A 57,671-nucleotide genomic window follows, 5' to 3' on the forward strand; every position below is an offset into this window, starting at 1 on the left:
CTGTTCTACGATCCTCTATTAGGGAGTTCTTAGCTAGCGAGGCAATGCATGGATTGGGAATACCCACAACCCGAGCATTATCAATTGTTGGATCAGATTTACCCGTAAGAAGAGAGACTCTGGAGACTGCCGCAGTTTGTGCGCGGATAGCGCCAAGTTTTATACGGGTTGGACATTTTGAGCATTTTGCCTCACTACAAAAACATGAGCGTTTGAAAGAGCTTGCTGATTTACTGATCCAAGATCATTACCCGGAATGCCTTCAAACTAAAGATACCTACTTAGATCTGTTTAAAAGAATCTGCAAACGTAATGCGAAATTGGTAGCGCAATGGCAGGCAGTTGGCTTTTGCCACGGCGTTCTCAATAGCGACAATATCAGCGTGCTAGGCTTAACTATTGACTATGGCCCGTTTGGATTTTTGGATCAATTTCAAATAGACCACATTTGCAATCATAGTGATCAAGGCGGTCGCTATGCCTATCATCGCCAGCCTCAAGTCATGCACTGGAATATGGCTTGCTTGGCCAGCGCAATGATTCCATTGGTAGAACTCCAATGCAATGAAAGTGAAGCTCAAGAACAGCTGCGTAAGGCACTTGAGGAGTTTCCGATAAGCTACGCGCAGGCTTGGCAATCTTTGTTTCGTAAAAAACTAGGATTTACTACGGAGCAGGATGGAGATATTGCTCTGCTAGAGCGCCTATTACAGGCTATGCATGACTCAAAAGTAGATTTCACCAACTTCTTTCGGCGTCTTGGTGGGCTGAAGATGAATGCTCCAGTAGACCAGATTGAAATGCGGGATGATTTTGTTGACCGTAATGCAATTGATCAATGGTTTTCTGATTACCTAGCGCGTCTAGGGGACGAATTTAGCAATGATCTAGTACGTCAAAATTCCATGAATCAAGTAAATCCTAAATATGTCTTGCGAAATCATCTGGCGCAAGTTGCTATTGAGTTGGCTCAGAAAAAAGACTTTTCTGAGGTGGGAAAGCTTCTCAATATATTGACTAAGCCTTTTGATGAACAGCCAGAACATGAGTCTTACGCTTTAGCGCCGCATCCTAATCTAGATTCAATCGAAGTAAGTTGTTCATCGTAATTTCTAGATGAGCGAAATTTTTCCTGAGGTAAATATGAAGAAAACAGATCAAGATTACAAACTGTCATTGAGCGACATTGAGTATCGCGTTACACGTGAGGCCGCAACAGAGCGCCCTTTTACTGGCAAGTATTGGGATCATTGGGACAAAGGGCGATATAAGTGCATTTGCTGTGATACCCCGTTATTTCTCTCGGAGACTAAGTTTGATGCAGGATGTGGGTGGCCTAGTTATAACGCTCCAGAAGTTGAATCCGCTATTAAAGAAATTCGAGATACCACTCATGGCATGGTTCGGACAGAAGTCCGATGCGCCAATTGCGATGCGCATTTAGGACATGTATTTGAAGATGGGCCTAAGCCGACTGGACTGCGTTACTGCATAAACTCCGCGTCTCTGAGTTTTGAGCCCGGAACCAATGCCATACCGACAAAAACAGAGAAATAAGTAAATAGCTGGATAATCTCTTTATGAAATTCTTATTTGACCTGTTCCCCATTATCTTGTTTTTTATCGCCTTTAAGTTTGGCGATATCTATACCGCAACCATAGTTGCCATGGTCGCAACCATCGGTCAAATCCTATGGGTTTACTATCGCCATCGCAAAATTGACGCAATGCAATGGGTAAGCCTGGTAATGATTCTTGTTTTTGGTAGCCTCACCATCTTCTTGCATGACAAAACATTTATTCAACTAAAGCCAACTGCCTTGTATTGGCTCTTTTCAGGCGCTCTTTTTATTAGCGCTCAGTTCTTCCAAAAAAACTGGATAAAAGTGTTGATGGGCAAGCAGGTAACCCTTAAAGAGAAAAGTGCCAATACTGCTTGGCATAGTCTAAACATGGCTTGGGCTATTTTCTTTTTCTTTATGGGTGCGCTCAATCTATATATAGCATTCGAATATTCTGAAGAAACCTGGGTTAACTTTAAATTATTTGGCAGCACAGGCTTGTTATTGGTATTTGTCATTGCTCAGGGAATTTGGCTCTCAAAGCATATGGAGCATCCAGTCGAATGAGTATTAATCAGGAACGCATAGCCGCATTTGACGAAGACCTTCGTAAATCTTTTCAAGTTCATGTCTTAAAAATTGTGGACGAAAGCCATCTTCATGCCGGTCATGCTGGCGCAGCCAGTGGCGGAGGCCACTTTCGCTTAGAAATAGTCGCCCCAGAATTTAAGGGTTTGAACCTAGTTGCCCGTCATCGCGCTATTTACGCAGCCTTAAATAGGCATATCCCTAAAGAAATACATGCCCTTACTATTAATGCTCTAGCCCCTGATGAAGTGATTAACTAGGTCTACCTTAAAATAAACCCATCTTTTTATTTAATTATTTAATTACCATGTTCAATAAACGTCAAATTTTCTCAATGAGCATTCTTAGCGCTGCGATTTTCTCTGCAAATGTGATGGCGCAAAATGCGGTAATCGTGAATGGAAAATCTATTCCAAAAGCGCAATTAGATAAGCTGGTGCAACGCTCCGGTCAACCCGATAACCCACAAGTGCGCGATCAAGCTCGTGAGATGCTGGTAACGCGCGAATTAGTTTTGCAAGAGGCTGACAAGCGTGGAGTGATACAAAAAGAAATGGTTCGCGAGCAACTTGAACAAGCGCGAATGGGTGTTTTGATTGCCGCTGTATTTGAAGACTATGTTGAAAAAGAAGGTGTTGCAGAGGCCGACCTAAAAGCTGCCTATGAATCAGTTAAGGCGCAATACACAGGCAAGGAATATCACGTAGAACATATCTTGGTAGAAAAAGAGTCTGATGCCAAGGCGATTACCGCACAACTAAAGGCTGGCGCAAACTTTGAAGATATCGCAAAAGCAAAATCACTTGATCCTGGTTCAGCCAAAAATGGTGGTGATCTTGGCTGGGTTAGCGATAAAGCACTGGTTCCAGAGTTCTCCAAGGCAATGGTTCAGCTGAAGAATGGGCAAATCACTGATAAGCCTGTGAAATCGCAGTTTGGCTGGCACATCATCAAAATGATTGATTCACGTGATGTTAAAGCCCCAAGCATGGAAGAGTTGAAGGATCAATTAAAGCAAATGATCATGTCTGACAAGAACTGGCAAAAAGCGAAGTTCTCTGAAATGATGCAAAAACTGCGTGCTAAGGCAAAGATTCAATAAGAAGGAATAAAGGTTTTATCTGGCGGGATAACGTCGCGGTCTTAGTTTTTGGATTGCCATCCCCGCCAGTCCGCATGCAAATGCTGACATTACGAAGACATCTCTTGGTTGGGATGCTTCCCATATCCAGCCAGCACATAATCCACCAAGCGTACCACCTAGGCCATATGAAATGGTAGCCATTAAAGCCTGACCTCTGGCTTGCAAGGGCCCGGTGAACCAACGTTGAAGAAGCTTTGTAGCCGCACTATGGTGGGCGGCAAACGTACCGGCATGCATGAGTTGCGCCACAATTAATACGGAAGTAATTGGTAAAAAAGCAATTAAAACAAAACGCACCACGCCCACTCCAAAAGCGGCCTGCAATATGACCTCTGCATCCAACTTACTCAGAACTCTGCTCTGAAAGTAAAAGAAAATGACTTCAGCCATGACACCTAAAGCCCAAAAGAGGCCAATCTGAAATTTATCGTAGCCTAGATCAGCAAGATATAAAGAATAGAAAACGTACAAAGCAGCATGCGCAAAGATCATAAAGAATCCAGATAATAAGAACCAACGCACATCTGGATTAAAGAGCACAACCATAAGCTCACCCTTCACCATTTTGCGACGCTCCATCTTTGGCTCGTGCAAGCAAAAAGTAATAAAGGCTAAAGTTAGCAAAACAATGCTACCTACAATCGGATAAAGTTCAATAGACTTTCTCTGAAATAATTCGCCCGCAGCAAGAACCATAACAATAAAACCAATGGAGCCCCAAAGGCGTAAACGACCATAGTGTTTATCGAAAGAGTTATCTTTATAAAGCGCATGAATCGTAGCAGATTCACCAAGCGGCATTAAGCTGCTGAGGATGGTATGTAATACAAACATCCAGATAAAAAAGCCAATATAACTTTGCAGAAAATAGATGCATAAGAAAACAGCTGCAGCAAGACAGGCGCAGAATCGGATAATGCTAATGCGATTAGAAAGATAGTCTGATAGCCAACCCCAAGAAAATGGCCCAATAATTCTGGTTATCTGCAACATAGACATCAATGCAGCAATCTCAATGACGTTAAAACCTCTGTCTAAAAAAAAGAGGCTGGCGTATGGAGACACCAATCCAACATAAGCGAAATATAAAAAGAAAAAGGACCCGAAGGCCCAGCGAAGCAAAGGCGTCATCTAATAACCTAGTTAATCGCGGTAAGCACTAGGTTGAGCCGCTGGAATGGAGGCTGACTCAGGCACATCGGCGCACTGAGCGCGATGACGTAAGGCGTGGTCCATTACAACAAGCGCCAACATAGCTTCAGCTATCGGAGTAGCGCGAATACCAACACAAGGATCATGTCGACCCTTGGTCTGAACGGTAATAGGTTTTCCGTCCAGATCAATGGACTGCTTTGGGCTCATGATGCTCGAGGTTGGTTTGATGGCTATTGAGACGCGTAAATCTTGACCACTGCTAATGCCACCAAGGGTGCCCCCTGAGTTATTCGAAGCAAAGCCATCAGGATGAAGTTCATCACCATGCTCGCTGCCACGTTGCGCTACCGATTTAAAGCCGGCCCCAATCTCCACCCCTTTAACTGCATTGATACCCATCATGGCATGTGCAATATCGGCATCCAGCTTATCAAACAAAGGCTCACCTAATCCGGCAGGAACATTGCGAGCTCGAACCTCGATACGGGCCCCACAAGAATCCCCTGCTTTACGTAATTCATCCATGTAGCTTTCTAGCTGAGGAATGATTTCCGCGTTTGCAGCAAAGAATGGGTTTTGTTCAATATGAGATTCATCTTTAAAAGGAATTTCAAGCTTGCCCAATTGGCTCATGTAGCCATAAAACTCTGTGCCATATTTCTCGTGTAGCCATTTTTTTGCAATCGCTGCGGCTGCAACAACAGGAGCTGTTAAACGAGCAGATGAGCGGCCACCACCACGTGGATCACGAATTCCATATTTATTTTGGTATGCATAGTCAGCGTGACCTGGCCGGAACGTTTGCAATATATCGCCGTAGTCTTGACTACGTTGATCGGTATTACGAATCAGCAGTGCAATAGGCGTTCCAGTCGTCTTGCCTTCAAATACTCCGGAAAGAATCTCTACCCTATCTTCTTCCTTGCGCTGCGTAACGTGACGCGAGGTGCCAGGTTTACGGCGATCCAAATCAAGCTGGATATCAGCTTCAGACAATTGCATGCCTGGCGGGCAGCCATCGACTACGGCGCCGATTGCTGGACCGTGGGATTCACCAAAAGTGGTAACAGTAAAAAGGAGGCCTAAAGTATTTCCTGACATACCAACATTATGTCATTGGTCAGCAAATGATGGCTAGAACGGCCTAAGAAGCGGCTTTTTCGGTATCTTCCGGCCAATCGCGGATGTAGGCCTTGAGCATTGTATTTTCAAAGTCTTGAGCCTCTACCACCGATTTTGCAACGTCGTAGAAAGAAATAACACCCATCAGCATTTTTTGGTCCACTACCGGTAAATAACGGGCGTGGTCAACCAACATCATGCGGCGGACTTCATCAATCTCGGTTTCCATATTGCACGTCAAAGGCTTTTGATTCATTACTGAACTGACCTGAAGGCCCTCTAGCTTGCCGTGATGTTTGGCTAAGGCGGCGATAACTTCACGGAAAGTCAGAATGCCAACCAGCTTGTCATACTCCATAACAACTAGAGAACCGATGTCGTGCTCACTCATCACAAGAACTGCCGTTTGCAGCGCGGTATCAGGGGCTACTGTAAAAAGGGTGCTTCCCTTAACGCGTAATATGTCGCGAACTTTCATTTGGTCTCCGTAAAACAAAGCATTTATGACCCCAATATAGACTCAAGACCTCTATGAATCAATAGCCTGGATTGAACTTTTAGTAACGAATAACCCTAATGACACCGCTGCGGATATCCGGCAAATTGGCCACTAGGACTGCTCCGGTCAAGGTAATCCACCAGGTTAAGTAGATCCACATTAATCCCAGAGGGAAGATGGCAAAAGCGCCATAAACTGTTTTGTAGAAGGCGGTATGGCTTAAAAAAATAGCAAAACCGAATTTCATTAACTCAAAGGCTAGCGCTGCAACTAGAGCACCGGCAAACGCATCGCGCCATAAAATCTTTGCATATGGAAGGATTTTGTAGACCACGGCATAAACAAGAATGGCTAAGCAGATTGGAGCAATCGTTGCCACCAATTGAAAACCAAAGGATACGGCACTAATCCAGCCTTCTGAAGCGCTAAACAACACTCCACTTAGATAGATGCCAACACCCAAAAGTATTGGCCCCAAGATTGTCGCCGCGCTATAAATCGCAACCTTCTTATATAAAGGTCGACTTGTAGTGACCTTAAATATTTGATTGAAGGCGCCCTCAATCACTGCTAGCGTCATGATGGTTGTGATGATTAGGCCAGCCAAACCCACGAAAGTTAAACCTCTTGCCTGGGAGGAGAATTGATCCAAATATATGAAGACCTGCTGATTTATGCCGCCTGGCATGTAGGTATCCAAAAGCCATGCCTTAAAGGCATTTTTGATTTGGATGACGCTTGGAAGATAGCCAATCAAGATGGTGGCAATTGTTACCATGGGAACCATCGATAAAGTGGTCGTAAAAGCTAAGCTGGCTGCAATTTGCTTCAAATTTTGACCCCGATTACGCTCCCAGATCTCTTTAGCCAGAGAGAGCCATAATTGGGGGTTACGAATAATGCGCATCGCCGTATCATAAGAGATCAATATGAGCCAACACGATATTTTAGTTTTGTACTACTCCCGTTATGGTGCAACCAAGGATTTGGCGCGCCTGATTGCTGAGGGCGTTGAAAGCGTTCCTGGGGCCAATGCACGCTTGAGAACCGTTCCGCCTATATCTGCTGTTTGCGAAGCTACGGAGGCTGCCATACCTCAAGATGGCGCTCCATATGCTGAATATTCCGATTTGCAAGAATGCATTGGCCTTGCATTAGGCTCCCCAACCCGCTTTGGCAATATGGCCGCTCCAATGAAATATTTTTGGGATGGCAGTTCTTCTGAGTGGCTCAATGGCGCTCTGATAGGAAAACCTGCTTGCGTCTTTACAAGTACCGGCAGCATGCATGGCGGGCAAGAAAGCACCCTTTTAACCATGATGATTCCCCTGCTTCATCATGGTATGTTTCTGATGGGCATCCCGTATAGCGAACCCGATCTGATGTCTTCCAATACAGGCGGTAGTCCTTATGGAGTGACTCATCTTGCCCATGCGGATGGACGAGCACCTATTAGCCCAGAAGAGCAGCGTCTAGCGAAAGCCCAAGGTAAGCGTCTAGCAGAAACTGCATTAGCGCTCCATCTAAACAAAAGGTAATGCATTTAGCGTTCATCATGATTAAAAAGATTCTAGAAAAAAATCCTTACCAACTCATAGCTACAGCTGCCTTTATTGATTTATTTATTCTATGCGTCTGCTGGGAGTGGTTCATTTCACCCTTACGTCCTGGCGGATCTTGGTTGATTCTTAAAGGAATACCTTTGCTATTTGCTATTCCAGGGATATGGAAAGGGAAGGTTTACACAATGCAGTGGGCCTCAATGTTGATTTTGCTTTATGCACTTGAAGGCTTGGTTCGCATTCTGGAGACAGGTGCAAACTTTTGGCTTGCAGCTCTCGAAACCCTTCTCTCAACAATAGGCTTCATCTGCTTGCTAATGTATTTGAAGCCAATCAAAAAAGAGGCTAAGGCCTTAAAGAAGCTCTCGGCAGAGTAAGCATGAAAAACTTCATCAATCAACTTTCTGTAGTTTTGGATCCAAAATATATTCTCATCACAGATGAGGATAAAGCGCCCTACTTAACTGACTGGCGCAAACGCTATACCGGAAAAGCATCAGCAGTTCTGTTGCCATCCAACAGTTCAGAAGTGTCCAATATCGTCAAGCTCTGCGCCCAGAATCAAATTTCTATAGTTCCTCAAGGCGGTCATACCGGCTTTTGTGGTGGAGCTACGCCTGATAACAGTGGCAATCAAGTGATACTGAATTTCAAGCGCATGAATCAAGTTCGTGAGATCGATGTTGCCAATCAAACTATGACGCTCGAAGCAGGATGTATTTTGCAAACGGCACAAGAAAAAGCAGCTGAACAAGGCTTTTTATTTCCGCTCAGTCTGGGTGCCGAAGGTAGCTGCATGATTGGGGGAAACTTGGCTACCAATGCGGGAGGTACAAATGTTCTCCGCTATGGCAATGCACGAGACCTTTGCTTGGGTTTGGAGGTGGTAACAGCCAAAGGTGAAATCTGGAATGGCCTCAAAGGATTGCGCAAAGATAACACTGGTTACGATTTACGCGACTTATTTGTTGGATCTGAAGGAACTCTTGGAATCATTACTGCTGCAGTTATGAAGTTATATCCATTGCCGATATCACAATGGACTACGTTAGTTGCATGTGAGTCTGTTTCCTCTTCTATTGCTCTCTTAAATTTATTTCAAAGACGTGCAACTTCTTTATTGACCGGTTTTGAAATGATGACCCAAGAGTCTTTAGAACTGAATGAAAAGCACTTTCCGCAAATGGCAAATCCTCTACAGGGAAAGCCGCCCTTTACGATTCTGATTGAACTGTCAGACCACGAAAGCGAGAATCACGTTAGACAACTTCTTGAAGTAATTTTGGAAGAAGCTTTTGAATCCAAGCTGATTAACGACGCTGTAATTGCTAGCAATTTAAGTCAGGCAAATGCTTTTTGGCATATGCGCGAACACATCACACTGGCGCAGGCAGAAGAAGGTGCCAATCTAAAACACGACATCACCATCCCACTCTCGTCCCTGGATAGTTTTATCGAAGAAACGGATGCATTGATGAGAAGTCAATATCCGGGCGTGAGAATCATTAATTTTGGCCATTTAGGTGATGGAAATCTGCACTACAACATCGCCCCGCCCCCAGGTGTAGATGCCAAGATCTTTAATGAAAGTTATGAAAAGCCGATTCACGAGCTTGTCTATGCTCAGGTAGAGCGATGCAATGGGTCAATATCGGCAGAGCATGGGGTTGGGCAGCTTAAATTGGATGGCCTTAGGGCTCATAAGGGGGAAGTAGCCCACGACCTCATGAGGGCCTTAAAAAGAGCTCTAGACCCCCAAAACATACTCAACCCCCATAAAGTCGTCTCAATTTAAGTAAATCAATCGTTTTTTGTAATTATTTTGTAATTTGTGTCATCTCTGCTCTATTTCCATGCGTTGTATGCTCATGGAGGTGGCAAATATGTCAACAAGACTCAAACGTTGGGCCCGCGCAATTCAACAGATCGACTTGTCCAAAAGGACGCCTGAAGTGGCTATTGGCTATTTAGATAGCAAATATCGTGATATTGCTTGGCGTTACATTCGCATCTTAGGCTTTGAGCGCACCATTAGCTTCATGGCTAGCAACAATTTTCACCCTGAGTGATAGTTAAAAACCCTAAATAATTGATTTATTTAGGGTTTTTTGTTTTATCCGCAATAAAACAGCAGGTTTAGCTAAAAAATTCCTTAGCCTCTGCTATCAGCAGCTCTGGAAGCTCTTCGGGGATGTAGTGTCCGCTAGGAACCGCCCTTCCAGAGACCTCTGTAGAAACTTCTTTCCAGTCATCTATTGGCTTAAAGCATTTATTTACCAAGCCATGCTCGCCCCAAAGCACTTTTAGAGGCACCTTCAATTTCTTGCCAGACATGCGATCTGCTCGATCATGAATGAGGTCAATTGTTGAGGCTGCACGATAGTCCTCGCACATCGCATGCATGCTTAGAGGGTTACTAGCTCCAGATAAGTATTCGGCCCATCGCTCAGGTGTAAATATCCCCGTTCCCGCATGCCGGCCCATATGATTTTTGAGCCAAAATTCAGGATTGGCGCCAATCAATGTTTCAGGGACTGGTTCAGGTTGGATCAAGAAGAACCAATGCCAATAACCTTTCGCAAACTCCATCGTGGTGTTCTCATACATCTGAAATGTTGGTGAAATATCCAACACCATTAAACGCAAGACACTTTCAGGAAAGTCCATTGCTAGGCGATGAGAAACTCTTCCACCTCTATCGTGACCCAGCAAGAAGAATTGATCGAAACCTAGGCTCATCATTAAAGATTGCTGATCTGCCGCCATAGATCTTTTTGAATACGTAGAGTGGTCTGGTTTTCCGTGAGGCTTAGATGAGGCACCATAACCACGAAGATCTGCAGCCACAACTGTGAATTGTTTTGCCAACTCTGGAGCCACCAAACTCCAGATTGCCTTGGTTTGCGGAAATCCATGGAGCAAAAGTAATGGAGGACCATTGCCGCCTATAAGATAGGAGATCTCAATGGACCCATCTTCAGATTCGGTAGAAAACGTTTTAGATTGAAAACCAGGAAAAGAAACAGTCATCATTCGCTCAGTAAAAAAGACTATCTGTTGGCCATAGCCTGAATTTCAGCCACAGTCACATATCCTTTATTTGTAGAGTCGATGTAACTAAAGTGGTCATAGATCCTGGGCATACATCCTTTAGCCTCTTCCTTAGTCAACTTGCCATCGCGATTAGTGTCGCATTTAGCAAAACGCTCGGCAATCTCTTTATCGCGTGAAGCATCATCTGCAAAGGCAATGAGCGGAACAAGCATAAGCGAATTTAAGCCAACAAGGATAATGAGCTTAGAAAGTAATTTCATAGAATTTCTTATTTGCCTGTTGGTGTTGGGTTTGCTGATGTCTCCAATGCGGAGCGAACTACTTTCTTGGCCATTGCAACAAATGAATCAGCAGATCCCGAATTGGTTCTAAATGACTCGCCTTGAACAGTGATAAGGCCCTCGCCTAGCAATTGTTTTGATTGGCTATCCGTAATCTTACTTTCCACCAAAAGAGCTGGAGTCTTAGAGTTCACACCACCTGCATAAGCAGCTGCATTCATTGCCAAACCTATTGGCGTGAAATTCCAAGGTTGCAAACTATCTGTAGAACTTTCAGCACCGGTAATGCCAACCGAAATACGAGCCACACCAGGACCAGGCTGAGTAACAATCCTGATAGTTCCGCGCGCATTGACTGCCTCAACCATAGAAGCCTGTAAGGCAGCCTTGGCTTTATTAATCACATCAAGACTCACATCTTTAGTTGCATTCTGATTTAAATAAATCGGATCAAGGATGACAGATGTATAGACGCCGGGGTTTACGCCAGAAATACGATACCTCCAAATACGCACATCTTTATCGTTAGTTGCCATTGGAACTAAAAGATTGTAGTCAGGCAAAAATCCTGATCTAGGCATTGACTCTGTCGCTAACTTAGGCGCATTACTACACGCTGCCAAAGTAAGCGCAGCAATTAAAGAGGCCAGCAATAAGTGCATTTTTTTCATAGCGATTCCGAGTATTTGTTTGATTTAGTTAAAGGGCTGGCTGTAGTAAAGGTCATCATACCCACATCTAGCTAGTCTGGTGCTGGACATGGCAATGTTCCGCCAGTCTTTTTGTGAATCTGAGGTTTGCAGTCACCTTGTGCAGAGGCAGATTTAGCCGAGCTCGAGCTCGAAGATACTGGCTTTGTCGCATTTGATGGGGTTGTCGTTACAGAAGTTCCGCCTGATGTTGCTGATGTAAAAGATGCTGAATTATTAATGGCGTTAACAGGTTTTGCTGGGGCCAAGCCTACTTCTCTGTAAAACGCTTTATCCGAACCAGGACAAGGCATTAAAGCCCCCGTTTTTGGGTTCACAATATCTTTACATTGGGGGTTGGCTTCTAGACGGGCTTCTAGCTGCGCAACAGAGCAAGCAGAAACTAGGGAAAGAGTGCAAAGCACTAGATAGCTAAGCCTGACTAATTTGATATTCATCACTGCATTCTAAGTCAAAGAAAGCGATGAAAATAAGCGTATGGCTATTAAATGGGGCACACCAGAGAAGGGGAAATTGGCCTGCCCAGCACGATTCGAACGTGCGACCTACGCCTTAGAAGGGCGTTGCTCTATCCAGCTGAGCTATAGGCAGTGAGTACTGGGACTGAAAACTTAAAACAAAGAGAAAGTGGTCGGAGTACAAGGATTCGAACCTTGGACCCCCTGCTCCCAAAGCAGGTGCGCTACCAGGCTGCGCTACACTCCGACGGAACCGATATTCTACACCGAGAGAGCGATTCCAGGCAAATCCTGTAAGATTCGTGCCATGGTTGCCTATTTTTCAAGCAGATTTACAAAGCAAATTCAGACCGCATTGACAGCGGCCTTGCTGGTATTTTGCTTGCTAGGAACCCACTGGATAGGCCTTTCCCATAGCATTTCACATGCGGGCATACAAGGCCAATCTTTAGAAGCAAGCAAATCAACTATTGCCGATAAAAGTTTTAGTCACAGCTCTGATATCTGCCATTTGTTTGATGCGCTTTCGCTTGCCGGCTTTATTACTAGCGACCAATCTAAAGCCGACTTAATTCACCAAAGCACAATTGATCAAAAGAATACAAACAATCCATTTTTAAGAAATGCAATAGGTAGCGACTACCAGTCCCGCGCTCCCCCAACTTTCATCCTTTAAAACATTAGCGCCGCATCGCGTGCACCCGTTTTAATGAATCACCATCACTTGGTGAATTTGGATGAATATGAATTACCGCCTTACACAATTTACTTACTTGCCAATACTGGCAGTCATTTCCTTTTTAATAAGCGACCCCGCTTGGTCGCAAAATCAAGTTGAAACTTTGCCGCAACTCGATGTCACTGGTGTGCGAGAAGGCGGTCAAGGATTTTTATCGCCAAATAAAGTATTGGCTGGAGATGAGTTGCAAAACAAACTCTCCGGAACACTCGGCGCAACTTTAGCAAACGAATTAGGAGTATCTGCAACTGGTTATGGTGCAGGCTCATCAAGGCCCGTTATTCGTGGACTTGAAGGTGCGCGCGTTCAAATTTTACAAAATGGCTTATCTGCTGGTGATGTCTCCAGCATTTCTGCAGATCATGCAGTAGCAAGCCCAATGCAAAATACCCACCAGATTGAAATCCTACGGGGTGCTTCTGCCCTGCAATATGGTTCTGGCTCAAGCGGTGGCTTAATTAACGTCGTAAATGATCGAATTGTTACAACGATGCCTGACACAATATCTGGCGCAATCAATACCAGCTATGAAACAGTGAATCAAGGAAAGACTGCCAATATAGAGCTCGATGCACCAGCCGGCCCCCTTGCATTGCATTTTGATTCAGCTATTAGTAATTCAAATAACTATCGTATTCCTGGCTTTGCCGAACAAGGTGGCCCAAATGCCAATTGGGCTATTAATCCTGGGCAGCCAGTTAACGTTCCTTATAGCGGTAAATTGCCCTTCTCTTTTAGCAATCAGAATAGTATGGGCTTGGGTGCAAGTTATGTTCGTTCGGATGGGTATACCGGCGTCTCTTTAGAGCGAATGAACCATAACTACGGGATACCAACTTCAGAAGGTGGTTTTATACAGCAGTCACAGAATCGCTACGATATTGCACACCAGACCAATGATCCTTTTGATGGCTTTAGCTCTGTAAAGCTTAGCGCTGCAAATACAAACTATCAACATACTGAATTTACCAATAACGGCATTGCTTCTACTAAATGGAACAACACAGCAACCGAAGCAAGGCTGGAATTAGCGCATAAAGAATTGTTGGGATCCAAAGGGGTTTTAGGCGTTCAAGTTATTGGATCTACCCTTAACGCAACTGATTTATCGACCAATAACTACGCAATAGTTCCGCAGACAAAATCAAACTCTAGCGCCCTTTTCTTAGTTGAAGAAGGTCGTTACGGACTTTTAAAAACTAGTCTTGGCGCTAGATACAACTATACAAGTCAAAATCCAAATTCTGGTACCCAGTTTCCTAGCGCTAGCAGCCAAGAATTTGTGCCAAGCACTTATGGCCCTCCCTCACTTCAAAGTCGTCAATTTAACCTGATGTCCTATTCTGCAGGAGGTCTTCTAGACGTGGCCAAAGGTTATGGCGTGGGCCTTGCTTACACAGTTTCTCAAAGATCGCCATCAGCCCAAGAGCTTTACTCATATGGACCCCATGATTCGACGGCAACCTTTGATATTGGAAATTCCAATTTAGGTGTTGAAACTTCACACAATCTTGAGTTGAGTTTCCAAAAGACCATAGGTTTGGTCCGCAGTAAAGCCAGTATTTATAAGAACCAGTTTAATAATTTCATATATGGTTACTACACTGGCGCCTATAGCCAGGCCAACCAGAATTTCTCAGTTGTTCAGGCTTCTCAAGCAAACGCATCCATTCAGGGCGCAGAAGCTGAGCTCACTTACAACTGGAATGAGACCGGTATTGGTGGCCGTCTATTTGGTGATGTCTCTCAAGGGAGGTTCACTGCCGGCGGAAACCTTCCATTGCAACCAGCCCCGCGTCTAGGGACGGAATTGGCTTACCAGCGAAATGGCTGGTTAACCAGTGCAACTTATATTTATAGCTATCAACAAAATAAATTGGCTAGCTGGGAAATTGGCCCCACACCAAGCTATAACTTAGTGAACGCCAATCTCTCATACACAGAGCGTATTGGTAAAGTCAATTGGACGGGTTACGTAATACTCAAGAATTTGCTAAATGAAGAGATTAGATACTCCACATCACCCATGGCAGTCAGGTTGTATGCACCTCAGCCCGGCAGGAGTTTGATGGTTGGTATTAGAGCAGCGTTTTAGTGCCCTTTGGTAACGCCTTAAGCAATTGGCACTAAATCAGCAATACTCTTAGCTGCTTTCATCGCAATATCAGCGTCTTGAGTTTCAACCATTACGCGCAATAAGGGCTCGGTGCCTGAGGCGCGTATTAAGAGACGGCCAATGTTTGCAAGGTCAGACTCTACCTTTGATATTTGCTTCATTAGAACAGCATCAGATTTCCAGTCGTAACCTGGCTTGAATCTCACATTCACGAGAACTTGCGGGAAAATTTTGACAGAGTCCAATAATTGCGCGAGACTCTTTTTGTTTTGGCTCATTGCCGCAAGCACTTGAAGAGCTGCAATCGTTCCGTCTCCTGTGGAGTGTTGGTCCAGGCAAAGTAAGTGCCCCGAACCTTCGCCGCCAATAATCCAATCATTGAGTTTTAGTAACTCAAGTACATAACGGTCACCAACGTTGGCACGCTCAAATCCAATACCCAAATCCTTAATAGCATTTTCTACTGCAAGATTAGTCATTAAAGTGCCGACGACTCCGCCAAGATTCTGCCCACGGTCTAATCGATCTTTAGCCAGTACATAAAGCAGTTCATCGCCGTTAAATAGACGTCCAGAAGCATCAACCATCTGAAGGCGGTCGGCATCACCATCTAGAGCGATACCTAGATCAGCATTCTCTGCTTTAACTTTTGCGATTAAAGCCGCGGGTGCAGTTGCACCAAAGCCATCATTAATGTTTCGACCATCGGGGCTCACGCCAATAGAAATTACTTCGGCGCCTAGCTCATGAAAAACATGAGGTGCAGTGTGATACGCAGCGCCATTAGCGCAGTCAACTACGAGCTTTAAGCCTTTAAGATTAAGCTCCCCTGGAAAAGTTGACTTACAAAATTCAATGTAACGTCCTGCAGCATCATCCAGTCGAAAAGCTTTACCAAGCTCTTTTGAATTCACACACCCCATAGGCTTTTCTAACTCAGCCTCAATATCCAACTCAAATTGATCGGATAACTTATCGCCTTTGGCAGAGAAAAACTTGATGCCGTTATCTTGATAGGGGTTATGGGAAGCAGAAATTACAAGACCTGCTGACAGCCTTAAAGCCTTGGTGAGATAGGCGACTCCTGGCGTCGGAATGGGTCCGCAAAGCATCACATCTACTCCAGCAGCAGCAAAACCAGCCTCTAATGCAGCCTCTAGTAAGTAACCTGAAACCCTGGTATCTTTACCGATCAAAATCTTACAACGCTCACCTGGTTTAGCATCACGCGTCAATACTTTGCCGGCTGCATAACCTAGGCGGGTCATAAATTCCGGAACAATCGGAAACTGCCCCACTTCACCTCGAATGCCGTCAGTACCAAAATATTGTTTTTTCATAGATGTCATTATAAAACTTAGATGCGTTTCTAAGTATTTACTGCCTCCCAGAGCTTAAGAGCATCTACCGTCTCAACCACGTCATGAACCCGTACAATTTTGGCGCCACGATCAGCCGCCATAACAGCCGCAGCAACACTGGCCGCTACACGCTCATTTGTATCTTTGCCTGTAATTTTTCCTAGCATCGACTTACGGGAGATGCCTGCCAGAACCGGAGCACCCAAAGAAGAAAACTGAGCAAAGTTGGCCAGCATTTGAAGATTGTGCTCTAGGGTTTTGCCAAACCCAAAGCCAGGATCAATAGCGATTCGATCTCTACCAATACCCTTAGCAATCAATAACTCAACTTGCGTTTTTAGAAACTGCTTCACATCAACTATCACGTCCTGATAGTCAGGATTAAATTGCATAGTGAGCGGATCGCGTTGCATATGCATGAGCACAATGCCGCAATCTTTATCCTCTAATACAGCATCAATAGAGCCATGCTGTCTAAGTGCCCAAATATCATTCACGCAATCTACACCAGCCCGGAGTGCTTGCCGCATTGTTTCGGATTTATAGGTATCGATTGATAAAGGTACTCCGCAATCTTTAAGCGCCTCAATTACCGGGAGCACTCTATCTAGCTCTTCTTGGAGTTCAACCGGCTCAGCGCCAGGCCTTGTTGACTCGCCGCCAATATCAATGAGATCCACGCCATCAGCAATCATCCGTTCTGCTTGGGCGATCGCATCTTTTGGGGTTCTGAATTTACCGCCATCAGAAAAAGAATCTGGCGTGGCATTGAGGATGCCCATCACAATTGGGCGCTTACGATTACTAAAGTCAAAAAGAAAACGCCCACAACGCCAAGTTGTGGGCATATCTATGTGACCTTGAATAGGTATCAAAGCAAAGCCATCAAGTGTACTTATGCAGTAGCAGGAGCGCTACCAGTCGCTGGGCCAGGTGTTCCCGCAGAATTGCCGAACTGAGTTGCAGGTGGAGCCTTAGGCGCTCTTGGAGGGCGACCTTCCATGATGTCATTAATTTGCTCTGCATCAATGGTTTCCCATTCAAGCAATGCTGCAACCATAGCTTCAACCTTGTCGCGATTTTGCTCTAGGATCGATCTTGCCAAAGCATACTGACTATCAACCAATGCACGAATCTCTGCATCGACCTTTTGCTGGGTTAACTCAGAAACAGTTTTAGTGCTGTTGCGACCAAAAATACTCTCTGATTCAGTATCAACATAAACCATCGTACCTAGGCTGTCACTCATTCCGTAGCGTGTCACCATATCGCGAGCCATCTTAGTCGCACGCTCAAAGTCATTGGAAGCACCGGTACTCATAGAATGCAAGAACACCTCTTCCGCAGCACGACCACCAAATAAAATAGCCAACTCTTCCATCATGCGATCTTTATACAAGTTCACACGATCAAACTCTGGTAACTGCCAAGTCACACCCAAAGCCATGCCACGGGGCATGATCGTGACTTTATGCACAGGATCGGCCTTAGGAAGTACTTTTGCTACAACAGCATGGCCAGATTCGTGATACGCAGTATTACGACGCTCCTCTTCACGCATTACAGCCGACTTGCGTTCTGGCCCCATGTAGATCTTGTCTTTTGCATCTTCAAAATCTTTCATGTCAACTGCACGCTTATTACGACGTGCAGCAAACAATGCAGACTCGTTTACTAAGTTTGCCAAATCTGCGCCAGAGAAACCTGGGGTACCGCGAGCTAAAACAGCGGCATTTACATCAGGGTCAATGGGCACCTTGCGCATATGTACTTGCAAAATTTGCTCACGGCCGCGAATATCTGGCAATCCCACATGCACTTGTCGATCGAAGCGACCTGGGCGTAATAAAGCCTTATCTAATACATCAGAGCGGTTGGTCGCAGCAACTACGATGACGCCGCTATTGCTTTCAAAACCATCCATCTCAACTAACATTTGATTGAGTGTTTGTTCACGCTCATCATTGCCGCCACCCATGCCGGCACCGCGGTGACGTCCTACAGCATCAATTTCATCAATAAAGATGATGCAAGGAGAATTTTTCTTGGCGTTCTCGAACATATCGCGTACGCGAGATGCACCAACACCAACAAACATCTCAACGAAGTCAGAACCGGAGATCGAAAAGAATGGCACTTTCGCCTCACCCGCAATAGCACGCGCCAAAAGGGTCTTACCGGTGCCTGGTGGGCCTACTAGCAATACGCCATGTGGAATGCGGCCACCTAGTTTTTGAAACTTCTGTGGATCTTTTAAGAAATCAACAATCTCAAAGACCTCTTCCTTGGCCTCATCGCATCCAGCAACATCAGCAAAAGTAACGGTGTTGCTATTTTCATCAATTAGACGTGCCTTAGATTTTCCAAAGGAGAAAGCTCCACCTTTGCCGCCACCTTGCATTTGACGCATCATGAAAAACCAAAAACCAATAATCAATAGTGTTGGTCCAAGATAGTACAAAGCAGAAACCAGCATGTTGGGTTCATCATCAGCTTTACCGGTGACTTGAACACCGTATTTCATGAGATCGCCAACCATCCAGATATCCCTTGGAGAGATGATGGAATATTTATTACCGTCAGCAGGCGTAACTTGCAATGTACGACCTTGCACATCCACACGTTTGACTTTGCCGGCTTTGGCATCGTCCATAAATTGAGAATAGGTAACTTGTGTTTGATCCTTAGGCTTATCGAACTGTTTAAAAACAGTAAAAAGCACCAAGCCCACAATGAGCCACACACCGATTTTTTGGAACATATTGCTGTTCAAAATGAGTCCTTTTCTGGATTAATCCAGGAGTTAAAGCGAATCGCTACCTAAGTATTTGATTCTACTACCACCCTTTTTCAAGGGCTAATGGCGTATTTATTTAATAAAACCCTACTAATTTGGGGTTATTTAGCCTTTTGAGGGCTTATTTTGTAGGTTTTAGGTTTCTACCCAATAGAAAGATCTCAGAAGACTTTGCCCTTGATGCCTTGGGTTTGCGAGAGGCAACTGTTTTAAAGACCTTTTTGAAAGACTCCACGATCTGGCTGTAGCCACTACCGTTAAAGCACTTAATCAACAATGCACCTTCAGGCTTAAGATGTGCGGTGGCAAAGTCTAGAGCTATCTCAGCTAAAAAAGCCATCCTGGCCGCGTCAGCTACGCCAACTCCAGAAAGATTGGGCGCCATGTCAGATAGAACCAAGTCCACCTTACCTTCGGCCTCTTTGGGAAGTAAAGCCTCAAGCGCAGCCAGACCCTCATCTTCGCGGAAGTCTCCTTGAATAAAGCTCACATCTGCAATATCTTCCATCGGCAAAATATCAATCGCAATAATCTGCCCATCAGGTTTACCCGATTCAATCTTAGGATTGGTTTTACCAAGCTCAGTTAAGCGATTACGGACGTACTGGGACCAGCTCCCAGGGGCGCTTCCTAAGTCCACAATAGTCATGCCTGCTTTGATGAGGTGATCTTGCTCGTCAATTTCACTGAGCTTGTAAACCGCCCTCGCTCGATAACCCTCTTTTTGAGCCATCTTTACGTAGGGATCAGTTAAGTGATCCTGCAACCAACTTTTATTAAATTTATTCTTTGCCACAACTTACCCACTTTCGCCTTCCATTTTCCTAGTTTCCGCCCTCTAAAGCAAAAGGAATTACGGAATATATCGTTAAATTTGCTGTAATGAGCTGAATTGGACGTTGAATGCTCTATCATCAAGCCCATGACCGCACTAATCCTTACCCCCGCACAACGTAAATCCCTCAAAGCCGATGCTCATGACTTAAGTCCTGTGGTGATGGTTGGTGGCGATGGTTTGACTCCCTCCGTGATTAAAGAAGCTAAATTGGCGATTGGTCACCATGGCTTAATCAAGATACGTGTTTTTGGCGATGATCGTGAAGCTCGCATTGCCATTTATGAAGAGCTCTGCGACAAATTAGGTGCTGCTCCAGTTCAACACATTGGCAAGTTGCTGGTGCTATGGAAACCAAAAGATGCTGTTGAGGAAGCATTCAGCAATCTAGGTCGCTCTAGCAAGCAAACTAAAAAAACGCTGCAAGCACCACGCACTAAACGTCAACCTAATCGCACAGTAACAAAAACAGGTGTTCGCACAAGCACATCCGAAAGATCTGATCGTCGCTCCGCTTCTAATAAGTCTCCTTTTGAGCGAGCTGCAGCAGTGAAGTCAGCAACCCCCAAGAAGCGGGTATTACGTTCAGAAGCAGCTGAATCCAAGATTGGCTGGTCTTCTCCTGGTTATAGAAAAGCTACAGCCGCACCAGCACCAATTAAGAAACGTAAGGTAAGAATGAGTAGCACCAAGAAAAAATCATTGGGGTCTTAATAGACTTTAGATAGGTCCTAGATACAAACATAAACGCTGCTAGTCAGCGTTTTTTGTTGCCCGCCAAACAAGCGCAAGTCCGAGCAAGGACTGGATCATAAATAAAATGCTAGAGGCGCCATGCAGGCGACTAAATAAAACAGCATAAGATGATTCACGCACAGAAAGACCTGAATATAGAGCCTGGTCCCTTAGGGAGTTCATCCAGGGTATTAGAATAAATGCAGCGCCTACTACGCAAGCCAACATACCTAACAATATCCAGCGCATTAGCCGGTAATGCGCCAACTCATGACGTACCAGAAAGCTTGCCATCAACATTAATAGTAAGGAGATAACAACGCCAGAGTAGGCGGTGACTTTAAAAAGATTCGCGGCCACCATGCCGGCGACTTGCCTATCACCCAAGCTTGAAAAAAGAATGGGCACAACTAAAAAGCCAATCGTAATAAAGCTACCAACCCAGAGTCCTGATATCAGGCTAAATATTCTCTGGGTTCGGATGGGATGCATTAGACGTAACGCACTGCCAAGATTTCAACTTCGCGATTACCGCCTGGGGCTTGAACTGCAACTACATCGCCCTCTTCTTTACTGATCAACGCACGAGCAATTGGTGAGCTAATAGAAATTTTATTGAACTCAATATCAGCTTCATCGTCACCAACTATCTGATAGGTTAATTTAGTGCCATCCTCTAGATCTTCCAAATCAACGGTAGCGCCAAAAACGACACGGCCAGTCACATCCAATGAAGCGGGATCAATAATTTGGGCGGCTGAAAGCTTACCCTCTAACTCTTGAATGCGCCCTTCAATGAAGCCTTGTTTTTCTTTAGCGGCATCATATTCAGCATTCTCTGATAAGTCGCCTTGAGCGCGAGCTTCGGAGATGGCAATAATCACTGAGGGGCGTTCTACATGCTTAAGGCGGTGCAATTCCTCTTTGAGAAGTTCTGCACCGCGCTTGGTAATCGGAATTGTGCTCATGCTGCTAACCTAACTTAAATTCTTGCGCAAAATTACGCGTATAAAAGTTAATTTTAGATTAAATGAGCGCCCGATGTAAGTTTTGTAATGAATAGACCTCAAGTGACTCAAGCTTGCCATTTTGTGAGGCTAGCAGCCCATCCATAACAGCACGTGCTGCACTAATCGTCGTGTAGTACGTCACACCGTTAGCTTGTGCGCTAGTTCGAATCGACCTTGAGTCGGCAATTGCAGTCCGAGTTTCATCCACTGTAGTAAATACGAGTGAAATTTCCCCGTTTTTAATGAAATCCACAATATGTGGACGTCCGTCTTTGACCTTGTTCACAACCCTGACCGGCAAACCAGCTGCCTCAATTGCTGCAGCAGTGCCTTTAGTGGCTACCATTGGGAAGCCGAGTTGATGCAACAACCTGGCAACCTCAATCGCTTTTGGTTTATCGCTATCTTTTACTGTCAGAAGCACAGTTCCACTCTTAGGCAACTTAATGCCAGCCCCCAATTGAGACTTAAATAAGGCTTCACCAAAAGTCTTGCCTACACCCATCACTTCACCAGTAGAACGCATCTCTGGCCCAAGAATTGGGTCAATGCCAGGGAATTTATTGAATGGGAATACAGCCTCTTTTACAGAGAAGTATGGCGGCTTGACTTCAGTTGTAATGCCTTGCTGTCCTAAAGTCTGTCCAACCATGCAGCGAGCTGCAATCTTAGCAAGCTGTAAGCCAGTAGCCTTTGATACAAATGGAACAGTACGTGATGCACGCGGATTAACCTCAAGCACATAGATCACATCTTTGCCATCAACGTTCTGAATAGCAAATTGCACATTCATTAGGCCAATGACATTAAGGCCTTTAGCCATCGCGGCTGTCTGGCGTTTAATTTCTTCTACAGTTGCATCTGATAAGGAATATGGAGGCAGTGAACAAGCTGAGTCACCAGAGTGAACACCGGCCTGCTCAATATGTTCCATAACTCCACCAATAAATACAGTTTCACCATCACTAATGCAATCCACATCACACTCAATTGCATCGTTCAAGAAGCGATCAAGCAGAACTGGTGAATCGTGTGAAACCTTGACAGCTTCACGCATATAGCGCTCTAGATCACGCCCATCATGAACGATTTCCATTGCGCGACCACCTAAAACATAAGAAGGACGAACTACTAATGGGTAGCCAATTTCCTCGGCGAGCTTGAGAGCCTCTTCCTCGGCACGTGCTGTACGGTTAGGCGGTTGACGCAAACCAAGGTCCTGAAGCAGCTTTTGGAAACGCTCACGGTCTTCTGCAGCATCGATCATGTCAGGCGAAGTGCCAATGATTGGCACACCATTGCGCTCTAGATCTAGAGCCAATTTCAAAGGAGTTTGACCGCCGTACTGAACGATCACGCCCTTTGGTTTCTCTTTGGCAACGATTTCCAGAACATCTTCAAGTGTTAGTGGCTCAAAGTACAAACGATCAGAAGTGTCATAGTCAGTTGAGACTGTTTCCGGATTGCAATTGACCATAATGGTTTCGTAACCATCATCACGCATTGCCAAGGCAGCGTGTACACAGCAATAGTCAAACTCAATACCTTGACCAATTCGGTTCGGACCTCCGCCCAAAACCATAATCTTCTCTTTATTAGTCGGCTGTGACTCGCACTCACCATGCTCCGCTTCATATGTTGAATACAAGTAAGCGGTATTTGTTGAAAATTCTGCGGCACAGGTATCCACACGCTTATAAACGGGAACTACTTTTAAGCGATGACGTGCGGCACGAACTGAGGCAGCATCAACTTTCAGCAACTTGGCCAAGCGGCGATCAGAAAAACCTTTTTGCTTTACAAAGCGCAACTCTGGAGCTGACAAGCTATCAATCTTGCGCTGTTTAAGCTCAGTTTCAATCGTAATAAGCTCTTCAATTTGTTCCAAGAACCAAGGATCAACCTTCGTTTCAGCGTAAATCTCATCAAGACCCATTCCCATACGGAAAGCGTCTGCAAGATACCAAATACGATCAGGACCTGGCTCATTGATTTCATTGATAATGTCATCCAGGTCTGTAGAAAACTCGTCAAGACCATCAACACCAACTTCTAAACCACGCAGCGCCTTTTGGAAAGACTCTTGGAAAGTGCGGCCAATTGCCATCACTTCACCAACAGACTTCATCTGGGTAGTTAAACGAGAATCAGCTTGCGGGAATTTCTCAAACGCAAAGCGTGGAATCTTCGTAACCACGTAATCGATGGACGGCTCAAATGAAGCTGGTGTAGCTCCGCCGGTAATGTCATTCTTGAGTTCATCGAGCGTATAACCAACAGCCAATTTAGCGGCAATCTTGGCAATCGGGAAACCCGTTGCTTTAGACGCCAATGCCGATGAGCGGGAAACCCGGGGATTCATCTCAATAACGATCATACGACCATCTATTGGATTAATAGAGAACTGTACGTTGGATCCACCGGTATCAACACCGATTTCTCTCAGAACAGCAATCGATGCATTACGCATGATTTGATACTCTTTATCCGTCAAAGTTTGAGCAGGTGCCACGGTAATGGAGTCACCGGTATGAACACCCATCGGATCTAAGTTTTCGATCGAGCAAACAATAATGCAATTGTCACTGCGATCACGTACGACTTCCATCTCGAACTCTTTCCAACCAAGGAGAGACTCTTCAATCAAGAGCTCACGTGTTGGCGATAAATCGAGACCACGTTTACAAATTTCTTCAAACTCTTCACGGTTATAGGCAATACCGCCACCCGATCCACCCATCGTGAATGATGGACGAATAACTACCGGGAAACCTGAGCTACCAGTCTCCTTCATAATTTGTTGCTGAACTTCATGCGCCTCATCCATTGAGTGCGCAATGCCTGACTTTGCAGAGCCTAGACCAATTTTGGTCATCGCCTCTTTAAATTTCTGGCGATCTTCTGCTTTATCAATTGCTTCTGGTGAAGCGCCAATTAATTCACAACCGTATTTTTCTAATACACCATGACGATGCAGATCTAATGCGCAGTTCAAAGCAGTTTGGCCACCCATGGTCGGCAAAATTGCATCAGGTTTTTCCGTGGCGATAATGCGCTCAACCACTTCCCAAGTAATTGGCTCAATGTAAGTCACATCGGCCATCTCTGGGTCGGTCATGATGGTTGCAGGATTGCTGTTTACCAAAATAACTTTGTAGCCCTCATCACGTAAGGCCTTACAGGCCTGCGCTCCGGAATAGTCAAACTCACAGGCTTGACCAATCACAATTGGACCTGCACCAATAATCAGGATGCTCTTAATGTCGCTACGCTTAGGCATTATTTGCCCTCCTTCTTGCTGGCAGCATTCATGAGCTCCACAAATCGATCAAATAAATAGGCGATGTCATGAGGACCAGGTGAGGCCTCAGGATGTCCCTGGAAACAGAGTGCCGGCTTATCTTTCCAAGCCAAACCTTGTAAAGATCCGTCGAACAAGGAAACATGAGTAACGCGAATATTGTCTGGCAGAGTATTCGCATCAACAGCAAAGCCGTGATTCTGCGAAGTGATTGCAACACGACCAGTATCCAAATCCTTCACTGGATGATTGGCGCCATGGTGACCGAACTTCATCTTCAAAGTTTTTGCGCCAGCAGCTAACCCCATGATTTGATGACCTAAACAGATACCAAAGGTCGGGACGCCCTGTTCAATAATTTCTTTTGCAGCAGCGATTGCGTAATCGCATGGACCGGGATCGCCAGGACCGTTTGAAAAGAACACACCATCAGGATTCATAGCCAATACCTCGGCTGCACTAGTTTGCGCAGGCACAACCGTAAGCTGACAACCGCGCTCAGTGAGCATGCGCAAAATATTGCGCTTCACACCAAAGTCATAGGCAACTACTTTCTTAACCGGCTTTCCAGTATCCAAAGTTCTGTAAGCTGGTTTGCCATTTGGACCATGCAGATCCCATTCAGCTTCACGCCACTCGTATGATTTCTGGGTAGTCACAACCTTCGCAAGGTCTAAGCCAGACATACCAGGAAAAGCCTTGGCAAGCTCAAGCGCTTTCGCACCCAGTGCTTCATAGCTATCACCTACCTTGCCGGCAACAATCGCACCCGATTGGGCGCCTTTATCTCGGAGAATTCTGGTGAGCTTGCGAGTATCTATTCCTGCAATGCCCAATATGCCAGCTTTAGTGAGATAGTCATCCAAAGAACCTTCTGCGCGGAAGTTAGATACGCGCTTTGGCAGATCCTTAATGACCAGGCCTGCAGCATGAATCTGATCGGACTCAGCATCCTGAGTATTCACACCAACATTACCAATGTGCGGGTAGGTCAATGTCACAATTTGACGTGAGTAACTAGGATCAGTAATGATCTCTTGGTATCCAGTCAATGCGGTATTGAAAACGACTTCGCCGGTAGTTTCGCCTGGGGCGCCAATACTAAATCCGGGAAATAAGGTGCCGTCGGCTAAAGCCAACACGGCGGGGGGAAAAGAAGGAAGCAAGGGTGACAAACCATCTCCAGTCCCTGCTCCATCCGACGCTCAAAACCCTCAAATAGACCAACCCGAGGATGTTTTTGCGGGAGGTGAGTGTCTTTAAGCGCTAGGGTATTTAATAAGTTTCGAACCCTACAATCATACCATTTTTGCTCGTAAACCCTTGGATATCCTGCCAAATGGGGCTTTGGAAGGAAAAAGCTCCTCCAGCCTAATAACCGGAGGAGCTTTTTGTCCTAAATAAGCAGTTTTAAGCCTTAGCGCTTTGCTCAATAATGGTCTTAATTTGAGCCAAAACTGACTGATCGTCCATGGTGCTGATATCACCAGGATCACGACCTTCGGCTACCGCCTGTAATGCACGACGAACAATCTTGCCAGAGCGGGTCTTGGGTAAGGCAGTGACGATATAAACACGCCCAGGACGTGCAATCGCACCCAAGGTTGTGTCTACAGTCTTCATGCATTCCGCTTCTAAAGTTGCGGTGTTGGATGCATCCTTAGGAATCACAAATGCGATAGCAGCCTGTCCTTTGAGCTTATCTTCAATACCAACTACGGCAACCTCAGAAACATTGGGGTGACTAGAAATACTTTCTTCGATCTCGCGTGTTCCAAGGCGATGTCCGGCAACGTTAATCACGTCGTCAGTACGCCCCAAGATAAAGAAGTAGCCATCTTTATCTTTAATGCCCCAGTCAAAGGTTGAGTAAATCAACTTACCAGGAATGGTTTCCCAATAGGTGCTGACAAAGCGCTTGTCATCACCCCAAACCGTTTGCATGCAACCAGGTGGCAATGGACCTTCGATGGCAATGACACCTTTTTGATCTGGGCCCAACTCCTCAGAGGTAGCATCGTCGAGCAATTTCATGTTGTAACCAAATGAAGGCACGCCTGGCGAGCCAAACTTATGCGGCATCACCTCAACGCCGCGTTGAATAGCTAGCATTGGCCAGCCAGTCTCAGTCTGCCAGTAGTTATCCACAATTGGTTTATTGATTGCTCCATGAATCCAGCTTGCAGTTGGTTCATCTAAAGGCTCGCCTGCTAAGAACAAGGCGCGTAATTTTGAAAGGTCGTACTTTGTTAAGAATGCAGGATCTTGCTTCTTAAGTACTCGCACAGCCGTTGGAGCCGAGAACATCACAGAGACTTTATATTTATCTACCAACTCCCACCAAATACCGGCATCAGGACGCAATGGCGTACCTTCATACATGATGGTAGCCATGCCAGAAAGCAAGGGCGCATAAATAATATAGCTGTGACCTACAACCCAGCCAATGTCTGATGTACAGAACATTGTTTCGCCAGGATTGCCGGTAAAGATATGCTTCATAGAGGCTGCTAGCGCCACAGCATAACCACCCGTGTCGCGTTGAACGCCTTTGGGCTTACCAGTTGTACCAGAGGTATACAAAATATAAGAAGGATGAGTTGCATCAACCCACTCAACCGGCACCACATCATTCAGATGTTTTTGACGCTCGTTTGCGTAATCTAAATCACGGCCCGCTACAGTCGTAAATTCAGTTAGACCACGATTCACAATCAAGACTTTTTCTGGCTTGTATTCAGCTAGAGTAATTGCCTCATCCAATAATGGTTTGTAAGGAACAGCTTTACCGCCGCGAGCACCAGCCTCAGCAGACACAATCAGTTTTGGCTTTGCATCATCGATGCGAGATGCGAGACTATGAGATGCGAAGCCGCCAAACACAACAGAGTGAATTGCGCCAATGCGCGCACAAGCCAGCATTGCAAAACAAGCTTCAGCAATCATTGGCATATAGATGAGGACTCGATCGCCCTTTTTAACGCCGTTGGCTTTATAGATAGCAGCCATACGATTAACCTCTTCGTATAGCTCTTTAAATGTGTATGCCTTCTCTTGGTTGGTTTCTGTAGACACCGCCACTAAAGCGATTTGATCTGGGCGATCTTTTAAGTGACGGTCAACTGCGTTGTAGCAAAGATTTGTTAAGCCACCCTCAAACCATTTTGCAAATGGCGGGTTGTTGTAATTAAGTACTTTATCGAATGGCTTTTCCCAGTGAATCAATTCCGCTTGCTCCCCCCAAAATCCATCTGGGTCTTTAATTGAGCGTTCGTGATGTGCTTTATAGGACATGGTCAACCTGATTTCTTAAAAAAGTTACTTAAATTACTGGCTTTTGCTCACCCCTTTACTGCCGCTATTAGCGCTAGAGGTGGCTGAACTACCATTTTTCGCAGATTTTGCAAGCCCTGTCGATGCGGATTTATGCTGAGATGCAGCATTTTTATCTGAAGAATTACCCTTAGAAGCACTCTTTTCGGCTGTTTTTGAGGTGCTCACCGGAGGGCACTTAGCAGGCTTAGCCCCTTTTGCCCCTTTTACAGGCTTTGGACACTTTGACGCAGGTGGGGCTGGTTTTTCTAGACTCAGACTGGCGTTGTCTGCCATGGCAGACGATACATCTCCAGGACGTCGGCTGGTCTTAGGGATCAAAACCGTTGAGCCGGCTCGGATACGCATGCCTCTAGGTATGCCATTTATCTCTCTTAACGTTTCGACATCGACACCTAAGCTTTTTGCTGCCTGGTCAACGCTTTCTGTTTTAGCAACCTGAACAGCCGTCCATGAAGAAAGTGGCTTGGTGTATTGCTTCAGGTTGTCTTGAAAGATTTCTGCATGCGCGAACGGCAACAGAATTTGCTGGTTAGCATTGCTCAAAACAACGGGTTTATTGAAAGATGGATTCAAACTATGAAATTCATCTGATGGTATTTCAGCCAACTTAATCACCAATGCCACATCAATATCGCTACCAACATCTACCGCAACAAAGTATGGATGATTTTCGAGATCAGGCAAAACTATTCCGTAAGCCTGTGGATCTAAAACAATTTGACGATACGCCATTAACTTGGGGACGTAATTGCGGGTTTCGCGCGGCAAGGTCAAACTTTCATAATCCGTTGGTAGGCCAGCGGCAGCATTGCGCTTCTGAGCCTTGGAAATGTTTCCAGCACCCCAGTTATATGCTGCTAGTGCTAGCTCCCAACTACCAAATTGATTATTGAGGCGCTGCAAGTAATCCAGCGCTGCATCAGTTGACTGCACAACATCCCGACGCTCATCTCTAAATACGTTTTGCGTTAAGCGAAAGTCTTTCCCAGTAGCAGGCATAAATTGCCATAAGCCTACTGCTTTAGCACTGGACTTGGCATTAGTAACGAATGCACTCTCAACAAATGGAAGAAGCGCAATTTCTGTTGGCATATTGCGCGCGTTAACTTCTTGAACGATATAAAATAAATAGCGTGAAGAACGCGTCATAGAACGATTGACGTAATCAGGTCTAGCAGACAGCCAACGAACCTGCTCTATCTCCAGCGGAGTGTTCATTGGCTCCATCTGAAAGCCGTCACGTATTCTTATCCACAAATTGTCAGAAGGCGCATAGACCTTGCTCACAGACTGATTTTTGAGATTAACCCGTGTAGCCTTGGATGCCTTTGAATTTGCTTTTGTCGGAGTGTCTGAAGACCAATCTCCAGTACTTGCACACCCACTCAAAAAAGCAATAATGAATATTGCCGCATACATCAAGCGCATTAGAAGCGATCTTTCCATGCGCGAATCACTGCCAAGACATGCGCAGGTGTCGGTAATGATGCCTGACCTGAAACCTCCTTAGCCATCGCAATCACTTCCGCTTGATCGCAGCGCATGAAAGGATTCGCTTGGAGCTCTTGCCCAATAGTTGTTGGAAGGGTCGGCAAACCTTGCTCTCGTAGAGATTTAGCCTGCTCCGCCCAAGAAAGTAGATTGAGATTGTTGGGCTCTACTGCTAAGGCAAAACGAATGTTAGATAAGGTGTACTCATGGGTGCAATAAACCAAAGTATTTTTTGGTAAGGCTGCAAACTTTCCGAGAGACTCTGACATTTGAGTTGGGGTGCCTTCAAATAGCCTGCCACAACCCGATGCAAATAAAGTGTCGCCACAAAAAAGCATAGGCTCGACAACGTTGGCCTGCATATTTGCAAAGTACGCAATATGACTTAGGGTATGTCCAGGCACTTCAAATACCTTGAGGCTAATTCGAGGAGCAGGAATTTCTATCTTGTCATCCTGCATTACGACAACAGTTCGACCGGGAATGTTGTCGCCCACTGGACCCCATACAGGAATGTCAGTCCCAAGGTTTTGCAGCAGATTCAAAATGCCGCCCGTGTGATCAGCGTGGTGATGGGTAATTAAAATACCCTTGAGGTTTAGTTTGCTCGCCCTCAAATACTCTAAGACTGGCTCAGAATCGCCTGGGTCAACCACCAAAGCAGAGCTGCCATCGTGAATGCACCATATATAGTTATCATCAAAAGCCGGTATGGGCCAGACCTGCAATAAAGTATTCTTATCCATAGACCGATGATACCAACCCCTCCCATCCCCTCTCAGATGCCTGCACCTCCCTGGAGCTCTTGGGAAAAATGGCTCCAATCACCTCCTGGGCGCTATGTCCTAGCGTGGGAGCAGCACTGTTTTGACCAAATTGTTGCCGATGTCTTTGGCTTTCATGCTGTCCAGGTTGGCTTACCCCAAATTAACACCTTGAGCGAAAATCGGATGCCTCTGCATGCCATCTTGATTCACTCTAACGATAGTCGTTCTCATGCCACTAATTACAACTGGCATTTAATTGAAGGTGACTCTACAGAACTCCCTTTTGCCAGCGAAAGTCTAGATCTCATTGTTCTACCCCATGTTTTGGAGTTCGCTACAGATCCCCATCAAATATTGCGTGAAGTCGACCGAGTACTTAGGCCAGAAGGACGTTTAATTATTTCCGGCTTTAACCCAGCAAGTCTTTGGGGTGCTAGACAATATCTCAGTAGATTGGTTGGAACGCCCTACCTTCCTAGAGATGGTCAATTTATTAGCCTCATCCGCATAAAAGATTGGTTAGAGTTGCTTAACTTTTCTTTAGATCGCGGCCACTTTGGTTGTTATAAATTCCCATTACAAGGTGAATCCGTGATGGGCAAGATGAATTTTCTAGAGAAAATGGGTAACCGTTGGTGGCCAATATTCGGGGCAGTTTTTTTAGTTTCCGCCATTAAGCGCCAGCAAGGTATGCGTCTCATCGGCCCAGCAACACTTGTCCGCATACCCGCTATCAAGCAGTTGAGTCCTGCTGCTGAACGCAGCAATATCCAAACACACCTCAAAAACAGCAATTCCAAGTAAATTACTGCCATGTCGCATTCGAAATCCCATCCCCATCACCCCCATATCGTGATCTACACCGATGGTGCCTGTAAAGGCAATCCTGGACCCGGGGGCTGGGGAGCTGTTTTGAGATCTGGCGGCCATGAAAAGCACATCCATGGAGGTGAAAAGCTCACCACCAATAACCGAATGGAGATTTGCGCGGTTATTTTTGCCCTAAAAGCCTTAAAACAGCGCAGCACCGTAGAGCTGTGGACTGACTCCCAATATGTCCAAAAAGGCGTTACAGAATGGCTTGAGGGTTGGAAAAAAAGGGGTTGGAAAACGGCTAGCAAAGATCCAGTTAAAAATTCCGATCTTTGGCAAGAGCTAGACGCCCTGCTCCCGGACCATGAAATCTCCTGGCATTGGGTTAGAGGCCATAACGGACACCCCGGCAATGAGCTGGCTGATCAGCTTGCCAACAAAGGCGTAGAAGAATTCTTGCCCTAAAGCTAGACCTCTCCTGCAGGCACCTTTTAAGCCATCTTATGAGAGAATGGTTATGCCCTAAAAAGAGCCAAAAACAGCTTACAACCTTTATAAAACCAAGAAAAACGAGACTGTGTCAAAAATAGAATCCTCACTCGATAAGGCTGTCGCCAAACTCGTGCAATTTAAAAATACAGGCAAAACACGCCTCTGCACACTTTGGCAAAAGTCTTCTCCGCTACTTGGACGACTTAAGCAAGTGGATTACGCCACGCTTAAATCCTTTGTAGTTAAATTTAAATGGCGCATCCTATTAGTCCTGATCATTCTTTATGCAGGCTCTAAAGCGTATGACTACTTCTTTCCAGCATCGGAAAAAGCTGGTGGGCCTGTAACTATCACTTCTGTTGTTGTTGAGAAGAAAGATGTACCCCTGATCATTGAAGCCACTGGCACGATTGTTTCTAATAGCATTGTTGATATCAGGCCAATGGTTACCAATACCGTAGCAAAAATTGAAGTCAAGGATGGTCAAGAAGTTAAAGCAGGCGATTTACTTTTCACCCTTGATGATCGTAATGACAAGGCGAACTACGAGAAGCTTAAAGCCCTTGCAGACGATGCTCAAAAGCAGTACTTACGTGCTAAGGAGCTTGTAGCGAAAAACTTTATTTCCAAGGCTGGTTTAGAGACTAGTCTCGCCAATGCTAAGTCTGCCCAAGCTGCCGCCCGCTCTGCCGAGGTGCAGCTTTCATTTGACTACATTAAATCCCCAATTGATGGTCGCGCCGGCATTGTGAATGTATTCCCTGGATCCTTGGTTCAAGCTAGCAATATCGTTTCTACAGCTACTAGCTCTACTGCGACCTCTAGCGTTGGTTCAATGGTGACCATAACGCAATTGAATCCAATCAATGTGCAGTTTGTAATACCTGAAAAAGATATTCCTATCATGTTGGAAAATCAACTTGATGGAGAAGCCATGACTGTTAAGGTGGTGGTTGGTGATAGCGGCAAAAAAACATACGAAGGAAAAGTCTTGGTAATTGATAACCAAGTGGATCCCTCAATTGCAGCTGTCCGAGTGAAGGCGCAAATCCCCAATAACGACAAAACCTTATTACCAGGCCAATTTGCTCGCGTATCCCTGGTGGCCAATACATTAAAGGATGCCCTGGCGATTCCTTCACAGGCAGTCATCATCAATGCACGCGGCAAGATGGTTTATGTTGTGGATAAGGATGGTAAAGCCGTTTCTAAACCCATCAAAGTGGTTTATGAATACCTAGGGTCAACGGTTGTTACTGGCATTGAGCCTGGTGACAGAGTGGTCGTTGAAGGTAAGCAAAACTTGCGTCCAGGAAGTAAGGTTCGTGAGTCCAAGAACGCAACCCCTCCAGCAAGCCCGAGTGCATCTGCCCCTGCAACACCTCCTGCCCCAGAGAAGAAATGACACTTTCCGAGCTATGTATTCGGCGTCCGGTAATGACGGTGCTGCTCTCAGTAGCAACCGTCATAGCAGGAGCAGTCGCATACGTCAAAATTCCAGTAGCGGCACTTCCGAGCTTCAATACTCCGGTTATTTCTGTAAGCGCCTCTTTGCCAGGAGCGTCACCGGAAAACATGGCATCCGCAGTTGCATTGCCTCTCGAGAAAGAGTTCTCAACTATTGACGGCATTAACGTCATTAGCTCTACCAACTCATTAGGTAGTACCAGCATTACTCTGGAATTTAATAACGACCGAGATATTGATAAGGCTGCTGTTGATGTTCAGGCAGCATTATTGCGCGCACAAAAGCGGCTTCCTATTGAAATGACAGTCCCGCCTTCGTATCGCAAAATTAATCCTGCCGATACACCGGTCCTAGTAGTTCGCATGAGCTCACCCTCCATCAGTCTCTCTGATATTAATCAGTACGCTGAAAATCTTGTCTCACCCAACTTATCAACCATTAGTGGCGTTGCTCAAGTGCTTGTATACGGCGCCAAGCGCTACGCCGTTCGTGTACGCGTTCATCCAGATGCGCTGGCCAATCGCAACCTAACGGTTGATGACATTGCTTTGGCGATTAATAAAGCCAATTCGAATAGTCCAGTGGGTGTATTAGATGGCCCACGCCAAGCAATTACTATTTACGCAAATCCCCAGTTAGTCAGGCCAGAAGAATTTGCCAATTTAATTGTGAGTCAGAAGAATGGCTTACCTATTTATCTCAAGGATGTTGCAGACGTTATTGAAAGCTACGAGGATGTCAAAACCCTTGCGAGCTCAAATGGCGAACGCTCAATTGCGGTTGCAGTATTAAGACAACCTGGAGCCAATACTGTTGATGTAGTCAAGTCAGTAAAAGAGTTGCTCCCTCAGCTGCAAAAGCAAATGCCTGAGTCAATTCGACTACAGCTCCTCAATGACCGCTCCCTCTCCATTATCGAAGCGATTCATGACGTTAATCTCACACTGGCGTTAACAGTCTTGCTGGTCATCTTAGTGATCTTTTTATTCCTAAAGCACATCTCAGCAACCATTATTCCCTCCATCAGCCTTCCAATTTCGCTGATAGGCGCATTTTTCCTTCTGTATTTCATGGGATACAGCCTAGATAACATTTCCCTCCTAGGTATTACATTGGCTGTGGGCCTAGTAGTAGATGATGCAATCGTGGTTCTTGAAAACATCATGCGCTACATCGAACAAGGCATGGATCCACTCAAGGCATCACTGAAAGGCAGCAAAGAAGTTGGCTTCACCATCATCTCCATTTCCATTTCGTTAGTAGCGGTCTTTATTCCACTCTTCTTTATGCCTGGTCCAATTGGGCTTCTGTTTAGAGAATTTGCTGTAGTTGTATCACTTTCTATTTTGGTATCCGCAGTGGTTTCGCTCACTGTTGTACCAATGCTCTGCAGCCGCTTCTTACCAAAGCCAGGTCAACACGCAAAAGAATATGCAATCAATAAGAAATTTGATCGAATTTTTGATTGGATGCTCAAAACGTATATTCACTATTTAGACCTTGCTTTAAAGAATCGCAAGATTGTTCTTTGGGGCGCAGTTTCCACGTTCGTGATTACGGTAGTACTCTTTGTAAATAGTCCAAAAGGATTCTTTCCAGAGGAAGATATTGGGCAAATCCAGGCAACAACCGAAGCCTCCGAAGATATTTCCTTCAGAGCGATGTTGGCATTGCAAGATCAGGCGGCTGAACTAGTAAATTCCGACCCTAATGTGGCTAATTCAATCTCGGTAATTGGCGGTGGAGCAAGCTCTGGCTATAACACTGGGCGTATTTTTATTATTCTCAAGCCTAAGGGTGATCGTCAGAAAATGGCCAAGGTCATGGAAGGCTTGCGCACCAAGTTTAAAGAGATACCAGGACTTCAAGTCTATATGCGCCCCGTACAGAATTTACAGCTTGGTGGAAAAAGCAGTAAGAGTCGCTATCAATTTACCTTGCAGAGTGTTGGTTTTGAAGGCGTAAACGAGTGGGCCGATAAACTCATGCAAAAAATGCGTGCCGACCCAATGTTTAGGGATGTCACCAGCGACTCTCAAATGAAGGGGCTTAACGTCAAGATCGATATTGATCGAGAAAAGGCCGCAAGTGCTGGCGTTAACATTGCTGATATACGTTCTGCTCTTTACAACGCATTCGGGGAGAAACAAGTCTCCACAATTTACACCCCTGTAAATACTTATTACGTGATTCTTGAGGCGGCTGTTGAAGACCGGCAATATGAAACCGACCTTAATAAAATCTTCGTTCGTGGTCGCGCTACTGACAAGCTAATTCCGCTGTCTAGCCTTGCCACCTTTACACGTACCGTAGGACCAACAGCAGTCAACCATCAAGGTCAGATCCCTGCGGTTACCCTATCCTTCAACTTGGCGCCGGATGTTTTCTTAGGTGACGCTACGAAACAGATTGAATCCTTTACCAAGGCCGTTGATCTTCCGCCTTCTATCATTACCAGTTATGGTGGTGACGCTGCTGTATTTAAAAGCAATCAGTCCGGTCAGTTAATTCTTATCTTCTCAGCCCTTGGCGTGATCTATATTTTGCTAGGTGTTTTATATGAGAGTTACATTCATCCGCTGACTATTTTGGCTGGACTGCCATCTGCAGCAATTGGCGCAATCTTGGCATTGCGCATCTTCGGATTTGAGTTAACCATCATTGCGTCTATCGGCATCTTGTTGCTCATTGGTATTGTGAAGAAGAATGCGATTCTGATGATCGACTTTGCTTTGGATGCGCAACGCAATCAAGGTATGACTCCCGAGAAAGCCATTCGTGAAGCTTGTATCTTGCGTTTCAGACCAATCATGATGACGACTTTTGCAGCGCTAATGGGCGCCATTCCAATTGCCTTCGGCTTAGGGGCTGGAGCCGAGTTACGCCAACCGCTTGGCATAAGCGTAGCTGGTGGACTCATTTTTTCCCAATTCGTAACCCTGATTATTACTCCGGTGATTTATCTTTATTTAGATAAATATGCTGGTAATGGTCCGATGGATATTCCACCAGCCGTTCTAGAGGGAACCTAATGCGTCAAGTTATTCTCGATACTGAAACTACTGGATTAAATCCGGCTACAGGCGATCGCATTATTGAGATTGGTTGCGTTGAAATGGTTGGACGCCGCTTAACCGATAGAACCTTTCATTACTACATCAATCCAGAGCGTGACATTGATGCTGGCGCTTTCGCAGTACATGGATTATCTAGAGAGTTTTTATCTGACAAACCAGTTTTTGCAAATATTGTTGAACAACTTATTGAGTTTGTAGATGGCGCTGAAATTGTGATTCATAACGCAGCATTTGACTTGGGATTTTTGGACAATGAATTTGCTTTGCTCAAGCGCCCAGCGTTCAGAAACCTGGCATCAAAGGTTACCGATACGCTCCTAGACGCGCGTCAAATGTTCCCAGGCAAGAGAAATTCCCTGGATGCTTTATGCGAACGTTTTTCTATTAGCAATAAACACCGTACTTTGCACGGCGCTTTATTAGATGCCCAGCTATTAGCTGAAGTCTATGTCGCAATGACCCGCGGTCAAGAAGATCTATCTATTGACCTGATTGACTACACCGTTGGTGCAGACTCTACTGGCCATACCAAGGCTTTACCAACAAGCCTTAAGGTATTAGCTGCAAGTGATGACGACCTAGAGTGCCATGAAAAAATCTTGGCTGAGATCGCAAAGGCAAGCAAAAAGGACCCCGTATGGAGTCCTCTAGCTACAGCAGATTAGAAATTGGGCTTAGATTAGATTGCCGCTGCAATCGCCTTACCTAAATCATCCGTCTTCGCAGTACCACCTAAATCTGGAGTCAATGGCGCGTGCCCTGGACCAGATGCCAAAACTTTTTCGATCGCATTAAATATAGCCTTACCTGCCTCAGGATAGCCAAGGTGATCAAGCATCATCGCCCCGCTCCAAATCTGGCCAATCGGATTAGCAATCATTTTGCCGAAGATGTCTGGGGCTGAACCATGAACAGGTTCAAACAAGGATGGGAACTTGCCTTCAGGATTAATACTTCCAGATGGAGCAACGGCAATCGTTCCAGTACATGCAGGACCTAAGTCAGACAAAATATCGCCGAATAAATTACTTGCTACCACAACATCAAAGCGATCAGGGTTCATAACAAAATGGGCTGCCAAAATATCGATGTGATATTTATCGGTGCGCACATCAGCAAATTTCTTGGACATCGCTTCTACACGCTCATCCCAGTAAGGCATAGTAATTGCTATACCGTTTGATTTAGTAGCTGAAGTTAAATGTTTCTTAGGGCGGCTTTGAGCCAAGTCAAATGCATACTGCAAGATTCGATCAACGCCCTGTCTGGTAAAAATAGACTCCTGAATCACAAACTCACGATCGGTGTCCGGGAACATCTTGCCACCCACACTGGAGTACTCACCTTCGGTATTCTCACGCACTACAAAGAAATCGATATCACCAGGCTTACGATTGGCAAGTGGGCAAGGTACTCCTGGCAATAAACGTACTGGACGTAAATTGACGTATTGATCAAAGCCGCGGCGGAATTGAATCAAGCTTCCCCACAAGGAAACGTGGTCAGGAAGAATATCGGGCATTCCTACTGCACCAAAGAAGATGGCGTCATACTTCATTAACGTATCAAACCAATCATCAGGCATCATCTTGCCGTGCTTAAGATAGTAATCACAACTCGCAAAGTCAAAATGATCGAACTGCATACCCAAGTTAAATTTACGATTGGCAGCCTCTAAAGCGCGCACGCCTTCTGGCATAACTTCCTTGCCAATGCCATCACCTGGAATCACTGCGATCTTTGGATTCTTAAAAATTTTCTTTGCGTTCATGAGTTATGGGTCTCTTTATATTTTTGTTGAAGATTAATTTTACAAATTTCTAGCTAATTGCACGACGGATTTCGTCCGGAGCCTTCTTGCTCCCTTTTTCAACGGATTCACTATCGTAGTCGTCCGTATTCTCAATAGTCTCAGGAATGTCTTCTAGCATCCGAATATTGTCTTTAGGGCAGATTGGAGCGCCATAGCTAGCCCATTTTTTTAGCAAGGTGACTTCATATCCACATTGACCGCACTTAGCCTTACTGCGACTAGCATTACTGGGCCTAGGTGGTGGAAAGACAATTGCCTGATGGGGATATGGCCCGAGCTCTTGACTGATCATCATTAGCTTTACTACCAACTCCTCAGTAGCATGCGCCATTCTGGCCGGACCTTCCAATCCCACTGTTTGGGCAATACCCTTGAAATCCTCACCATGACCACTAAAACAGTCATCTACTGCATGGCAAAGCTCATGAACCAGGGTGTCTAAAAGCTGTACTGGCTCATCCAATTTAGGGGAGATAAATATCTCATTAACGCCACCGCCTGAGCGCTCGCGAGGCCAACATTGGCCAAGGGTTGTTCTTGGGCTACTTGAGGCTGGAAAGCCGCATGAAACCCTCACTGGAGGGATTGCGTAGCCTGCTTTAGAAAAAACGGGCTCTAGGTGTCTTACTGCATCTTCCAACCATGCTTCACGAACTGTATGTTGCTTCATCTAGCTTATCTTCTATCGAAATTCTGGAACAAAAACCGTAAATTGCGATCATACGCCACCATAAGTAGAATGTACGAATGAAAGATCTCGAAAGCCTCAGCGCCACCCAAGCCATCAAAGCCCTCTCCAAAAGAGAAATTCAGGCTACTGATTTATTGCTTTCCTGCTTAGACCGCATAGGCCAAAAAGAGAGCCTCGTGAAGGCCTGGACTAGTCTTGGTAAGGAAAACGCCCTATCTCGTGCCAAACAGCTCGATAAAGGGTCATTTCAGGGCATTCTGCATGGCTTGCCTATCGGCGTTAAGGATCTTTATGACACCTACGACTTGCCAACCTCTTACGGCTCCCCTATTTATGCCAACCACTACCCAGTTGCAGATGCCGTATCGGTTGCATTAATGCGTCAGGCTGGCGGCATTATTTTGGGCAAAACAGTCACAACTGAGTTTGCAGCCTTTAAGAGCGGTGCCACCACCAACCCTCATCATTCAAAACACACTCCCGGAGGATCCTCGAGTGGTTCTGCTGCTGCTGTTGCCGACTTCATGGTGCCGCTTGCAACTGGCAGTCAAACCGCTGGGTCGATTATTCGGCCGGCTTCATTTTGTGGCGTAGTTGGTTTCAAGCCCAGTCACGGCAAAGTCAGCATTGCAGGCATTAAAAGTCTATCTGTAACTCTAGACACCATGGGATGCTTTGGCAGAACAATTGAAGACGTTGGTCTTGGTGTTGCAGCAATGAGCGGAGATCTTCGCCTTGCAAAAATCGAAACGCTACACAATAAACCCCGTATTGCTATTTGCAAAACATCTAACTGGTCTGCAGCACACAAGGAAACAGCGACTGCACTAGCTGTGGCACGTCATGCGGCTGAAAGTTTTTCGAAGGGTAGCGTTGATGATCTTAAGCTACCCAAAGCCTGTGACGGGCTCACTCAAGCGCAAAGTCGGATTATGCTTTCTGAGATGTCTCGCAGCCTACTATTTGAGCGAGTACACCACGCCAAAAAATTAAGCTCACAACTAGCCAAGCAGCTAAGCGACGGTGCAGATATTCATTACGATCATTATGCAAAAGACATACTTCTTGCTAGTAAGGCAAAAGCCTCGGTTACAGATTTATTTAATGATGAGATTGATATATTGATTGCGCCAAGTGCTATTGGCGAGGCGCCAAATATAAAGGATGGAACAGGAGATCCTATTTTTTGTCGAGGATGGACTCTATTAGGATTGCCCTGCATCAACATCAATGTAGCAAATGGACCTAATGGTTTACCTGTTGGCATTCAGCTAATTGCCGGACCCGGAAAAGATCATTTCTTACTAAGTGCCGCGCGCGCATTTGCGCTGGCATTGCCTGACCCCACTTTGCGAGATCAGGCATAGTCCATTAACTAATCTAGAGTAATGTTTGCAGCTTTGATAGCTTTGCTCCAGAAAGGGATCTCTTTCTTAACCAGTGCATCGGTTTGATTTGGTCCCAAATAACGCAGTTCAACACCCGCTGCGTCTGCGCGCTCCTTAATTTCAGGTAACGCCAAACTCTGCTTAACCGAATCTGTCAACTTAGAAACCACGGGTGCTGGTGTGCCAGCTGGGGCATATAAGGCAACCCAAGACTCCAACTGAAATGATGGCAGGCCAGCCTCCGCAGTAGTGGGTACATTGGGCATGCCGGGATGACGATTCTTACCTGTCACTGCTAAGCCTTTAAGCTTGCCGCTCTGAACGTGCTGCATGACAGAAGGTGGCGTACTAATAAAGACTTGAACTTGCCCTGCCAAGACATCCTGAATCGCTGGACCAGAACCTTTATAGGGAACGTGAACCATATCTACACCGGTAGTTTGCTTGAAAATTTCAGTACCAATATGGGATACAGAGCCATTGCCCTGAGATGCGTAATTGAGCTTGCCTGGATTTGCTTTTGCGTAAGCAATGAATTCTTTGAGGTTATTGACCGGAACCGAAGGATGCACTGCAATGACATTTGTTGAAACAGTCAACAAGGCTATTGGAGAAAAGTCCTTGATGGGATCCCAAGGCAATTTATCGAATAAAGCTGGGTTGCCTACGTGATATCCAGAGTAGGAAATTAACAAGGTATAGCCGTCAGGCTTTGCTTTAGCAACATATTGATAGGCTGTATTGCCACTCGCTCCAGGCTTGTTATCAACAATCACAGGTTGACCAATCACACGCGTTAAGGGCTCACTCAATAGGCGGGCTGAGGTATCTACCAAGCCACCTGGTGGATTAGGCACTACCAGGGTAATTGGTCTATCAGGAAAGGATTGAGCTAGGGCTAAACCTGCAATGCCTATACTCAGAACTGTAAGCGCACTTCGAATAACTGAAATTTTGTTCATTACTGTCTCCAAGCGTTTTTTAAGAGTTTATCGTTGCCCTACTTTTACATCCCCAAAGACTGCCTGCGCTTCACGGGGCAAACAACGCCAATAGCGCTCATTTGCAGTAACCGTGCCACCCAACACTGCCGCAGCCTCCCAGCCCCAACGAGGCTTGTATAAAAATGCTCTTGCCAAAGCTATGAGATCCGCATCGCCTGCTTGCAAAATGTCTTCAGCTTGTTGTGGTTCAGTGATGAGTCCAACAGTCATTGTTGGCAAACCGGATTGGTCTTTAACAATCTTTGCAAAAGGTACTTGGTAGTTTGGCCCAATCGCAATCTTTTGTTTAGGTGAAATACCACCAGAAGAAATGTGTACAAAATCGCAGCCTAGGGGTTTCAGTTGTTTTGCAAAGTTCGCCGTCTCTTCTGGGGTCCAGCCACCCTCAATCCAGTCGCTAGCGGATATTCGAATACCAAGTACACCTTGATAGGCTGCTCGTACGGCTGCAAAAAGCTCCAATGGAAAGCGAATGCGGTTTTCAAAAGAACCACCATATTCATCGGTGCGTTGATTGGCGATAGGAGATAAAAATTGGTGCAACAAATAACCATGAGCACCATGAAGCTCGATACCATCAATTCCAATGCGTGCTGCGCGCTTTGCCGATGACACAAATTCATCAATCAATTTCTTTAGTTCATCTTTGCTTAATTCATGTGGAAGACGTTCGCCATCAAGCTGGGGAATAGCTGAAGGCGCTAAAGTTTCCCACCCGCCTTGATCCTTGGCGAGCAATTGGCCGCCGTTCCAAGGGGTGGCACTGGATGCTTTGCGTCCTGCATGGGCTAGCTGAATGAAAACAGGAACCTCTGGAGCCAAGACACGTGCACGATGCAATTTGTCTTTTAAGGCGGCTTCAGTACGGTCATCCCAAAGCCCCAGACAAGCTGGCGTAATGCGGGCCTCAGGGCTCACCCCGGTAGCCTCAATAATGAAGAGCGCTGCGCCGCTATTAAGCAGGTTTCCCCAGTGCATAAGGTGCCAGTCAGTTGCCTCGCCGTTATTGGCCGAATACTGGCACATAGGGGCAACTACAATGCGATTTGCCAGCGCTAGAGGCCCCTTTGGGGAGTTGAGGGTATAGGTTGAAAATAAAAGACTCATAAAATGCCTTGAATAGCCCAAAATTAGGTCAAAAATACGAAAATTGTCGTAAAGCGATAGAATACTTAAAAAGCAGAATAAACGAGACAGCGAAGACGTGCAGGCTATTTAGCCGAGCGACTTTATTACTAAAAACCTTAAAAATACTCACCACAAGAGATTATGAACGCACCTCAAGCCTTTGAATCAAAAGAAGATATTGGCCACTTTGTTGGCGGCAATGTAGTTAACCCTAAAGATGGTCGTTTTGCTGATGTTTACAACCCGACCAAAGGAACTGTAGCGCGTCGTGTTGCGCTTGCTAGCCGCAAAGAGGTTGATGCAGTTGTAGCCAATGCGCAGACCGCCTTTGTGTCTTGGAGTCAAACCTCCCCATTGCGCCGCGCACGCATCATGTTCAAATATCTTGAATTATTAAACGCTCATCGCGATGAACTTGCTGCCATCATTACAGCTGAGCACGGCAAGGTATTTACTGACGCCCAAGGCGAAGTAACTCGCGGCATTGAGATTGTGGAATTTGCTACTGGCATTCCTGAGTTACTCAAGGGCGACTACACAGAGCAAGTATCGACCGGTATTGATAACTGGGTTATGCGTCAGCCTTTAGGTGTAGTTGCTGGTATCACCCCATTTAACTTCCCAGTCATGGTGCCAATGTGGATGTTCCCGGTGGCGATTGCCTGTGGTAACACCTTCATTCTCAAACCTAGCCCTACAGATCCTTCCGCTTCATTATTTATGGCCAAACTTCTTAAAGAAGCAGGTCTGCCTGATGGTGTATTTAACGTGGTGCAAGGCGACAAAGAAGCGGTTGATGCCTTAATTGAAAATCCAGATGTCAAAGCGGTAAGCTTTGTGGGCTCTACTCCAATTGCCAATTACATCTATGAGCGTTGCTCACACTTTGGTAAGCGCTCCCAAGCATTAGGTGGAGCTAAAAATCACATGGTCATCATGCCTGATGCTGATATTGATAAAGCAATTGATGCATTGGTTGGCGCAGCTTACGGCTCCGCTGGTGAGCGTTGCATGGCGATTTCTGTAGCGGTATTAGTTGGTGATGTAGCAGAGAAGATCATGCCTAAACTGATCGAGCGCACAAAGACTCTCAAAGTCAAAAATGGCATGGAACTTGATGCTGAAATGGGCCCTATCGTTACTAAAGCGGCTCTTGAGCGCATTACTGGCTACATTGATGCTGGCGTAGCCTCCGGTGCAAAACTGCTAGTTGATGGCCGCGGACTCAAAGTTCCTGGCAACGAGAATGGCTTTTTTATCGGCGGCACATTGTTTGACAATGTCACACCAGATATGAAGATCTATTTAGAAGAAATTTTCGGACCAGTGTTATCTTGCTTGCGTGTAGCCAACTTTACTGAAGCCCTCAATTTGGTTAACTCTTGTGAGTTCGGCAATGGTGTTGCCTGCTTTACAAGCGATGGCAATATTGCCCGTGAATTTGCCCGTCGCGTTCAAGTTGGTATGGTTGGTATTAACGTACCTATTCCAGTTCCGATGGCATGGCATGGCTTTGGCGGCTGGAAGAAGTCCATCTTTGGCGATATGCATGCATATGGCAAAGAAGGTGTTCGCTTCTATACCAAGCAAAAGAGTGTCATGCAGCGCTGGCCTGAGAGCATTGCTAAGGGTGCAGAGTTTGTGATGCCGACTTCTAAGTAATACTAGGAAGTCATAATCAAAAAAGCGATCTTCGGATCGCTTTTTTATTGACTGTGTTTAATGAAATTGATTACTGCAGGGTATTTTTAAGCGCAGGAATCATTGGCATAGATAAAACGTCAATACCCTCTTCTCTTAAAGCATCAGCCTCATCTAAAGTGGTTTGACCCCGAATACTTCTCTCTGGGGACTCCTTATAGTGAATCTTTCTAGCTTCATCAGCAAAGGAATTGCCCACATCCTCTGAGCGCCCCATGAGTTCCCGCATACCTTTTAAAAAGGCTGCCTGAACTTGAGCCTCAAGCTGAGAATGATCGCTTCCAGTAAGGGCAACAACGCCACCACTTAAATTTTCAGGCTGCGCCTTGGGTAAGGCTAGCTCTGTTGAGGAGGATTTGCCAATGTGAGGAGCCGATGGCATGCGTGTGATTTCTGTGCTGTCACAAACAGGGCACGCGAGCATTCCCTTGTCTTGTTGAGCAAGGCAATCTTCTTCCGAGGCAAACCATCCTTCAAATCGATGATCTAAGGGACAAGCTAAGTTATAAACTTTCATAAAACGTATATATGGGCAAAAACGATAAATTCAATACCCCTATTTTAATCGGGTTTGGGTATCGCCTATTTGATTGGGCTTGGCTTTACCAAACCCCTGCGGTATCGGTCCAGCCAATACGCTGAAATTGTGGTTTTAACATCTGTAATCTCACCATCCTCAACCCAGGCCATTAATTGCTCCAATGGGGCGGCAAACACATCCAAAAACTCTTCATCATCTAGATGGCTTTTTCCGGGAACCAGATCTTCAGCCAGATAGATATCAATGAATTCCGTTGAATAAGAAATTACTGGATGGATCCGGCGTATATAACTCCATTTTTTTGCTGTATATCCAGTTTCTTCCTCAAGTTCGCGTTGCGCACAAACTAGATGATCCTCGCTTGGATCTAATTTTCCCGCAGGAATTTCAATGCAAGCTTTTGCAATCGGATAGCGATACTGTCTTTCAAGAAGCACTCTGCCATCATCCAAAATCGCAACAATAGCTACCGCCCCTGGATGCGTTAAATATTCGCGTATGGCCTCTTCGCCATCAGGCAGGGAGACCTTATCCCGCTTCATGTTTAAAAAGATGCCGCCATAAATATCCTCGCCAGATAGGCGTTCTTCTCGTAAATGTGTGTCACCAGTCGGCAGGTCTTTAAATGATTTTTCAGTCATGGCTCTTGATAATGAATCTATGTTTAATTTATTAAGAAATCTTCAGAAGTCATCTTATTGAATCTAAATGTCATTTTGAAGGCTTAAAAACAATAAAGGCCCCTTACGGAGCCTTTATCAAATATTGGACGCTGATTATGAGCCCAACAGTGTTCGGCGCATAGCGTCCAAGCAAAGACTCATTAGACCTGCAGGAACAATACCAATAGCGAGAACCAAAACACAATTAAGACTGAGAATCCCCTTGGCAAAGCCAGACCCAGAAACAGTAATTTCATGGTCAGGCTCATCAAAGTACATCACTTTAACCACCCTGAGGTAATAGAAAGCACCAATCAATGAGGCCAATACAGCAATCACAGCCAAGAAGGTGTGCTGTGCATCGACCAAAGCCTCCAATACGCCTAACTTAGCAGCAAAACCGACTGTAGGCGGAATTCCTGCTAAAGAGAACATCATGACAAGTCCGATAAATGCGAACCATGGGTGCGTTTTATTCAGCCCCTTAAGACCATGCAAGGTTTCACAATCGTAGCCCTTGCGAGACAAGACCATTAACAAACCGAAGGTGCCTAGTGTTGTCAGAACATAGGTAATTGCATAGAACATGGCAGCACTGAACGCATGATCATCAAATACCGATAACATGCCCAGGAGTACAAAGCCCATTTGAGCAATTGCGGAGTAAGCCAACATGCGTTTAATGTTGGTTTGCGCAATTGCTGTCACATTACCCACAACGAGTGATAAGACCGCAAGCAATACCAACATAGGCTGCCAGTCACCCAGTAATGGTAATAAGGTGTTGACCAATAAGCGGAACAGTAATGCAAAAGCAGCTAACTTAGGAGCCGCAGCAATCATTAATGTGACGGCTGTTGGCGCACCTTGATAAACGTCCGGTACCCACATATGAAACGGTACAACACCTAATTTAAATGCCAAGCCAGCAACAATGAAAACCAACCCAAAGGCCATAACCAAATGATTCACACGTGGATCAGCAACAGTTTTGAAGATCTCAATCAGATCTAGGGATCCAGTAACACCGTATAGCATCGACATACCGTAAAGCAAGAAACCAGATGCCAATGCGCCTAGGATGAAATACTTGATACCAGCCTCAACACTCTTCTCGCTGCTGTGCCTCATAGCAACCAAAGCATAGGTTGGCAACGCCATCAGTTCAAGTCCCAGATACAGGGTCAATAAATTGGCCCCAGAAATCAATACGAACTGGCCTAACAAGGCAAGCAAAGCTAAAACAATGAAGTCTGGACGGAATAAAGCGCGATCCATCAAGTATTGCTTCGAATAAACCAAGCTAACTAATACAGCGATACAGGAACAAGCCTTGAGAAGATTTGAAAATGGGTCTGACTGAAATAAGCCATTCATCGCCACTAAAGCTGGATCACTCATGCGCCCAATAAACATGAAAACGAGATAAGCCAACAAGATGAGTGAGAAGAAATAGACAAAGCCAACTCCACGAGGCGTATGGAAAATATCTTGCTCTACACCAGGGGTAGATGACACTCTTTCAGGAACATACACACTAACAACAAGCAATAGGCAGGTTGCTACGAGTAAAACAAGTTCTGGCAGGATGGCGAATAGATCGAATGCTTGCATTTGTACTTACTCAGAGTTTGCTAACAGCAACATGCTGAAGCAGATTAATTACAGCTGGATGAATGATGTCGGTGAACGGCTTTGGATAAACGCCCATGCCTATTACGCAGATAGAAAGAACTGCCATCAAGAAATATTCTCGGCAGTTCAAGTCTTTTAATTCTTCAACATGCGCGTTATTGATAGTTCCAAAAAATACCCGCTTTACCATCCACAAGGAATACGCAGCGCCCAATATCAATGCAGTTGCTGCGAGGATACCGATGACGAAGTCATAATCCACAGCAGCCAATATCACCATGAACTCACCGACGAAACCAGAGGTAGCTGGCAAGCCGCAGTTAGCCATTGCCATCAAAACAGCAAATGCAGTAAATGCAGGCATGCGATGCACTACGCCACCGTAGTCAGCTATTTGACGTGTATGCATACGGTCATATAGAACACCAATGGACAAGAACATGGCACCAGCTACAAAGCCGTGAGAAATCATCTGCACAATACCGCCCTCAATACCTAATGGGCTAAAGAGGAAGAAACCTAAAGTAACGAAGCCCATATGCGCAACTGATGAATAAGCAACCAGCTTTTTCATATCTTTTTGGACTAGAGCAACTGCGCCTACATAGATTACCGCAACCAATGACAAGAAGATGACGAATGGACCCAAATACTGGCTAGCATCTGGAGCGATTGGCAATGAGAAACGTAAGAAGCCGTAAGCGCCGAGCTTAAGCATAATTGCGGCCAATACTACTGAACCGCCGGTTGGCGCTTCCACGTGAACGTCTGGCAACCAAGTATGTAATGGCCACATTGGAACCTTCACAGCAAAGGCCATGAAGAATGCAGCAAACAATAAAATCTGCTCTACGATATCTAAGCGAGCATTTTGCCAAGCCAAAATATCGAATGTATTAGTCACGTTATACAAGTACAGCATGGCAATCAATGTCAGCAATGAGCCTAGCAATGTATACAAGAAGAACTTAAATGCAGCATAAATTCGGTTATGGCCACCCCACACACCAATAATGATGTACATCGGGATTAGGGTCGCCTCAAAGAAGACATAAAACAATAAGGCATCAAGTGCACAAAATACGCCAATCATTAATCCGGAAAGAATTAGAAAGGAGGCATAGTATTGGGATACTTTAGTTTCAATAACTTCCCAAGCTGCTATCACCACAATAATATTGATGAACGCAGTAAGCACAATGAACCAAACGGAAATACCGTCAATGCCTAGGTAGTAATTAATGTCGTAGCGCGGAATCCAACTAATCTTTTCTACAAACTGCATCCCGGGATTGGCGATATCAAAATGAATTACCAATGGAAGGGTCGCAATAAATCCTAGTACAGCGCCAATTAAGGCTAACCAGCGTACGCCGGCAGATGGCTTCTCAGACCCATAAAACAAAATAATGAGTCCAAAGATAATCGGGGTCCAAATGGCGTAAGAAAGAATCATAGTGGCTACTTAAGTAACAAAGGCCTAGCGAACAAAAGGCAGGTAAGCGTACAAAACCCAAGCAAGCAATACCGCCAAGCCAGCAATCATTGCGAAGGCGTAGTGATAGAGATAACCGGATTGCAAATGACGAATAACTCCAGCAAAGCGCCCTACAGCATGCGCACTGCCGTTAACAAAGAAACCATCGATGATCTTTTGATCGCCACGATGCCATAAGAAACTACCAATCCATATGAGACCTTTAGCAAATACAGCTTGATTGATTTCATCGAGGTAGTACTTGTTATCAAACAATTTTTTGATTGGTGCAAATGTCTGCGCAACTTTAGTAGGTAACTTTGGTGCCCAAAGGTATCCAACAGCAGCAGTCAATACACCAAGCACCACTAATAAAAGTACAGGGGATGTGAAAGCATGAATGGCCATAGCAACTGGGCCATGGAACTCATCTTCCAATTCCTTCATTACTGGGTGACGTGCAAGATCAATGAAGATGGAATCACCAAAGTAGGTTCCGAACAGCAATGGAGAAATGGTGTAGAAACCAATGATTACAGATGGAATAGCTAAGAGAATCAAAGGCAAAGTCACAACAAATGGAGATTCATGTGGTTTTTGACCGGGGGCTAAGCCATGATGAGCGTGATCATCGCCCTGCTCTGCATGATCATGGTGATGGCCATGTGCATGAGCATCTTCATGGCCCCAACGAGCCTTACCGTGGAACACATAAAAATACAAACGGAATGAGTACAAGGCGGTTACGAATACGCTTGCCATCACAGCAAAGTACGCAAATCCAGAGCCTGGGATATGGCTGGCAGCAACAGCCTCAATGATGGAGTCTTTTGAGTAAAAACCGGAGAAGAACGGCGTACCTACTAATGCAAGGTTGCCCAATAGCATCATGAGGCAAGTAATTGGCATGTATTTCCAGAGGCCACCCATCTTGCGCATGTCTTGCTCATGGTGCATACCTAAAATCACGCTACCTGCCGCAAGGAACAATAGCGCTTTGAAGAATGCATGGGTCATCAAATGAAAGATCGCAACGGGGTAAGCAGAAACACCCAAGGCCACTGTCATGTAACCCAACTGAGACAAAGTGGAATACGCAACCACTCTCTTGATATCGTTTTGCACAATACCGAGAAAACCCATAAATAGCGCCGTAATAGAGCCGATAACCAAGATGAAGCTCAAGGCTGCATCTGAAAGCTCAAATAACGGGGACATACGAGACACCATAAAGATGCCCGCAGTAACCATCGTTGCAGCGTGAATCAAAGCAGAAATTGGTGTTGGACCTTCCATCGAATCAGGCAACCAAACATGCAAAGGAAATTGAGCAGATTTACCCATTGCACCAATGAATAAGCAAATACAAGCGACAGTCATTAAGTTCCAACTTGTACCTGGAAGTGTTTGAGCTGCTAATGCTGAGTTCTGTGAAAAGATCACGTCATACTGCATCGATCCTGTGCTGGCCAACAAAATGCCAATGCCCAGAATAAAGCCGAAGTCACCAACACGATTTACCAAGAAAGCTTTCATATTGGCAAATACAGCTGACTGGCGCTCAAAATAGAAGCCAATCAGCAAATAAGAAACAACACCCACAGCTTCCCAACCAAAGAAGAGTTGCAAAAGGTTATTACTCATCACCAACATCAGCATGGCGAAAGTAAACAAAGAAATATAAGAGAAGAAACGGTTGTAACCCTCTTCTCCATGCATATAGCCAATGGTGTAGATATGCACCATTAATGACACAAAGGTCACTACACACATCATCGTTGCTGTTAAAGGATCAATCAGGAAGCCTATGTCTAAATTAAGCTCACCTAACTGCATCCAGCGATACACGGTGCCATTGAAATAGAAACCATCCATCACTTGCACTAAAACATTGCAAGACAGTACGAAAGCAATTGTTACGCCCAAGATAGTCACAAACTGACTTGCGCCATGGCCAATGCGGTTGCCGCCTAACTTTGTACCAAAGAAGCCGGCAATGATGGAGCCTACTAATGGCGCCAATGGAATTGCGCAAAGAACGGGGATATTTAAGGTCAATTGCATGACTAGCCTTTAAGGTGGTCAAGATCTTCGGCATTAATGGTGTCAACCTTGCGGAAGAGCACAACCAAAATTGCCAAGCCGATAGCTGCTTCAGCAGCTGCCACAGTCAAAATAAAGAATACGAATACTTGACCTGCCATATCACCCAGATAGTGAGAGAAGGCAACAAAGTTCATATTGACCGAGAGAAGCATCAACTCAATAGCCATGAGTAATACGATGACATTCTTACGGTTTAAGAAAATACCAATAACACTAGTTGCGAACAAAATCGCACCAAGCACTAAGTAATGAGCGAGAGTGATATTCATTTCTTCTCTCCCCTTGCATCTTGTTTTGCCGCCATGTCAGAACCCATCTTCACAATACGCATACGATCTGCAGCGACCACATTGACCTGCTCGTGGATATTTTGAGCTTTAGAGTCTTTACGATTGCGCAATGTCAAAGCAACAGCAGCAATAATGGCAACCAATAGAATCACACCAGCAACTTCAAACGCATAAACATAATCAACAAAGATCAACATACCCAAGGCTTGAGTATTGTTTGCCATCATCTCTTCAGGCATCGGCTGCACTGGCGCATTCGTACCAATGAAGCTACGAATAATCACAATCGATAGCTCCAGAACAATCACTGCGCCCATTAAAAATGCAACTGGCAAGTACTTTTTAAAATCTCTACGTAGATGCTCAATATCTAGATCCAACATCATGACAACGAATAGGAAGAGCACCATAACGGCGCCTACATAAACCAGAATCAAGGCCAAGCTTAAGAATTCAGCCTTAAGCAACATCCAGAGCCCGGACGCGCAAAAGAATGCCAATACAAGGAATAGCGCAGCATGGACTGGATTACGAGCAGTAATCACGCGCAATGCAGAAATGACCAATAAACCTGCAAAGCCATAGAAGAAAACAGCAAATAAAGTAGATGGATCGAATGTCATATTAGTTCTGCTCGATTCGATTAGCGGTAAGGTGCATCAGCTGCACGGTTAGCGGCGATATCTTTTTCATACTTATCACCTACAGCTAAAAGCATATCTTTAGTGAAATACAAGTCACCACGCTTATCGCCGAAATATTCAAAGATATTGGTTTCTACAATGGCGTCAACTGGGCATGCTTCTTCGCAAAAGCCGCAGAAAATACATTTAGTAAGATCGATGTCGTAGCGGCTAGTACGACGGGTACCGTCATCGCGCTCAGCAGTTTCAATAGTGATCGCATAAGCAGGACATACGGCTTCACATAACTTGCAGCCAATACAACGTTCTTCACCATTTTCGTAACGACGGAGTGCGTGTAGACCACGGAAGCGATTAGACAATGGCGTCTTCTCTTCTGGGTATTGAACAGTAATTTTTGGCTTAAAAAGATAGCGGCCAGTAATAGACATACCGGTCAAGATGTCTTTAAGCATCAAGCTATCGAGGAATTGGGAAATTTTCTTAAACATGATTGATCAACTTATTTCCAAATATTCCATGGGGATACAACCCACGCGCCGATAACAACCACCCAGAATACTGAGATGGGAATAAAAATCTTCCAGCCCAAACGCATAATTTGGTCATAGCGATAACGTGGCAATGTTGCACGCAACCAAATAACGCAAGACAGCAAGAAGAATGTCTTGCCGAACAACCAGAAGAAGCCTGGAATATCGCGCAGGATAGGTAAATCAACAATGGGTAACCAGCCGCCTAAGAACATGATGGATGCCACAGCAGCAATCAAAATCATGTTGGCATATTCAGCCAAGAAGAACATCGCAAATGACATTCCTGAATACTCAACCATATGGCCAGCAACAATCTCAGACTCACCTTCGACTACGTCAAAAGGATGGCGGTTAGTTTCAGCAACACCAGAAATAAAGTAAATCAAGAACATTGGCAATAAAGGCAACCAATTCCATGAGAGGAAGTTAAGGCCCAGGCTTGCAAAGTAACCTTGCTCTTGAGACGCAACAATCGTACTCAGATTTAAAGAGCCCGAAGTGAGTAGCACTGTAACCAACGCAAAGCCCATAGCGATCTCGTAAGAAATCATCTGCGCTGATGCACGCATAGCGCCTAAGAATGGGTATTTAGAGTTTGATGACCAGCCAGCCAAGATCACGCCATAAACACCAATTGAGGAAATAGCCATGATGTAGAGCAGACCCGCATTGACATCAGCCAAAACCATCTTCGCTTGGAATGGAATTACGGCCCATGCAGCAAACGCAGGCATGATCACCATAATTGGTGCAATGAAGTACAGAACCTTACTAGCTTGTGCAGGAGCAATGATCTCCTTCATTAAGAGTTTTAATGCGTCTGCAATAGGTTGCAATAAACCTAAAGGACCCACACGATTTGGTCCTAGGCGAATATGCATCCAACCAATCAGCTTTCTTTCCCAGAGGGTTAGGTAAGCTACGCAACCAAACATTGGCAACACGATGATGACGATACGTACCAAAGCCCAAACCAATGGCCATAAAGAGCCAAAAATGGCCTCACCTTGGGTGGTAACGAGGTTCAAGAAATTATCCATCTCTGACCTTATGCCTTACTAACAGTTACTGGACCAAACATGGATCCCAATTTCGCACTAGCCATAGTTCCAGCAGAAACTCTGATGGCGCCTGGCGCTAAATTTACTTCTAATGTTGCTGGCATATCAACAGTTTGAGTTCCTTGAGTAACTCGAACAGCATCACCCTCTTTTAGACCCAATTCAGCGAATGTGTTTTTATTCAAACCAACCTGATTGCCGCGCTTAGCATCACGAGTTAGTTGCAATGCCGATGAACGACGTACGATTTGGTCACCAGCGTATATATTGACATCAGCCAAACGCTCAAGACCATTCAATGGAGCTTGATTATTGTTGGCTATAGATGTGCTTGAAGTCTTGTTATCCAAGCGTGTGCAATAACCTTCATCCAATGCCTCACCTAAAACTTCTTCAGGCGCATTAAACAAGAAACCATCTAGGCCCAATAAGCCACCGAGTACACGCAATACTTTCCATGCCGGACGAGAATCACCTAAAGGTTTGACTGAAGGTTGAACTGTCTGAACTCTGCCTTCTAGATTGACGAAGGTAGAAACTGTTTCTGAGAATGTAGAGATTGGGAGAATGACGTCGGCAACCTCCATCAAGTCTGCGCTCTTATAAGCACTAAAAGCGATCACTGTATTTGCTTTTGCCAATGCAGCACGAGCTGCTGTTGGGTTAGGCAAATCAGAATCAGGCTCGATATTCATCAAAATGACAGCGCGACGATCACCAGACAATAGTGATTCAACGCCAGCACCATTAGCATTCACCAAGGATGCGCCAACAGCATTTCCACCTACCGGTAGGAAGCCTAAAGTTGCGCCAGTCTGCTCAGCAATAAATTGAGCTAATACATGCAAATCAGATGCATGTTGATGTGCAATAGCAGCAGAACCTAGCAATACAGCAGTAGATTCACCTGACAACAAGCTATCGGCAATCTTCTGCGCCACAGGTGAAACTGCTAAGTTCGCGGTGCCAGCTGGTGCGCTGACTGATTTAGCTTTAGCAACTGCAAGCGCCACTTCACTTAATGCATTGAGCCATGCGCTTGGTGTAGCAGTGATGCCACTGCTTGGGATAAGCCAGTCATCACCACCTGCATCAATGCGAGTAACTTGTAAACCACGCTTGCTAGCTGTACGAATACGGGCGGCTAGCACTGGCTGATCTTTACGCAAAAAGCTACCAACAACTAATACGCGATCTAATTCACTAATCTTGGCAACAGGCATGCCTAACCATGGAGCTGTAGCGGCACCCTTCACATCAGTTTGGCGTAGACGCGTTTCAACCTGTTTAGAACCCAAGCCACGAACCATCTTTTGCAAGAGATGCAACTCTTCTGTACTAGAAATTGGGTGAGCTAATGCGCCAATAGACTCTGGGCCGCTTTCAGCTGAAATCGATTTTAGGGAATGCGCAACATAGTCCAATGCTGACTGCCAATCTGTTTCCAACCACTGACCGCCCTGCTTTACCATTGGCGTAGTGACACGATCAGCGCTATTTAAACCCTCGTAAGAGAAGCGATCACGATCACTAATCCAACATTCATTAATGGCTTCATTTTCTAGAGCAACAACACGCATTACTTTATTTGCTTTAGTTTGAACCGTAGTATTTGCACCCAAGCTATCGTGCGGGCTTACTGAACGCTTACGTCCAAGTTCCCATGTGCGTGCAGCATAGCGGAATGGCTTGCTGGTTAACGCGCCAACTGGGCACAAATCAATCATGTTTCCAGACAACTCTGAATCTACAGTCTGACCAACAAAAGTGGTGATCTCAGAATGCTCGCCACGGTTGACCATGCCAAGCTCCATAACGCCAGCAACCTCTTGACCAAATCGGACGCAACGCGTGCAATGGATGCAACGTGTCATCTCTTGCATGGAAATCAATGGGCCAACATTCTTATGAAACACAACACGCTTCTCTTCGTCATAGCGTGAATTAGACTTGCCGTAACCAACTGCCAAGTCTTGTAACTGGCACTCGCCACCCTGGTCGCAAATTGGGCAATCCAATGGATGGTTGATCAGGAGGAATTCCATCACAGAGCGTTGAGCCTCGACGGCCTTTGCGGAATGTGTAAACACCTTCATGCCTTGAGTCACTGGTGTGGCACAAGCAGGTAATGGCTTAGGCGCCTTCTCAACTTCAACTAGGCACATACGGCAGTTAGCCGCAATCGACAACTTCTTGTGATAGCAGAAGTGAGGAACGTAGGTGCCGAGCTTGTTCGCGGCGTGCATCACCATCGAACCTTGCGGAACTTCTACGGCCTTACCATCTAATTCGATTTCTACCATGCTCACTTTAAGATATCCCGTGCTCTAAATCTTTATAAAGGTTTCGCAGAATCTAAGCAGCGCTTATGTTCTACGTGATATGCAAATTCATCCATGTAATGCTTCAACATACCGCGAACTGGCATTGCTGCAGCATCACCTAAAGCGCAAATCGTACGGCCTTGAATATTGGCGGCTACGTCATTAAGCAAATCCAAATCCTCCGGACGCCCTTCACCATGTTCAATACGGTGAACAATGCGCCATAACCAACCAGTACCTTCACGACATGGAGTGCACTGACCGCATGATTCTTCGTGATAGAAATAAGATAAACGCTCTAAGGCACGAACCATGCAACGCGTTTCATTCATCACAATCACTGCGCCTGAACCCAGCATCGATCCAGCTTTAGCAATGCTGTCGTAATCCATAGTCAGATCCATCATCTGCGCTCCAGGAATGACTGGAGCAGAAGATCCTCCAGGAATCACTGCCTTTAAAGCCCTACCATCACGCATACCGCCAGCAAGCTTTAGCAGTTCTGCGAAAGGAGTGCCTAATGGAATTTCATAATTACCTGGATGTACAACGTCACCGGAGACTGAGTAAATCTTCGTACCGCCGTTATTAGGTTTACCAAGCTCTAAATAAGCCTGGCCACCAATGGCCAAGATGAATGGCACAGCAGCAAATGTTTCTGTGTTGTTAATCGTAGTTGGCTTGCCATACAAACCAAAGCTTGCAGGGAATGGCGGCTTAAAGCGTGGTTGACCCTTTTTACCCTCTAATGACTCAAGTAATGCAGTCTCTTCGCCACAAATATATGCACCCCAACCTGGAGAAGCGTGCAACTGGAAGGAGAAATCACTTCCTAAAATCTTATCGCCTAAATATCCCGCAGCACGAGCTTCTTCCAAAGCCTCTTCAAAGCGGGAATAGACTTCCCAGATTTCGCCGTGGATATAGTTGTAGCCAGCAGTGATACCCATGGTGTAAGCACCAATAATCATGCCCTCAATCAAGGCATGCGGGTTGTAACGCATGATGTCACGGTCTTTAAATGTACCCGGCTCACCTTCGTCACTATTACAAACTAAATATTTTTGTCCTGGGAATTGGCGTGGCATAAAGCTCCACTTCAATCCAGTAGGGAAACCTGCACCACCACGACCACGCAATGATGAAGCTTTCAATTCTGCAATGATGCTATCGGGTGATACTTTATCGTTAATTAAACGACGCAATTGTTGATAGCCGCCACGGCTTTCATAGTCTTTTAAACGCCAGTTATCGCCGTTTAATCCAGCAAGAATTAAAGGCTTGATATGGCGATCGTGCAAGCTGGTCATGCTGCTTTCCCTTCTGCACGCAATTCATTTAACAAAACATCAATCTTTTCTTTGCTCATAAAGCTGCACATACGCTTGTCATTCACCAACATCACTGGTGAGTCGCCGCATGCACCCATGCACTCACCCTCTTTTAAAGTGAAGGTTCCGCAAGGAGTAGTTTCGTTGTAGCCAATACCAAGAGTCTCTTTTAAATACGTAGCAGCTGTTTCACCATGAGTGAGCTGGCATGGCAAATTGGTACAGATTACTAATTTGTATTTACCAATTTTCTTGGTGTTATACATGTTGTAAAAAGTAGCTACTTCATCAACTGCGATGCTTGGCATCTCTAGAATTTGTGCAATCGTTTCGATCACTTCAGGCGAAACCCAACCCACCTCTGTTTGAGCAGCAATCAAGCAGGCCATTACAGCAGATTGCTTGTGCTCTGGTGGGTACTTAGCGATATTGCGTTGAATATCAGCCAATGTTTTGTCAGAAAGTTGAAGAGTTGTAGTCATTAAATAATCCTTGGCACGCTTAATTAGCGGTCAATCTCCCCGAACACAATATCTTGGGTACCAATAATGGTTACCGCATCAGCCAACATATGGCCGCGTGACATCTCATCCATTGCTGAAAGGTGTACAAATCCTGGCGCACGAATCTTCATGCGATAAGGCTTATTAGCACCATCTGAAATTAAGTAAATTCCAAACTCACCTTTTGGATGCTCAACAGCTGAGTAAGCCTCGCCATCAGGAACGTGAATCCCTTCAGTAAAGAGTTTGAAATGGTGAATCAATTCTTCCATATTGGTTTTCATATCCACACGCTTGGGTGGAGAAACTTTATGGTTGTCACTCATCACTGGGCCTGGATTTGCTTTTAACCAAGCAACGCAC

The 57,671-nt window shown here is 45.3% G+C and carries 55 protein-coding genes and 2 tRNA genes (2 of these 57 only partly in view); 19 read left to right on the top strand and 38 right to left on the bottom strand.

Annotation, left to right across the window (positions count from 1 at the left end; genetic code table 11):
- The 5 genes from ICN20_RS09485 to ICN20_RS09505 all read left to right on the top strand — a co-directional run.
- A protein-coding gene (locus tag ICN20_RS09485; protein WP_216239865.1) for a YdiU family protein crosses the window boundary here: on the top strand, positions 1-1,109 show its 3' portion. It extends 358 nt beyond the left edge of the window; the window shows 1,109 of its 1,467 coding nt (coding positions 359-1,467); its start codon lies beyond the left edge, outside the window; its stop codon occupies positions 1,107-1,109.
- Between the two features lie 7 nt (positions 1,110-1,116).
- Positions 1,117-1,557, top strand: coding sequence for a peptide-methionine (R)-S-oxide reductase MsrB (msrB, locus tag ICN20_RS09490; RefSeq protein WP_255534704.1), 441 nt, complete (start codon positions 1,117-1,119; stop codon positions 1,555-1,557).
- A gap of 23 nt (positions 1,558-1,580) precedes the next feature.
- Positions 1,581-2,129: a septation protein A gene (locus tag ICN20_RS09495; protein ID WP_216239867.1), complete on the top strand. Its 549-nt coding sequence runs from the start codon at positions 1,581-1,583 to the stop codon at positions 2,127-2,129.
- Positions 2,126-2,410: a BolA family transcriptional regulator gene (locus ICN20_RS09500; protein WP_216239868.1), complete on the top strand. Its 285-nt coding sequence runs from the start codon at positions 2,126-2,128 to the stop codon at positions 2,408-2,410. The genes ICN20_RS09495 and ICN20_RS09500 overlap by 4 nt, the downstream gene beginning before the upstream one ends.
- Before the next feature lie 74 nt (positions 2,411-2,484).
- Positions 2,485-3,252, top strand: coding sequence for a peptidylprolyl isomerase (locus tag ICN20_RS09505; RefSeq protein WP_255534705.1), 768 nt, complete (start codon positions 2,485-2,487; stop codon positions 3,250-3,252).
- A gap of 15 nt (positions 3,253-3,267) precedes the next feature.
- Here ICN20_RS09505 and ICN20_RS09510 read toward each other — a convergent pair whose 3' ends face one another.
- The 4 genes from ICN20_RS09510 to ICN20_RS09525 all read right to left on the bottom strand — a co-directional run bounded on the left by ICN20_RS09510 (position 3,268) and on the right by ICN20_RS09525 (position 6,977).
- Entirely contained in the window at positions 3,268-4,425 is a 1,158-nt protein-coding gene (locus ICN20_RS09510; RefSeq protein WP_216239871.1) for an MFS transporter, read from the bottom strand.
- A gap of 12 nt (positions 4,426-4,437) precedes the next feature.
- Positions 4,438-5,550 (bottom strand): chorismate synthase, encoded by a 1,113-nt coding sequence (aroC, locus tag ICN20_RS09515; RefSeq protein ID WP_216239872.1) that lies wholly within the window; start codon positions 5,548-5,550, stop codon positions 4,438-4,440.
- 43 nt (positions 5,551-5,593) lie between these two features.
- Positions 5,594-6,049 carry a CBS domain-containing protein gene (locus tag ICN20_RS09520; protein ID WP_216239874.1) on the bottom strand — a complete coding sequence of 152 codons (456 nt, stop codon included), beginning with the start codon at positions 6,047-6,049 and terminating at the stop codon, positions 5,594-5,596.
- A 79-nt stretch (positions 6,050-6,128) separates the two neighbouring features.
- Complete coding sequence (locus ICN20_RS09525) at positions 6,129-6,977, bottom strand: YhjD/YihY/BrkB family envelope integrity protein (protein ID WP_216239876.1); 849 nt, start codon at positions 6,975-6,977, stop codon at positions 6,129-6,131.
- Between the two features lie 22 nt (positions 6,978-6,999).
- Between ICN20_RS09525 and wrbA the strand changes: the two genes are divergently transcribed.
- The 4 genes from wrbA (at position 7,000) to ICN20_RS09545 (ending at position 9,701) form a co-directional block, all read left to right on the top strand.
- Positions 7,000-7,608, top strand: coding sequence for an NAD(P)H:quinone oxidoreductase (gene wrbA, locus ICN20_RS09530; RefSeq protein WP_216239883.1), 609 nt, complete (start codon positions 7,000-7,002; stop codon positions 7,606-7,608).
- Between the two features lie 17 nt (positions 7,609-7,625).
- Positions 7,626-8,009 (top strand): DUF2069 domain-containing protein, encoded by a 384-nt coding sequence (locus ICN20_RS09535; RefSeq protein ID WP_216239885.1) that lies wholly within the window; start codon positions 7,626-7,628, stop codon positions 8,007-8,009.
- A 2-nt stretch (positions 8,010-8,011) separates the two neighbouring features.
- Positions 8,012-9,427: an FAD-binding oxidoreductase gene (locus tag ICN20_RS09540; RefSeq protein WP_216239887.1), complete on the top strand. Its 1,416-nt coding sequence runs from the start codon at positions 8,012-8,014 to the stop codon at positions 9,425-9,427.
- 88 nt (positions 9,428-9,515) lie between these two features.
- Complete coding sequence (locus tag ICN20_RS09545; RefSeq protein ID WP_015420997.1) at positions 9,516-9,701, top strand: hypothetical protein; 186 nt, start codon at positions 9,516-9,518, stop codon at positions 9,699-9,701.
- 67 nt (positions 9,702-9,768) lie between these two features.
- Here the strand turns inward: ICN20_RS09545 and ICN20_RS09550 are convergent, their stop codons facing one another.
- The 6 genes from ICN20_RS09550 to ICN20_RS09575 form a co-directional block, all read right to left on the bottom strand.
- Positions 9,769-10,662 (bottom strand): alpha/beta fold hydrolase, encoded by an 894-nt coding sequence (locus tag ICN20_RS09550; RefSeq protein ID WP_216240423.1) that lies wholly within the window; start codon positions 10,660-10,662, stop codon positions 9,769-9,771.
- A gap of 20 nt (positions 10,663-10,682) precedes the next feature.
- On the bottom strand, positions 10,683-10,946 hold the full coding sequence (locus ICN20_RS09555) for an EF-hand domain-containing protein (RefSeq protein ID WP_216239890.1): 264 nt from the start codon (positions 10,944-10,946) through the stop codon (positions 10,683-10,685).
- Between the two features lie 8 nt (positions 10,947-10,954).
- Positions 10,955-11,638, bottom strand: a complete 684-nt coding sequence (locus tag ICN20_RS09560; protein WP_216239892.1) for a DUF3313 domain-containing protein — start codon at positions 11,636-11,638, stop codon at positions 10,955-10,957.
- A 71-nt stretch (positions 11,639-11,709) separates the two neighbouring features.
- Entirely contained in the window at positions 11,710-12,114 is a 405-nt protein-coding gene (locus ICN20_RS09565; RefSeq protein WP_216239894.1) for a hypothetical protein, read from the bottom strand.
- 77 nt (positions 12,115-12,191) lie between these two features.
- Positions 12,192-12,268 (bottom strand) — tRNA-Arg (locus ICN20_RS09570).
- A 37-nt stretch (positions 12,269-12,305) separates the two neighbouring features.
- Positions 12,306-12,382: transfer RNA gene (locus ICN20_RS09575), tRNA-Pro, on the bottom strand.
- A 60-nt stretch (positions 12,383-12,442) separates the two neighbouring features.
- Here ICN20_RS09575 and ICN20_RS09580 point away from each other — a divergent pair.
- Together ICN20_RS09580 and ICN20_RS09585 are read left to right on the top strand one after the other, a co-directional pair.
- Positions 12,443-12,811, top strand: coding sequence for a hypothetical protein (locus ICN20_RS09580; RefSeq protein ID WP_216239896.1), 369 nt, complete (start codon positions 12,443-12,445; stop codon positions 12,809-12,811).
- A gap of 61 nt (positions 12,812-12,872) precedes the next feature.
- Positions 12,873-14,969, top strand: coding sequence for a TonB-dependent receptor (locus ICN20_RS09585; RefSeq protein ID WP_255534707.1), 2,097 nt, complete (start codon positions 12,873-12,875; stop codon positions 14,967-14,969).
- A 17-nt stretch (positions 14,970-14,986) separates the two neighbouring features.
- Here the strand turns inward: ICN20_RS09585 and glmM are convergent, their stop codons facing one another.
- The 4 genes from glmM to ICN20_RS09605 form a co-directional block, all read right to left on the bottom strand.
- Positions 14,987-16,330: a phosphoglucosamine mutase gene (gene glmM, locus ICN20_RS09590; RefSeq protein ID WP_216239898.1), complete on the bottom strand. Its 1,344-nt coding sequence runs from the start codon at positions 16,328-16,330 to the stop codon at positions 14,987-14,989.
- A gap of 29 nt (positions 16,331-16,359) precedes the next feature.
- Positions 16,360-17,199 carry a dihydropteroate synthase gene (gene folP, locus ICN20_RS09595; protein ID WP_216239900.1) on the bottom strand — a complete coding sequence of 280 codons (840 nt, stop codon included), beginning with the start codon at positions 17,197-17,199 and terminating at the stop codon, positions 16,360-16,362.
- A gap of 47 nt (positions 17,200-17,246) precedes the next feature.
- The gene (gene ftsH, locus ICN20_RS09600; RefSeq protein ID WP_216239910.1) at positions 17,247-19,124 is read right to left on the bottom strand and encodes an ATP-dependent zinc metalloprotease FtsH; all 1,878 of its coding nucleotides are present in this window, start codon (positions 19,122-19,124) and stop codon (positions 17,247-17,249) included.
- A gap of 145 nt (positions 19,125-19,269) precedes the next feature.
- On the bottom strand, positions 19,270-19,944 hold the full coding sequence (locus ICN20_RS09605) for an RlmE family RNA methyltransferase (RefSeq protein WP_216239912.1): 675 nt from the start codon (positions 19,942-19,944) through the stop codon (positions 19,270-19,272).
- A gap of 126 nt (positions 19,945-20,070) precedes the next feature.
- Between ICN20_RS09605 and ICN20_RS09610 the strand changes: the two genes are divergently transcribed.
- Positions 20,071-20,697 carry a YhbY family RNA-binding protein gene (locus ICN20_RS09610; RefSeq protein WP_216239914.1) on the top strand — a complete coding sequence of 209 codons (627 nt, stop codon included), beginning with the start codon at positions 20,071-20,073 and terminating at the stop codon, positions 20,695-20,697.
- A gap of 39 nt (positions 20,698-20,736) precedes the next feature.
- On the opposite strand, the gene ICN20_RS09615 is transcribed toward ICN20_RS09610, so the two are convergent.
- From ICN20_RS09615 to gloB, 7 genes are all read right to left on the bottom strand, one after another.
- Positions 20,737-21,210, bottom strand: coding sequence for a DUF4149 domain-containing protein (locus tag ICN20_RS09615; RefSeq protein ID WP_216239916.1), 474 nt, complete (start codon positions 21,208-21,210; stop codon positions 20,737-20,739).
- On the bottom strand, positions 21,210-21,686 hold the full coding sequence (gene greA, locus ICN20_RS09620) for a transcription elongation factor GreA (protein ID WP_216239918.1): 477 nt from the start codon (positions 21,684-21,686) through the stop codon (positions 21,210-21,212). Before greA ends, ICN20_RS09615 begins: the two co-directional genes overlap by 1 nt.
- Before the next feature lie 58 nt (positions 21,687-21,744).
- Positions 21,745-25,008, bottom strand: a complete 3,264-nt coding sequence (carB, locus tag ICN20_RS09625) for a carbamoyl-phosphate synthase large subunit (protein ID WP_216239927.1) — start codon at positions 25,006-25,008, stop codon at positions 21,745-21,747.
- Complete coding sequence (gene carA / locus ICN20_RS09630; RefSeq protein WP_216240427.1) at positions 25,008-26,195, bottom strand: glutamine-hydrolyzing carbamoyl-phosphate synthase small subunit; 1,188 nt, start codon at positions 26,193-26,195, stop codon at positions 25,008-25,010. The genes carB and carA overlap by 1 nt, the downstream gene beginning before the upstream one ends.
- Before the next feature lie 244 nt (positions 26,196-26,439).
- The gene (locus ICN20_RS09635; protein ID WP_216239929.1) at positions 26,440-28,323 is read right to left on the bottom strand and encodes a propionate--CoA ligase; all 1,884 of its coding nucleotides are present in this window, start codon (positions 28,321-28,323) and stop codon (positions 26,440-26,442) included.
- 33 nt (positions 28,324-28,356) lie between these two features.
- Complete coding sequence (locus tag ICN20_RS09640) at positions 28,357-29,811, bottom strand: transglycosylase SLT domain-containing protein (protein WP_255534709.1); 1,455 nt, start codon at positions 29,809-29,811, stop codon at positions 28,357-28,359.
- Complete coding sequence (gene gloB / locus ICN20_RS09645) at positions 29,793-30,602, bottom strand: hydroxyacylglutathione hydrolase (protein ID WP_216239938.1); 810 nt, start codon at positions 30,600-30,602, stop codon at positions 29,793-29,795. The genes ICN20_RS09640 and gloB overlap by 19 nt, the downstream gene beginning before the upstream one ends.
- Before the next feature lie 6 nt (positions 30,603-30,608).
- On the opposite strand from gloB, the gene ICN20_RS09650 reads away from it, so the two are divergent.
- The 5 genes from ICN20_RS09650 to dnaQ all read left to right on the top strand — a co-directional run bounded on the left by ICN20_RS09650 (position 30,609) and on the right by dnaQ (position 37,138).
- Complete coding sequence (locus ICN20_RS09650; RefSeq protein WP_216239941.1) at positions 30,609-31,427, top strand: class I SAM-dependent methyltransferase; 819 nt, start codon at positions 30,609-30,611, stop codon at positions 31,425-31,427.
- Positions 31,428-31,436: 9 nt separating this feature from the next.
- Positions 31,437-31,901 (top strand): ribonuclease HI, encoded by a 465-nt coding sequence (rnhA, locus tag ICN20_RS09655; protein ID WP_216239952.1) that lies wholly within the window; start codon positions 31,437-31,439, stop codon positions 31,899-31,901.
- A gap of 112 nt (positions 31,902-32,013) precedes the next feature.
- Complete coding sequence (locus ICN20_RS09660) at positions 32,014-33,333, top strand: efflux RND transporter periplasmic adaptor subunit (RefSeq protein WP_216239959.1); 1,320 nt, start codon at positions 32,014-32,016, stop codon at positions 33,331-33,333.
- A complete protein-coding gene (locus ICN20_RS09665; RefSeq protein ID WP_216239961.1) occupies positions 33,330-36,428 on the top strand; it encodes an efflux RND transporter permease subunit in 3,099 nt (1,032 codons plus the stop codon). Before ICN20_RS09660 ends, ICN20_RS09665 begins: the two co-directional genes overlap by 4 nt.
- The gene (gene dnaQ / locus ICN20_RS09670) at positions 36,428-37,138 is read left to right on the top strand and encodes a DNA polymerase III subunit epsilon (protein ID WP_216239963.1); all 711 of its coding nucleotides are present in this window, start codon (positions 36,428-36,430) and stop codon (positions 37,136-37,138) included. The genes ICN20_RS09665 and dnaQ overlap by 1 nt, the downstream gene beginning before the upstream one ends.
- A gap of 14 nt (positions 37,139-37,152) precedes the next feature.
- Here dnaQ and ICN20_RS09675 read toward each other — a convergent pair whose 3' ends face one another.
- Positions 37,153-38,244, bottom strand: coding sequence for a tartrate dehydrogenase (locus ICN20_RS09675; protein ID WP_216860018.1), 1,092 nt, complete (start codon positions 38,242-38,244; stop codon positions 37,153-37,155).
- 49 nt (positions 38,245-38,293) lie between these two features.
- Positions 38,294-38,956 (bottom strand): SprT family zinc-dependent metalloprotease, encoded by a 663-nt coding sequence (locus ICN20_RS09680; RefSeq protein WP_216239965.1) that lies wholly within the window; start codon positions 38,954-38,956, stop codon positions 38,294-38,296.
- Between the two features lie 77 nt (positions 38,957-39,033).
- On the opposite strand from ICN20_RS09680, the gene ICN20_RS09685 reads away from it, so the two are divergent.
- Positions 39,034-40,344, top strand: a complete 1,311-nt coding sequence (locus ICN20_RS09685; protein ID WP_216239967.1) for an amidase — start codon at positions 39,034-39,036, stop codon at positions 40,342-40,344.
- An 8-nt stretch (positions 40,345-40,352) separates the two neighbouring features.
- Here ICN20_RS09685 and ICN20_RS09690 read toward each other — a convergent pair whose 3' ends face one another.
- Positions 40,353-41,327, bottom strand: a complete 975-nt coding sequence (locus tag ICN20_RS09690; RefSeq protein ID WP_216239969.1) for a tripartite tricarboxylate transporter substrate binding protein — start codon at positions 41,325-41,327, stop codon at positions 40,353-40,355.
- Positions 41,328-41,354: 27 nt separating this feature from the next.
- The gene (locus tag ICN20_RS09695) at positions 41,355-42,476 is read right to left on the bottom strand and encodes an NADH:flavin oxidoreductase/NADH oxidase (RefSeq protein ID WP_216239971.1); all 1,122 of its coding nucleotides are present in this window, start codon (positions 42,474-42,476) and stop codon (positions 41,355-41,357) included.
- A gap of 162 nt (positions 42,477-42,638) precedes the next feature.
- Here ICN20_RS09695 and ICN20_RS09700 point away from each other — a divergent pair, with 162 nt between their 5' ends.
- Positions 42,639-44,159 (top strand): CoA-acylating methylmalonate-semialdehyde dehydrogenase, encoded by a 1,521-nt coding sequence (locus ICN20_RS09700; RefSeq protein ID WP_216239973.1) that lies wholly within the window; start codon positions 42,639-42,641, stop codon positions 44,157-44,159.
- A gap of 70 nt (positions 44,160-44,229) precedes the next feature.
- Here the strand turns inward: ICN20_RS09700 and ICN20_RS09705 are convergent, their stop codons facing one another.
- From ICN20_RS09705 to ICN20_RS09765, 13 genes are all read right to left on the bottom strand, one after another.
- On the bottom strand, positions 44,230-44,715 hold the full coding sequence (locus ICN20_RS09705) for a DUF1178 family protein (protein ID WP_216239975.1): 486 nt from the start codon (positions 44,713-44,715) through the stop codon (positions 44,230-44,232).
- A 65-nt stretch (positions 44,716-44,780) separates the two neighbouring features.
- On the bottom strand, positions 44,781-45,380 hold the full coding sequence (locus ICN20_RS09710) for an NUDIX domain-containing protein (RefSeq protein WP_370624545.1): 600 nt from the start codon (positions 45,378-45,380) through the stop codon (positions 44,781-44,783).
- Positions 45,381-45,515: 135 nt separating this feature from the next.
- Entirely contained in the window at positions 45,516-47,015 is a 1,500-nt protein-coding gene (gene nuoN / locus ICN20_RS09715; protein WP_216239977.1) for an NADH-quinone oxidoreductase subunit NuoN, read from the bottom strand.
- A 10-nt stretch (positions 47,016-47,025) separates the two neighbouring features.
- A complete protein-coding gene (locus ICN20_RS09720) occupies positions 47,026-48,492 on the bottom strand; it encodes an NADH-quinone oxidoreductase subunit M (protein ID WP_216239979.1) in 1,467 nt (488 codons plus the stop codon).
- 24 nt (positions 48,493-48,516) lie between these two features.
- Positions 48,517-50,577 (bottom strand): NADH-quinone oxidoreductase subunit L, encoded by a 2,061-nt coding sequence (nuoL, locus tag ICN20_RS09725; protein WP_216239982.1) that lies wholly within the window; start codon positions 50,575-50,577, stop codon positions 48,517-48,519.
- A 2-nt stretch (positions 50,578-50,579) separates the two neighbouring features.
- Positions 50,580-50,888 carry an NADH-quinone oxidoreductase subunit NuoK gene (nuoK, locus tag ICN20_RS09730; protein WP_128113589.1) on the bottom strand — a complete coding sequence of 103 codons (309 nt, stop codon included), beginning with the start codon at positions 50,886-50,888 and terminating at the stop codon, positions 50,580-50,582.
- Positions 50,885-51,532 (bottom strand): NADH-quinone oxidoreductase subunit J, encoded by a 648-nt coding sequence (locus ICN20_RS09735; RefSeq protein WP_216239984.1) that lies wholly within the window; start codon positions 51,530-51,532, stop codon positions 50,885-50,887. Before ICN20_RS09735 ends, nuoK begins: the two co-directional genes overlap by 4 nt.
- Before the next feature lie 20 nt (positions 51,533-51,552).
- Positions 51,553-52,044: an NADH-quinone oxidoreductase subunit NuoI gene (gene nuoI / locus ICN20_RS09740; RefSeq protein WP_215390996.1), complete on the bottom strand. Its 492-nt coding sequence runs from the start codon at positions 52,042-52,044 to the stop codon at positions 51,553-51,555.
- Positions 52,045-52,055: 11 nt separating this feature from the next.
- Positions 52,056-53,129 (bottom strand): NADH-quinone oxidoreductase subunit NuoH, encoded by a 1,074-nt coding sequence (gene nuoH / locus ICN20_RS09745; protein ID WP_216239986.1) that lies wholly within the window; start codon positions 53,127-53,129, stop codon positions 52,056-52,058.
- A gap of 8 nt (positions 53,130-53,137) precedes the next feature.
- Complete coding sequence (gene nuoG / locus ICN20_RS09750) at positions 53,138-55,453, bottom strand: NADH-quinone oxidoreductase subunit NuoG (RefSeq protein WP_216240433.1); 2,316 nt, start codon at positions 55,451-55,453, stop codon at positions 53,138-53,140.
- A 32-nt stretch (positions 55,454-55,485) separates the two neighbouring features.
- A complete protein-coding gene (gene nuoF, locus ICN20_RS09755) occupies positions 55,486-56,784 on the bottom strand; it encodes an NADH-quinone oxidoreductase subunit NuoF (RefSeq protein ID WP_216239989.1) in 1,299 nt (432 codons plus the stop codon).
- Positions 56,781-57,287 (bottom strand): NADH-quinone oxidoreductase subunit NuoE, encoded by a 507-nt coding sequence (gene nuoE, locus ICN20_RS09760; RefSeq protein WP_216239991.1) that lies wholly within the window; start codon positions 57,285-57,287, stop codon positions 56,781-56,783. Before nuoE ends, nuoF begins: the two co-directional genes overlap by 4 nt.
- Positions 57,288-57,310: 23 nt before the next feature.
- A protein-coding gene (locus ICN20_RS09765; protein ID WP_216239992.1) for an NADH-quinone oxidoreductase subunit D crosses the window boundary here: on the bottom strand, positions 57,311-57,671 show its 3' portion. Its footprint extends 893 nt past the window's final position; only the last 361 of its 1,254 coding nucleotides appear in the window; its start codon lies off the right edge, out of view; its stop codon occupies positions 57,311-57,313.

Source organism: Polynucleobacter sp. JS-Polo-80-F4, from assembly GCF_018881965.1.
Lineage (GTDB): Bacteria > Pseudomonadota > Gammaproteobacteria > Burkholderiales > Burkholderiaceae > Polynucleobacter.

Excerpts from the sequence above, each read along its gene's own strand:
- nuoE (WP_216239991.1), bottom strand. The coding sequence starts at position 57,287 with ATGACTACAACTCTTCAACTTTCTGACAAAACATTGGCTGATATTCAA.
- ICN20_RS09580 (WP_216239896.1), top strand. The coding sequence starts at position 12,443 with ATGGTTGCCTATTTTTCAAGCAGATTTACAAAGCAAATTCAGACCGCA.
- nuoL (WP_216239982.1), bottom strand. The coding sequence starts at position 50,577 with ATGCAATTGACCTTAAATATCCCCGTTCTTTGCGCAATTCCATTGGCG.
- ICN20_RS09700 (WP_216239973.1), top strand. The coding sequence starts at position 42,639 with ATGAACGCACCTCAAGCCTTTGAATCAAAAGAAGATATTGGCCACTTT.
- nuoN (WP_216239977.1), bottom strand. The coding sequence starts at position 47,015 with ATGCAAGCATTCGATCTATTCGCCATCCTGCCAGAACTTGTTTTACTC.
- ICN20_RS09555 (WP_216239890.1), bottom strand. The coding sequence starts at position 10,946 with ATGAAATTACTTTCTAAGCTCATTATCCTTGTTGGCTTAAATTCGCTT.
- ICN20_RS09665 (WP_216239961.1), top strand. The coding sequence starts at position 33,330 with ATGACACTTTCCGAGCTATGTATTCGGCGTCCGGTAATGACGGTGCTG.
- ICN20_RS09545 (WP_015420997.1), top strand. The coding sequence starts at position 9,516 with ATGTCAACAAGACTCAAACGTTGGGCCCGCGCAATTCAACAGATCGAC.
- glmM (WP_216239898.1), bottom strand. The coding sequence starts at position 16,330 with ATGAAAAAACAATATTTTGGTACTGACGGCATTCGAGGTGAAGTGGGG.
- ICN20_RS09650 (WP_216239941.1), top strand. The coding sequence starts at position 30,609 with ATGATACCAACCCCTCCCATCCCCTCTCAGATGCCTGCACCTCCCTGG.
- ICN20_RS09675 (WP_216860018.1), bottom strand. The coding sequence starts at position 38,244 with ATGAACGCAAAGAAAATTTTTAAGAATCCAAAGATCGCAGTGATTCCA.
- rnhA (WP_216239952.1), top strand. The coding sequence starts at position 31,437 with ATGTCGCATTCGAAATCCCATCCCCATCACCCCCATATCGTGATCTAC.
- ICN20_RS09680 (WP_216239965.1), bottom strand. The coding sequence starts at position 38,956 with ATGAAGCAACATACAGTTCGTGAAGCATGGTTGGAAGATGCAGTAAGA.
- ICN20_RS09690 (WP_216239969.1), bottom strand. The coding sequence starts at position 41,327 with ATGAACAAAATTTCAGTTATTCGAAGTGCGCTTACAGTTCTGAGTATA.
- gloB (WP_216239938.1), bottom strand. The coding sequence starts at position 30,602 with ATGGATAAGAATACTTTATTGCAGGTCTGGCCCATACCGGCTTTTGAT.
- nuoF (WP_216239989.1), bottom strand. The coding sequence starts at position 56,784 with ATGACCAGCTTGCACGATCGCCATATCAAGCCTTTAATTCTTGCTGGA.
- ICN20_RS09615 (WP_216239916.1), bottom strand. The coding sequence starts at position 21,210 with ATGCATCCCATCCGAACCCAGAGAATATTTAGCCTGATATCAGGACTC.
- ICN20_RS09710 (WP_370624545.1), bottom strand. The coding sequence starts at position 45,380 with ATGACTGAAAAATCATTTAAAGACCTGCCGACTGGTGACACACATTTA.
- ICN20_RS09560 (WP_216239892.1), bottom strand. The coding sequence starts at position 11,638 with ATGAAAAAAATGCACTTATTGCTGGCCTCTTTAATTGCTGCGCTTACT.
- dnaQ (WP_216239963.1), top strand. The coding sequence starts at position 36,428 with ATGCGTCAAGTTATTCTCGATACTGAAACTACTGGATTAAATCCGGCT.
- ICN20_RS09525 (WP_216239876.1), bottom strand. The coding sequence starts at position 6,977 with ATGCGCATTATTCGTAACCCCCAATTATGGCTCTCTCTGGCTAAAGAG.
- ICN20_RS09540 (WP_216239887.1), top strand. The coding sequence starts at position 8,012 with ATGAAAAACTTCATCAATCAACTTTCTGTAGTTTTGGATCCAAAATAT.
- ICN20_RS09550 (WP_216240423.1), bottom strand. The coding sequence starts at position 10,662 with ATGACTGTTTCTTTTCCTGGTTTTCAATCTAAAACGTTTTCTACCGAA.
- carB (WP_216239927.1), bottom strand. The coding sequence starts at position 25,008 with ATGCCTAAGCGTAGCGACATTAAGAGCATCCTGATTATTGGTGCAGGT.
- nuoG (WP_216240433.1), bottom strand. The coding sequence starts at position 55,453 with ATGGTAGAAATCGAATTAGATGGTAAGGCCGTAGAAGTTCCGCAAGGT.
- msrB (WP_255534704.1), top strand. The coding sequence starts at position 1,117 with ATGAGCGAAATTTTTCCTGAGGTAAATATGAAGAAAACAGATCAAGAT.
- ICN20_RS09535 (WP_216239885.1), top strand. The coding sequence starts at position 7,626 with ATGATTAAAAAGATTCTAGAAAAAAATCCTTACCAACTCATAGCTACA.
- ICN20_RS09705 (WP_216239975.1), bottom strand. The coding sequence starts at position 44,715 with ATGAAAGTTTATAACTTAGCTTGTCCCTTAGATCATCGATTTGAAGGA.
- ICN20_RS09585 (WP_255534707.1), top strand. The coding sequence starts at position 12,873 with ATGAATATGAATTACCGCCTTACACAATTTACTTACTTGCCAATACTG.
- ICN20_RS09500 (WP_216239868.1), top strand. The coding sequence starts at position 2,126 with ATGAGTATTAATCAGGAACGCATAGCCGCATTTGACGAAGACCTTCGT.
- nuoK (WP_128113589.1), bottom strand. The coding sequence starts at position 50,888 with ATGAATATCACTCTCGCTCATTACTTAGTGCTTGGTGCGATTTTGTTC.
- ICN20_RS09510 (WP_216239871.1), bottom strand. The coding sequence starts at position 4,425 with ATGACGCCTTTGCTTCGCTGGGCCTTCGGGTCCTTTTTCTTTTTATAT.
- ICN20_RS09520 (WP_216239874.1), bottom strand. The coding sequence starts at position 6,049 with ATGAAAGTTCGCGACATATTACGCGTTAAGGGAAGCACCCTTTTTACA.
- ICN20_RS09635 (WP_216239929.1), bottom strand. The coding sequence starts at position 28,323 with ATGTCCTATAAAGCACATCACGAACGCTCAATTAAAGACCCAGATGGA.
- ICN20_RS09735 (WP_216239984.1), bottom strand. The coding sequence starts at position 51,532 with ATGACATTCGATCCATCTACTTTATTTGCTGTTTTCTTCTATGGCTTT.
- greA (WP_216239918.1), bottom strand. The coding sequence starts at position 21,686 with ATGAGCACAATTCCGATTACCAAGCGCGGTGCAGAACTTCTCAAAGAG.
- wrbA (WP_216239883.1), top strand. The coding sequence starts at position 7,000 with ATGAGCCAACACGATATTTTAGTTTTGTACTACTCCCGTTATGGTGCA.
- ICN20_RS09640 (WP_255534709.1), bottom strand. The coding sequence starts at position 29,811 with ATGGAAAGATCGCTTCTAATGCGCTTGATGTATGCGGCAATATTCATT.
- ICN20_RS09685 (WP_216239967.1), top strand. The coding sequence starts at position 39,034 with ATGAAAGATCTCGAAAGCCTCAGCGCCACCCAAGCCATCAAAGCCCTC.
- ICN20_RS09695 (WP_216239971.1), bottom strand. The coding sequence starts at position 42,476 with ATGAGTCTTTTATTTTCAACCTATACCCTCAACTCCCCAAAGGGGCCT.
- ICN20_RS09565 (WP_216239894.1), bottom strand. The coding sequence starts at position 12,114 with ATGAATATCAAATTAGTCAGGCTTAGCTATCTAGTGCTTTGCACTCTT.
- ICN20_RS09495 (WP_216239867.1), top strand. The coding sequence starts at position 1,581 with ATGAAATTCTTATTTGACCTGTTCCCCATTATCTTGTTTTTTATCGCC.
- ICN20_RS09720 (WP_216239979.1), bottom strand. The coding sequence starts at position 48,492 with ATGATTCTTTCTTACGCCATTTGGACCCCGATTATCTTTGGACTCATT.
- aroC (WP_216239872.1), bottom strand. The coding sequence starts at position 5,550 with ATGTCAGGAAATACTTTAGGCCTCCTTTTTACTGTTACCACTTTTGGT.
- nuoH (WP_216239986.1), bottom strand. The coding sequence starts at position 53,129 with ATGGATAATTTCTTGAACCTCGTTACCACCCAAGGTGAGGCCATTTTT.
- ICN20_RS09610 (WP_216239914.1), top strand. The coding sequence starts at position 20,071 with ATGACCGCACTAATCCTTACCCCCGCACAACGTAAATCCCTCAAAGCC.
- folP (WP_216239900.1), bottom strand. The coding sequence starts at position 17,199 with ATGCCCACAACTTGGCGTTGTGGGCGTTTTCTTTTTGACTTTAGTAAT.
- nuoI (WP_215390996.1), bottom strand. The coding sequence starts at position 52,044 with ATGTTTAAGAAAATTTCCCAATTCCTCGATAGCTTGATGCTTAAAGAC.
- ICN20_RS09505 (WP_255534705.1), top strand. The coding sequence starts at position 2,485 with ATGAGCATTCTTAGCGCTGCGATTTTCTCTGCAAATGTGATGGCGCAA.